Source organism: Shinella sp. JR1-6, assembly GCF_004284735.1.
In the GTDB taxonomy this organism is placed as follows: domain Bacteria; phylum Pseudomonadota; class Alphaproteobacteria; order Rhizobiales; family Rhizobiaceae; genus Shinella.
This window is the reverse complement of sequence record NZ_SHMI01000016.1, coordinates 1-56517: the sequence shown is the minus strand read 5'-3', so window position 1 is coordinate 56517 and position 56517 is coordinate 1. Positions and strand designations below refer to the sequence as shown.

Annotated in this window: 51 protein-coding genes; 31 read left to right on the top strand and 20 right to left on the bottom strand. The window is 63.6% G+C overall.

What is annotated here, in order from left to right:
• Nucleotides 1-42 precede the first annotated feature (42 nt).
• The 3 genes from EXZ48_RS23430 to EXZ48_RS23420 all read left to right on the top strand — a co-directional run bounded on the left by EXZ48_RS23430 (nucleotide 43) and on the right by EXZ48_RS23420 (nucleotide 5056).
• On the top strand, nucleotides 43-750 hold the full coding sequence (locus tag EXZ48_RS23430) for a glutathione S-transferase C-terminal domain-containing protein (RefSeq protein WP_130518696.1): 708 nt from the start codon (nucleotides 43-45) through the stop codon (nucleotides 748-750).
• Nucleotides 751-855: 105 nt separating this feature from the next.
• Nucleotides 856-2073 (top strand): NAD(P)/FAD-dependent oxidoreductase, encoded by a 1218-nt coding sequence (locus EXZ48_RS23425; protein ID WP_130518694.1) that lies wholly within the window; start codon nucleotides 856-858, stop codon nucleotides 2071-2073.
• A 184-nt stretch (nucleotides 2074-2257) separates the two neighbouring features.
• Entirely contained in the window at nucleotides 2258-5056 is a 2799-nt protein-coding gene (locus EXZ48_RS23420) for an EAL domain-containing protein (RefSeq protein ID WP_130518692.1), read from the top strand.
• 6 nt (nucleotides 5057-5062) lie between these two features.
• Here the strand turns inward: EXZ48_RS23420 and EXZ48_RS23415 are convergent, their stop codons facing one another.
• The 3 genes from EXZ48_RS23415 to groES form a co-directional block, all read right to left on the bottom strand.
• The gene (locus EXZ48_RS23415; protein ID WP_050743398.1) at nucleotides 5063-5509 is read right to left on the bottom strand and encodes a hypothetical protein; all 447 of its coding nucleotides are present in this window, start codon (nucleotides 5507-5509) and stop codon (nucleotides 5063-5065) included.
• A gap of 591 nt (nucleotides 5510-6100) precedes the next feature.
• Nucleotides 6101-7741 (bottom strand): chaperonin GroEL, encoded by a 1641-nt coding sequence (gene groL, locus EXZ48_RS23410; RefSeq protein ID WP_023517468.1) that lies wholly within the window; start codon nucleotides 7739-7741, stop codon nucleotides 6101-6103.
• A 53-nt stretch (nucleotides 7742-7794) separates the two neighbouring features.
• Complete coding sequence (groES, locus tag EXZ48_RS23405) at nucleotides 7795-8091, bottom strand: co-chaperone GroES (RefSeq protein WP_119254427.1); 297 nt, start codon at nucleotides 8089-8091, stop codon at nucleotides 7795-7797.
• Between the two features lie 319 nt (nucleotides 8092-8410).
• Here groES and EXZ48_RS23400 point away from each other — a divergent pair, with 319 nt between their 5' ends.
• The 6 genes from EXZ48_RS23400 (at nucleotide 8411) to EXZ48_RS23375 (ending at nucleotide 14828) form a co-directional block, all read left to right on the top strand.
• Complete coding sequence (locus tag EXZ48_RS23400) at nucleotides 8411-9259, top strand: TIGR01459 family HAD-type hydrolase (RefSeq protein ID WP_023517185.1); 849 nt, start codon at nucleotides 8411-8413, stop codon at nucleotides 9257-9259.
• Between the two features lie 14 nt (nucleotides 9260-9273).
• Nucleotides 9274-10254, top strand: a complete 981-nt coding sequence (locus EXZ48_RS23395; protein WP_130518690.1) for a bifunctional riboflavin kinase/FAD synthetase — start codon at nucleotides 9274-9276, stop codon at nucleotides 10252-10254.
• Between the two features lie 54 nt (nucleotides 10255-10308).
• Complete coding sequence (locus EXZ48_RS23390; RefSeq protein WP_165909391.1) at nucleotides 10309-10551, top strand: hypothetical protein; 243 nt, start codon at nucleotides 10309-10311, stop codon at nucleotides 10549-10551.
• A gap of 112 nt (nucleotides 10552-10663) precedes the next feature.
• Nucleotides 10664-13555 carry an isoleucine--tRNA ligase gene (ileS, locus tag EXZ48_RS23385; protein ID WP_130518686.1) on the top strand — a complete coding sequence of 964 codons (2892 nt, stop codon included), beginning with the start codon at nucleotides 10664-10666 and terminating at the stop codon, nucleotides 13553-13555.
• 169 nt (nucleotides 13556-13724) lie between these two features.
• Nucleotides 13725-14339: a hypothetical protein gene (locus EXZ48_RS23380; RefSeq protein ID WP_023513631.1), complete on the top strand. Its 615-nt coding sequence runs from the start codon at nucleotides 13725-13727 to the stop codon at nucleotides 14337-14339.
• A 3-nt stretch (nucleotides 14340-14342) separates the two neighbouring features.
• Entirely contained in the window at nucleotides 14343-14828 is a 486-nt protein-coding gene (locus EXZ48_RS23375; RefSeq protein WP_023513630.1) for a GNAT family N-acetyltransferase, read from the top strand.
• Here EXZ48_RS23375 and EXZ48_RS23370 read toward each other — a convergent pair whose 3' ends face one another.
• Entirely contained in the window at nucleotides 14829-15272 is a 444-nt protein-coding gene (locus tag EXZ48_RS23370) for a nucleoside deaminase (protein WP_245462338.1), read from the bottom strand.
• A 70-nt stretch (nucleotides 15273-15342) separates the two neighbouring features.
• Between EXZ48_RS23370 and EXZ48_RS23365 the strand changes: the two genes are divergently transcribed.
• Genes EXZ48_RS23365 through EXZ48_RS23355 form a run of 3 tightly spaced genes read left to right on the top strand, consistent with a single transcriptional unit; the run spans nucleotide 15343 to nucleotide 18762 of the window.
• Entirely contained in the window at nucleotides 15343-17286 is a 1944-nt protein-coding gene (locus EXZ48_RS23365; RefSeq protein ID WP_130518684.1) for a pseudouridine synthase, read from the top strand.
• 6 nt (nucleotides 17287-17292) lie between these two features.
• On the top strand, nucleotides 17293-17853 hold the full coding sequence (gene rsmD, locus EXZ48_RS23360; protein WP_023513627.1) for a 16S rRNA (guanine(966)-N(2))-methyltransferase RsmD: 561 nt from the start codon (nucleotides 17293-17295) through the stop codon (nucleotides 17851-17853).
• A 42-nt stretch (nucleotides 17854-17895) separates the two neighbouring features.
• Complete coding sequence (locus EXZ48_RS23355; protein WP_130518682.1) at nucleotides 17896-18762, top strand: patatin-like phospholipase family protein; 867 nt, start codon at nucleotides 17896-17898, stop codon at nucleotides 18760-18762.
• A gap of 76 nt (nucleotides 18763-18838) precedes the next feature.
• Here the strand turns inward: EXZ48_RS23355 and EXZ48_RS23350 are convergent, their stop codons facing one another.
• Nucleotides 18839-20632, bottom strand: a complete 1794-nt coding sequence (locus tag EXZ48_RS23350; protein ID WP_130518680.1) for a monovalent cation:proton antiporter-2 (CPA2) family protein — start codon at nucleotides 20630-20632, stop codon at nucleotides 18839-18841.
• 110 nt (nucleotides 20633-20742) lie between these two features.
• Here EXZ48_RS23350 and EXZ48_RS23345 point away from each other — a divergent pair, with 110 nt between their 5' ends.
• The 6 genes from EXZ48_RS23345 (at nucleotide 20743) to lpxK (ending at nucleotide 26648) form a co-directional block, all read left to right on the top strand.
• A complete protein-coding gene (locus EXZ48_RS23345; RefSeq protein ID WP_023513624.1) occupies nucleotides 20743-22089 on the top strand; it encodes a TldD/PmbA family protein in 1347 nt (448 codons plus the stop codon).
• 4 nt (nucleotides 22090-22093) lie between these two features.
• Nucleotides 22094-22900: a 3'(2'),5'-bisphosphate nucleotidase CysQ gene (locus EXZ48_RS23340; RefSeq protein ID WP_130518679.1), complete on the top strand. Its 807-nt coding sequence runs from the start codon at nucleotides 22094-22096 to the stop codon at nucleotides 22898-22900.
• Nucleotides 22901-22961: 61 nt separating this feature from the next.
• On the top strand, nucleotides 22962-23198 hold the full coding sequence (locus EXZ48_RS23335) for a DUF4170 domain-containing protein (protein WP_024271172.1): 237 nt from the start codon (nucleotides 22962-22964) through the stop codon (nucleotides 23196-23198).
• A 108-nt stretch (nucleotides 23199-23306) separates the two neighbouring features.
• Nucleotides 23307-24620: a lipid IV(A) 3-deoxy-D-manno-octulosonic acid transferase gene (waaA, locus tag EXZ48_RS23330; RefSeq protein WP_023516990.1), complete on the top strand. Its 1314-nt coding sequence runs from the start codon at nucleotides 23307-23309 to the stop codon at nucleotides 24618-24620.
• A gap of 13 nt (nucleotides 24621-24633) precedes the next feature.
• On the top strand, nucleotides 24634-25368 hold the full coding sequence (locus tag EXZ48_RS23325; protein ID WP_130518677.1) for an HAD family hydrolase: 735 nt from the start codon (nucleotides 24634-24636) through the stop codon (nucleotides 25366-25368).
• Between the two features lie 239 nt (nucleotides 25369-25607).
• Entirely contained in the window at nucleotides 25608-26648 is a 1041-nt protein-coding gene (gene lpxK / locus EXZ48_RS23320; protein WP_130518675.1) for a tetraacyldisaccharide 4'-kinase, read from the top strand.
• Nucleotides 26649-26713: 65 nt separating this feature from the next.
• Here lpxK and EXZ48_RS23315 read toward each other — a convergent pair whose 3' ends face one another.
• Together EXZ48_RS23315 and mutL are read right to left on the bottom strand one after the other, a co-directional pair.
• On the bottom strand, nucleotides 26714-26950 hold the full coding sequence (locus EXZ48_RS23315; RefSeq protein WP_023515455.1) for a DUF2093 domain-containing protein: 237 nt from the start codon (nucleotides 26948-26950) through the stop codon (nucleotides 26714-26716).
• Nucleotides 26951-27198: 248 nt separating this feature from the next.
• Entirely contained in the window at nucleotides 27199-29007 is a 1809-nt protein-coding gene (gene mutL / locus EXZ48_RS23310) for a DNA mismatch repair endonuclease MutL (RefSeq protein WP_130518673.1), read from the bottom strand.
• A 265-nt stretch (nucleotides 29008-29272) separates the two neighbouring features.
• Here mutL and EXZ48_RS23305 point away from each other — a divergent pair, with 265 nt between their 5' ends.
• Nucleotides 29273-31012, top strand: a complete 1740-nt coding sequence (locus EXZ48_RS23305; protein ID WP_023515453.1) for a response regulator — start codon at nucleotides 29273-29275, stop codon at nucleotides 31010-31012.
• A 21-nt stretch (nucleotides 31013-31033) separates the two neighbouring features.
• Here EXZ48_RS23305 and EXZ48_RS23300 read toward each other — a convergent pair whose 3' ends face one another.
• Nucleotides 31034-32041 (bottom strand): calcium-binding protein, encoded by a 1008-nt coding sequence (locus tag EXZ48_RS23300; RefSeq protein WP_130518671.1) that lies wholly within the window; start codon nucleotides 32039-32041, stop codon nucleotides 31034-31036.
• 290 nt (nucleotides 32042-32331) lie between these two features.
• Here EXZ48_RS23300 and EXZ48_RS23295 point away from each other — a divergent pair, with 290 nt between their 5' ends.
• Together EXZ48_RS23295 and EXZ48_RS23290 are read left to right on the top strand one after the other, a co-directional pair.
• The gene (locus tag EXZ48_RS23295) at nucleotides 32332-33687 is read left to right on the top strand and encodes a bifunctional diguanylate cyclase/phosphodiesterase (protein ID WP_023515451.1); all 1356 of its coding nucleotides are present in this window, start codon (nucleotides 32332-32334) and stop codon (nucleotides 33685-33687) included.
• A 115-nt stretch (nucleotides 33688-33802) separates the two neighbouring features.
• Nucleotides 33803-34138, top strand: a complete 336-nt coding sequence (locus EXZ48_RS23290; protein WP_023514081.1) for a PilZ domain-containing protein — start codon at nucleotides 33803-33805, stop codon at nucleotides 34136-34138.
• A gap of 3 nt (nucleotides 34139-34141) precedes the next feature.
• Here the strand turns inward: EXZ48_RS23290 and EXZ48_RS23285 are convergent, their stop codons facing one another.
• A complete protein-coding gene (locus tag EXZ48_RS23285; RefSeq protein ID WP_023514080.1) occupies nucleotides 34142-35068 on the bottom strand; it encodes a LysR substrate-binding domain-containing protein in 927 nt (308 codons plus the stop codon).
• 88 nt (nucleotides 35069-35156) lie between these two features.
• On the opposite strand from EXZ48_RS23285, the gene EXZ48_RS23280 reads away from it, so the two are divergent.
• Nucleotides 35157-36704 carry a trimethylamine methyltransferase family protein gene (locus EXZ48_RS23280; protein ID WP_245462337.1) on the top strand — a complete coding sequence of 516 codons (1548 nt, stop codon included), beginning with the start codon at nucleotides 35157-35159 and terminating at the stop codon, nucleotides 36702-36704.
• 78 nt (nucleotides 36705-36782) lie between these two features.
• Here EXZ48_RS23280 and EXZ48_RS23275 read toward each other — a convergent pair whose 3' ends face one another.
• The 5 genes from EXZ48_RS23275 to EXZ48_RS23255 form a co-directional block, all read right to left on the bottom strand.
• Nucleotides 36783-37460: a PRC-barrel domain-containing protein gene (locus EXZ48_RS23275; RefSeq protein ID WP_023514078.1), complete on the bottom strand. Its 678-nt coding sequence runs from the start codon at nucleotides 37458-37460 to the stop codon at nucleotides 36783-36785.
• 198 nt (nucleotides 37461-37658) lie between these two features.
• Nucleotides 37659-38543, bottom strand: a complete 885-nt coding sequence (locus EXZ48_RS23270; RefSeq protein WP_130518667.1) for an SMP-30/gluconolactonase/LRE family protein — start codon at nucleotides 38541-38543, stop codon at nucleotides 37659-37661.
• The gene (locus EXZ48_RS23265) at nucleotides 38540-39178 is read right to left on the bottom strand and encodes a 2-dehydro-3-deoxy-6-phosphogalactonate aldolase (RefSeq protein WP_037405823.1); all 639 of its coding nucleotides are present in this window, start codon (nucleotides 39176-39178) and stop codon (nucleotides 38540-38542) included. The genes EXZ48_RS23270 and EXZ48_RS23265 overlap by 4 nt, the downstream gene beginning before the upstream one ends.
• Nucleotides 39179-39237: 59 nt before the next feature.
• The gene (locus tag EXZ48_RS23260) at nucleotides 39238-40173 is read right to left on the bottom strand and encodes a 2-dehydro-3-deoxygalactonokinase (protein ID WP_130518665.1); all 936 of its coding nucleotides are present in this window, start codon (nucleotides 40171-40173) and stop codon (nucleotides 39238-39240) included.
• Nucleotides 40173-40934: an SDR family NAD(P)-dependent oxidoreductase gene (locus EXZ48_RS23255; RefSeq protein WP_130518663.1), complete on the bottom strand. Its 762-nt coding sequence runs from the start codon at nucleotides 40932-40934 to the stop codon at nucleotides 40173-40175. Before EXZ48_RS23255 ends, EXZ48_RS23260 begins: the two co-directional genes overlap by 1 nt.
• Before the next feature lie 102 nt (nucleotides 40935-41036).
• On the opposite strand from EXZ48_RS23255, the gene EXZ48_RS23250 reads away from it, so the two are divergent.
• The 6 genes from EXZ48_RS23250 (at nucleotide 41037) to EXZ48_RS23225 (ending at nucleotide 47983) form a co-directional block, all read left to right on the top strand.
• Nucleotides 41037-41825: an IclR family transcriptional regulator gene (locus tag EXZ48_RS23250; RefSeq protein WP_130518661.1), complete on the top strand. Its 789-nt coding sequence runs from the start codon at nucleotides 41037-41039 to the stop codon at nucleotides 41823-41825.
• A 263-nt stretch (nucleotides 41826-42088) separates the two neighbouring features.
• The gene (locus EXZ48_RS23245; RefSeq protein WP_023512467.1) at nucleotides 42089-42826 is read left to right on the top strand and encodes a LuxR family transcriptional regulator; all 738 of its coding nucleotides are present in this window, start codon (nucleotides 42089-42091) and stop codon (nucleotides 42824-42826) included.
• A gap of 84 nt (nucleotides 42827-42910) precedes the next feature.
• Nucleotides 42911-43654, top strand: a complete 744-nt coding sequence (locus tag EXZ48_RS23240) for a LuxR family transcriptional regulator (RefSeq protein ID WP_023512466.1) — start codon at nucleotides 42911-42913, stop codon at nucleotides 43652-43654.
• Between the two features lie 115 nt (nucleotides 43655-43769).
• Nucleotides 43770-44945 (top strand): Mrp/NBP35 family ATP-binding protein, encoded by a 1176-nt coding sequence (locus tag EXZ48_RS23235; RefSeq protein WP_130518659.1) that lies wholly within the window; start codon nucleotides 43770-43772, stop codon nucleotides 44943-44945.
• A 139-nt stretch (nucleotides 44946-45084) separates the two neighbouring features.
• Nucleotides 45085-46068: a magnesium transporter CorA family protein gene (locus EXZ48_RS23230; protein ID WP_023512464.1), complete on the top strand. Its 984-nt coding sequence runs from the start codon at nucleotides 45085-45087 to the stop codon at nucleotides 46066-46068.
• Between the two features lie 13 nt (nucleotides 46069-46081).
• A complete protein-coding gene (locus EXZ48_RS23225) occupies nucleotides 46082-47983 on the top strand; it encodes a potassium transporter Kup (protein WP_050743417.1) in 1902 nt (633 codons plus the stop codon).
• Between the two features lie 573 nt (nucleotides 47984-48556).
• Here the strand turns inward: EXZ48_RS23225 and EXZ48_RS23220 are convergent.
• From EXZ48_RS23220 to EXZ48_RS23205, 4 genes are read right to left on the bottom strand one after another with little or no spacing between them, the layout of a single operon-like run.
• Nucleotides 48557-48835, bottom strand: coding sequence for a hypothetical protein (locus EXZ48_RS23220; RefSeq protein WP_130518657.1), 279 nt, complete (start codon nucleotides 48833-48835; stop codon nucleotides 48557-48559).
• 1 nt (nucleotide 48836) lies between these two features.
• Nucleotides 48837-49100, bottom strand: coding sequence for a hypothetical protein (locus EXZ48_RS23215; protein WP_130518655.1), 264 nt, complete (start codon nucleotides 49098-49100; stop codon nucleotides 48837-48839).
• Nucleotides 49101-49147: 47 nt separating this feature from the next.
• Nucleotides 49148-50671, bottom strand: coding sequence for a globin-coupled sensor protein (locus EXZ48_RS23210; protein ID WP_130518653.1), 1524 nt, complete (start codon nucleotides 50669-50671; stop codon nucleotides 49148-49150).
• Nucleotides 50668-52497, bottom strand: coding sequence for a bifunctional diguanylate cyclase/phosphodiesterase (locus EXZ48_RS23205; protein WP_130518651.1), 1830 nt, complete (start codon nucleotides 52495-52497; stop codon nucleotides 50668-50670). Before EXZ48_RS23205 ends, EXZ48_RS23210 begins: the two co-directional genes overlap by 4 nt.
• Before the next feature lie 178 nt (nucleotides 52498-52675).
• Here EXZ48_RS23205 and EXZ48_RS23200 point away from each other — a divergent pair, with 178 nt between their 5' ends.
• Both EXZ48_RS23200 and EXZ48_RS23195 read left to right on the top strand, forming a co-directional pair.
• On the top strand, nucleotides 52676-53404 hold the full coding sequence (locus tag EXZ48_RS23200) for a LuxR C-terminal-related transcriptional regulator (protein ID WP_130518649.1): 729 nt from the start codon (nucleotides 52676-52678) through the stop codon (nucleotides 53402-53404).
• Nucleotides 53405-53516: 112 nt separating this feature from the next.
• Complete coding sequence (locus EXZ48_RS23195; RefSeq protein WP_130518647.1) at nucleotides 53517-53963, top strand: hypothetical protein; 447 nt, start codon at nucleotides 53517-53519, stop codon at nucleotides 53961-53963.
• Between the two features lie 233 nt (nucleotides 53964-54196).
• On the opposite strand, the gene EXZ48_RS23190 is transcribed toward EXZ48_RS23195, so the two are convergent.
• Nucleotides 54197-54679: a HEPN domain-containing protein gene (locus EXZ48_RS23190; protein WP_165909394.1), complete on the bottom strand. Its 483-nt coding sequence runs from the start codon at nucleotides 54677-54679 to the stop codon at nucleotides 54197-54199.
• Between the two features lie 149 nt (nucleotides 54680-54828).
• Between EXZ48_RS23190 and EXZ48_RS23185 the strand changes: the two genes are divergently transcribed.
• Nucleotides 54829-55626 (top strand): DUF2958 domain-containing protein, encoded by a 798-nt coding sequence (locus EXZ48_RS23185; RefSeq protein ID WP_165909393.1) that lies wholly within the window; start codon nucleotides 54829-54831, stop codon nucleotides 55624-55626.
• A 22-nt stretch (nucleotides 55627-55648) separates the two neighbouring features.
• On the opposite strand, the gene EXZ48_RS34975 is transcribed toward EXZ48_RS23185, so the two are convergent.
• On the bottom strand, nucleotides 55649-56517 hold an 869-nt coding region (locus tag EXZ48_RS34975; protein WP_165909392.1), incomplete at its 5' end, for a hypothetical protein.

Genomic DNA, 56517 nt, shown 5'->3' with positions numbered 1-56517 from the left:
CGATCTGTCCTATCTATGAGGTCCCATCGCAAGGAGTCCTCCATGGCAGACCTGTCGTCCTTCCCCATCACCAAGACGTGGCCCGCAAAGAACCCCGACATCATCCAGCTCTATTCCCTGCCGACGCCGAACGGCGTGAAGGTATCGATCGCGCTGGAGGAGCTTGGTCTGCCCTATGAGGCGCACCGCATCGAGTTCGGGCCGGAGGGCGTCAAGTCGGCGGACTTCATCTCGCTGAACCCGAACGGCCGCATCCCCGCGATCATCGATCCGAACGGCCCGGGCGGCAAGCCGATCGGCCTCTTCGAATCGGGCGCGATCCTCGTCTACCTTGCCGAGAAGACCGGCAAGCTCATTCCGGCCGATGCCGCCGGACGCTACGAGACGCTTGCCTGGGTCATGTTCCAGATGAGTGGCGTCGGGCCGATGTTCGGCCAGTTCGGCCATTTCTACAAGTTCGCCGCCGACAAGGTGGCCAACAATTCTTATCCTGCCGAGCGTTACCGCGACGAAGCCAAGCGCCTGCTTTCTATCCTCGAAGACCGCCTGAAGGATCGCCAGTGGATCATGGGCGACGAATACACCATCGCCGACATCACGACCTTCCCGTGGATCCGCGGCGCTGATGTCTTCTATGGCGGTCGCGCGGCGCTGGACTATGCAGGCTTCCCGGCCGTGATGGCCTGGCTGGAGCGCTGCCTGGCCCGCCCGGCGGCCATCAAGGGCCTGGAGATTCCGGCAAAAGCCTGACGCAAACGAAAAATCGGGCGGCGCGGCGGTGCGTTGACGCCATCCGCCGCGCCGGGCTACCTCTGCCGGAGGCAAAAACAGAATGAAAACGGGACGGAAGACATCGTGACGGGAAGACTGGTTGTTGCGGGTGGCGGTCAGGCCGCCTTTGCCCTGGTTGCCAAACTGCGTGCGCTGAAGGACGAGCGGCCGATCACCATCATCGCCGCCGAGGCGAGCCATCCCTATCAGCGCCCGCCGCTCTCCAAGAAATACCTGCTCGGCGAGGCGGACCTCGGCCGGCTGATGTTCCGGCCGGAGAGCTGGTACCCGGACAACAATGTCGAGATCCGCCTTTCGACCGAAATCACCGCCATCGACCGCGCCGCAAAGACGGTGACGCTCAGCGACGGCTCGACGCTGCACTACGGCGTGCTGGCGCTCGCCACCGGCGCGACGCCGCGCCGCCTGCCGGCCGAGATCGGCGGCGACCTCGACGGCGTCTTCACCGTGCGCGACTACCGTGATGCCGACCGCCTCGGCCTCGAAATGCAGGACGGTCGCCGGGCGCTCGTCGTCGGCGGCGGCTATATCGGCCTTGAAGCGGCGGCGGTCGCACGGGGCAGGGGGCTGCACGTCACCGTCATCGAGATGGCCGACCGCATCCTTGCCCGTGTCGCCTCGCCGGCAACCGCCACGATCCTCAAGGCGATCCATACGGCGCGCGGCGTCGATGTGCGGGAAAAGACCGGCCTCGTCCGGCTGCTCGGCGAAAACGGCCGGGTCACCGGTGCGGAGCTTTCCGATGGCTTCGTCCTGCCCGTCGACGTGGTGATCGCCGGCATCGGCGTTGCCGCGAATGACCAGCTGGCGCGCGATGCCGGGCTGGAGGTCGCGAACGGCATCGTCGTCGATGCCCAGGCCCGCACCTCGGATCCGGCGATCTTCGCCATGGGCGACTGCGCGGTGCTGCCCTTCAAGGGCAGCCGGGTTCGGCTCGAATCCGTGCAGAACGCGGTTGACCAGGCCGAGGCCGCTGCCGCGGTCATTGCCGGTGGCGAGGCGCCTTACGAGCCGAAACCGTGGTTCTGGTCCGACCAGTATGACGTCAAGCTGCAGATCGCCGGCTTCTGCATGGGGTTCGACGACACCTTTGTGCGCCCTGGTGCGCGCGAGGGCAGCGTCTCCGTCTGGTACTTCCGTGCAGGCAGGTTGATCGCCGTCGATGCGGTCAACGATGCCAAGGCCTATGTGGTCGGCAAGAAGCTGATCGAGATGGAGCGCACGCCCGAGCGTGCAGCCCTGGAGGATCCCGCGACGGATCTCAAGGCCCTGACGCTCTGAAGGCCGGTGTACGCGCAGGTTGAGCGAAATGTTTGTTCCCTGTTGGAACAGTTGTGCCGGTTTGATTTTTATTAAGTATGAACTAACGTAAGGGAGGCCGGATTTTGCCCGGCTCCCACAATTCATTGATTTTTTAGGGTTGTCCGGCTGATTGGAGCGATCTTGCCTCCCCTCGGTGACCTTTATGCTCCGCATCTTGACCTGCATTACCGTCGAGCACGACTTGAGACTTGTCCTGCTCGCTGCTCTGATCTGCTTCCTGTCCTGCTATGTTGCCGTGACGCTGATGCAAAGGGCGGGGGTGGCCAAGGGGACCGCGCGTACCCTGTGGCTGGGCGTTGCCGGTGCGTCGAGCGGCTTCGGCATCTGGGCGACCCATTTCATCGCGATGCTGGCTTATGATCCCGGCGTGCTCATGGGCTTCGATATGGAGCTCACGATCGCTTCGCTGGCTATCGCGATCGTCGTCACGACGATCGGCCTTGCCGTCGCTGCCTACTTTGCCGGTACGGTCGCGGCTGTCGCCGGTGGGCTCCTGCTCGGTGCAGGCATCACCTCCATGCACTATATTGGCATGGCTGCAATGGAGGTGCCGGGGACCATTCATTGGGATACGGCCTATGTCGTGGCGTCCATCATATGTGCGGGTCTCTTCGGCGCGCTTGCACTTGTCTTCTGCATGCGCCCGCAGGCGCGCTTGCGCGACCGCGCGCTTGCCACCGTGCTGATGGCCCTGGGCGTCGTTTCGCTGCATTTCACCGCCATGGCGGCCGTGACCATCGAGCCCGGCCTGATGCCGGCGCCCGACGACACGATGTTGTCGACCAGCCTGATGGTGCCGCTGATCGCCGCCGTGGCCCTGTCGTTGCTCTTCACCGGCCTGACGGCCGCCGTTTTCGCCCGGCAGGCCGAGCTTGCCGCCAACGAGAGCACGCGCCAGTTCGCGATGCTCGTGCAGGGCGTCAAGGACTACGCCATCTACATGCTCGACCCGGAAGGCCGCGTCGCCAACTGGAACGAGGGGGCGGAGCGCAACAAGGGCTACAAGGCGCATGAGGTCGTCGGCCAGCATTTCTCCCGCTTCTACGGCGAGGAAGACCGCGCGGCCGGCGTGCCGGAGCGGGCTTTGACCACCGCACGGGAAGAGGGCAAGTACGAGAGCGAAGGTTGGCGCTATCGCAAGGACGGCTCGCGCTTCTGGGCAAATGTGGTGCTGGACGCGATCTACGACACGGGCGGCGCACTCGTCGGCTATGCCAAGATCACCAAGGACGTGACGAAGGAAAAGGCCGATGCCGACCGTCTCGCCGAGGTGACGAAGAACCTTGACCTCGCACTGGAGAACATGTCGCAGGGCCTTTGCCTATTCGACAAGGACGAGCGCCTGCTGCTTGCCAACAAGCGCTACAGCGAACTCTTCGGCTTCCCGGAAGGCCGTGTCCGCCCCGGCATGACGCTGCGCGAGATCGTCGACCAGGGCGTCGCCGACGTCTTCGTCGATCCGGCAATCTGGAAGCCGCGGGCGCGCGACATGTACGCCCGACGCCGGGCGGCCATTCTGGCCAATGATGGCGGCGTTCTTGTCGAGAAGCTGTCGAATGGCGTTTCCGTGCAGCTGCGCTACCGCACGCTGCCGGATGGTGCCTGGGTTGCCACCTATGAGGACATTTCCGAACGGCTGCGCTCGGAGGAGCAGATCTCCTTCCTCGCCCGCCACGACAGCCTTACGGGCCTGCCGAACCGTGCGAACTTCAACAACCGCCTCGAAGCCGATCTGGATTCGGCACGCCGGTCCGGCAGCAAGGTGGCGGTGATCGGTATCGACCTCGACAAGTTCAAGGAAATCAACGACACGCGTGGCCATGCGGCCGGCGACGAGGTGCTGATGACGCTGTCGAAGCGCATGCAGGCCTGCCTCGAGGCAGATGAAACCGTCGCCCGTTTCGGCGGCGACGAATTTGCCGCCGCCAAGCGTTTCGAGGATATCGCCGAACTCCACGACTTCATCCAGCGGCTGGAAGCCTGCCTGCATGAGGAAATCCGCATCGACGGCTACGACATCAAGCCGGGTGCGAGCCTCGGCGTCGCGATCTATCCGCAGGATGCCGACAATCTCGAAGCTCTCCTCAACAATGCCGACCTTGCCATGTACCGTGCCAAGGACGCGCTGACTGAACGGGTCTGCTTCTACGAGGTCTCGATGGACGAGGCCGCCCGCAGCCGTCGCCTCATCGCCAACGATCTCTGGCAGGCGGTCGAGCGCAATGAGCTGCAACTGCACTACCAGGTGCAGAAGGCGGTCAATTCCGGCGATACGATCGGCTACGAGGTGCTGCTGCGCTGGCACCATCCCGTGCGCGGCACCATACCGCCGAGCGACTTCATCCCGATCGCGGAAGAATGCGGGGCCATCCTGCCGATCGGCGAATGGGTGCTGCGCGAAGCCTGCCGCGAGGCGGCGACCTGGAACAACGGGCACAAGATCGCCGTCAACCTGTCGCCGGTACAGCTCGGCAATGCCGACGTCGCTGACCTCGTGCACCGGGTGCTGCTGGACACCGGCCTCAGCCCGCACCGGCTGGAGCTGGAAATCACGGAATCGACCATTATCGGCGACAAGGAGCGCGCCCTCCAGACCCTCCGCCGCATCAAGGCCTTCGGCGTCACCATCGCCATCGACGATTTTGGCACGGGCTATTCCTCGCTGGAAACCCTGCGCGCCTTCCCCTTCGACAAGATCAAGCTCGACCGCAGCTTCATGAGCGAGGTGGAGGCGAGCCCCGAAGCGAAGGCCATCATCCGCGCCATCCTGGCGCTCGGCCAGACGCTGCGCGTGCCGGTTCTGGCGGAAGGCGTGGAAACGCGCAGCCAGCTCGACATCCTGCTCGACGAGGGCTGCGACGAGGCGCAGGGCTACTTCCTCGGCCGGCCGGTTCCGGTGGAGCGCATCCGCCCGGATCTCGACGCGAGCGAGGCGGCCTGAGCCGCCTTACTGTCGCTTGAAGCGGCGGCCGGCGAGGTCGATCTGGAAGCGGGGGAAGATGAAGACGCCGATGATGGAGCCGGCGTATTTTTCCTCGAGGCCTGTCGATTCCCCGACGCAGAACACCGGCTGGCGCGGCGCGCCGTCGAGATGAATGGTCGTGGAGAAGCAGAAGGACGAGGAGGACGCCGCTGCCTGCTCGAAGAGCTCCAGCACGCGCGTGCGATCCAGCGGCTCGTAGCAGCGGATGAGGTTCAGAAGGCCGCAGGCGCGCTGCGGCAGGCCATGCGCCATCGCCGCCTTGTCACCCAGCGTGAAGAGGCCGTTGGAAAGATCACCGGTCCAGCGCTCCGTCACGCAATATTGCGTGAGCAGTTCATTGTCCGTCTCGTCGAACTCCATCGAGCCCGGCAGAAAGGGCGACGAGAGATCAGTCTTGATTATTTTGAACACCTACGACCTCAGGCAGTTGCTCGAATTTGGCCGACATGTCTCGCCCTTGATGGCGCAAAACACGCTAAAAAGTAGTGCCGGCTGACAACCATCGAAGCCCGCCGAACCACTTTCTCATGTACAGAACTGCGCCCGGCTCCGTTTTTGCTATCGGATCGGACGTACGCGTGAAGACCGCCGCTGACCTTCATGCAGGTCCCCCGGCGGTTTCTTTCCAATGCTTGGGGACATCCGGCTGCACGACAAATCGACTGCAATACCGTCGATTTTCAGCGCCTGAACCCCGGTGAATCTTTAAAGTTCACTTGGTGCGTCTTTATAGTTGGTTTTTTGATACCATCAACGACTTTTTGATAATTATTGTACAAATGGAAAAATTCTTTTCACGGTAACGATGCAGGTCCTCTGCCGCCCCAAAAGCAAAAAGGGCGGCCCGAAGACCGCCCTTTCCGAACTGAACCTGATGGCTCAGATGCAGGACCCGAAGGTCTTACATCATGTCCATGCCGCCAGTTCAGCGCGCTTGACGCGCTGAACCAACTTTAATGCATGGGGAAGCTTGATGGTCACGCTGTAATAGGCTTTCGCCTATCACATCATGTCCATACCGCCCATGCCGCCCATGCCGCCAGGCATGCCGCCCGGTGCATCCTTCTTCGGCAGTTCGGCGATCATGGCTTCCGTCGTGATCAGCAGCGAGGCAACCGAAGCGGCGTTCTGCAGAGCCGTGCGGACAACCTTGACCGGATCGACGATGCCGAGCGAGATCAGGTCGCCGTATTCGCCGGTCTGGGCGTTGTAGCCGTAGTTGTCTTCGTTCTTGTCGAGGATCTTGCCGACGACGATCGAAGCTTCGTCACCAGCGTTCTCGGCGATCTGGCGAACCAGGGCCTGGAGCGCCTTGCGAACGATGTTGATGCCAGCTTCCTGGTCATCGTTTTCGCCCTTGGCGGAGATCTTCGTGGAAGAACGGAGCAGGGCAACGCCGCCGCCCGGTACGATGCCTTCCTGAACGGCAGCGCGCGTCGCGTTGAGGGCGTCGTCGATGCGGTCCTTCTTTTCCTTCACTTCGACTTCCGTCGAGCCGCCGACGCGGATGACGGCAACGCCGCCAGCGAGCTTGGCAAGACGTTCCTGCAGCTTCTCGCGGTCGTAGTCGGAGGTGGTTTCTTCGATCTGGGCCTTGATCTGCGCGACGCGGCCTTCGATTTCAGCCTTCTGGCCGGCACCGTCGACGATCGTCGTGTTTTCCTTGGAGATCGAAACCTTCTTCGAACGGCCGAGCATGTCGAGCGTTACGTTTTCGAGCTTGATGCCGAGGTCTTCGGAGATGACCGTGCCGCCCGTCAGGATGGCGATGTCTTCGAGCATGGCCTTGCGGCGGTCGCCGAAGCCGGGAGCCTTGACGGCAGCGATCTTGAGGCCGCCACGCAGCTTGTTGACGACGAGCGTAGCAAGGGCTTCGCCTTCGACGTCTTCAGCGATGATGACGAGCGGCTTGCCGGTCTGGACGACGGCTTCGAGAACCGGGAGCATCGCCTGGAGGTTCGAGAGCTTCTTCTCGTGCAGGAGAATGAAAGCGTCTTCGAGGTCGGCGACCATCTTTTCCGGGTTGGTCACGAAGTAGGGCGACAGGTAGCCGCGGTCGAACTGCATGCCTTCGACGACTTCGAGTTCGGTTTCGGCGGTCTTGGCTTCTTCAACCGTGATGACGCCTTCGTTGCCGACCTTCTGCATGGCTTCGGCAATGTCGAGACCGACCTGCTTGTCGCCGTTTGCGGAGATCGTGCCGACCTGGGCGACTTCTTCCGAGGTGTTGATCTTCTTGGCCTTGGCCTGGAGATCCTTGACGACTTCGGCGACGGCGAGATCGATGCCGCGCTTCAGGTCCATCGGGTTCATGCCGGCGGCAACGGCCTTGTGGCCTTCGCGAACGATAGCCTGGGCAAGAACGGTTGCGGTCGTCGTGCCGTCGCCGGCGATGTCGTTGGTCTTGGAAGCAACTTCACGGACGAGCTGGGCGCCCATGTTCTCGAACTTGTCTTCCAGTTCGATTTCCTTGGCGACGGAAACGCCGTCCTTGGTGATGCGCGGTGCGCCGAAGGACTTGTCGATAACGACGTTGCGACCCTTCGGGCCGAGCGTTACCTTCACTGCGTCTGCGAGGACGTCGACGCCACGCAGCATCTTTTCGCGCGCGGTGCGGCCGAATTTGACTTCTTTGGCTGCCATTGTGAGAACTCCTGAAGAGGTGTCAGCTGAATTGGAAAGGGATTACCGGCAGATCAGCCGATGATGCCCATGATGTCGGCTTCCTTCATGATCAGAAGGTCTTCGCCGTCGAGCTTGACTTCGGTGCCCGACCACTTGCCGAACAGAACGCGGTCGCCAGCCTTGACGTCGAGTGCGACGACCTTGCCGGATTCATCACGGGCGCCGGAGCCGACGGCGACGACTTCGCCTTCCTGCGGCTTTTCCTTGGCGGTGTCCGGAATGATGATGCCGCCCTTGGTCTTGGCTTCGGATTCGACGCGACGAACGACGACGCGGTCGTGAAGCGGGCGGAAGGTGGTGCTTGCCATTGTCTTATCCCTCGATCAAATGACATTGCGGATCGCGAGATGGATCCGGTGGATTGATGTTAGCACTCGTCTTTCATGAGTGCTAGCGATGCCGAGATAGGCGGCGGGGCGGTTGGAGTCAAGAACGGCGCCTCCAAAATATTTCGCCCGGAATGGTTACGCAGCCGCCAGATGGGAGCGCCATCGCACGCCATCAAGACGCCGCGATGAATTTTCGGCAGTTTGCCGGTGGATGGGGCAAAATTGTGTGGAGAGGCTTGTTTTCTTGCCCCCGCTTTGCGATGTCAGCCGGGCTCGACCTTGATACGGGAATCCCCTGATGGCTCAACGCATCCAATCCTTCAGCGACATCACGCAGCATTACGACGTGGCCCTCTGCGACGTCTGGGGTGTCCTGCACAATGGCGTCGAAGCCTTTTCCTATGCATCGGAAGCCCTTGCTGCGGCCCGCGCCGCTGGCCTTGCCGTCGTGCTGATCACCAATTCGCCGCGCCCGCATCCCGGTGTAAAGGTGCAAATCCGCGGCCTCGGCGTCACCGACGACGCCTATGACCGCATCGTCACCTCGGGCGACGTCACCCGTGCGCTGATCGCGGAAGGGCCGAAGAAGATCTATTTCATCGGTGCCGAAAAGGACCTGCCTCTGCTCGACGGCCTCGATGTCGAACCGGTCGGGCTGGACGAAGCGGGCATCGTGGTTTGCGCAGGCTTGCGCAGCGACGAGACGGAAACTGTCGAGGATTACCGCGCCGAGCTGACGGCGCTTGCGGCGCGGAAGCTGCCCTTCATCTGCGCCAATCCCGATCTCGTCGTCGAGCGCGGCCACCGGCTCATCCCCTGTGCCGGTGCGATCGCCAAGCTCTTCGAGGAGCTGGGCGGCACGAGCCAGATCGCCGGCAAGCCGCATCGGCCGATCTACGAGAAATCGATTGCCGAGGCGCGCGACGTGCATGGCGATTTCGATCTCTCACGGGTGATCGCCATCGGCGACGGCATGCCGACGGACGTGCGCGGCGCGGAAGCCTTCGGGCTCGATGTGCTCTATATTTCGGGCGGCATCCACGCGCAGCATTATGTCGAGGCCGGCCGCACCGACGAGGCGAAGCTTTCGGCCTTCCTGAAGGAGGAGGGCACTCACCCGAAATGGTGGATGCCCCGGCTGCAGTGACGGAGACGGTCGTCATGACGGTTTTTCACAGGAACGAGACGAAGGAGCCGCTGCCGGAGCACCTGCGCGGCGGCGTCATCGCCATCGGCAATTTCGACGGCGTGCACCGCGGCCACCAGGCCGTGCTGCAACGCGCGCTCGACATTGCGAAAGACCGCGGCATCCCCGCGCTGGTGCTGACCTTCGAGCCGCATCCGCGCACGGTCTTCCGTCCAGAGCGCCCGGTCTTCCGGCTGACGCCGGCGCCGTTGAAGGCCCGCATCCTTGAAGGCATGGGCTTTTCCGCCGTCATCGAATATCCGTTCGATCGCAGCTTCTCCGAAATGTCGGCGAACGACTTCATCAACGCCGTGCTGCTGGACTGGCTGCACGCCTCCGAAGTCGTCACCGGCTTCGACTTCCACTTCGGCAAGGGCAGGGAGGGTGGTCCGGCCTTCCTGATGACCGCCGGCGAGGGCAACGGGTTCGGCGTCACACTGGTCGATGCTTTTCGCGACGAAAACGCCTCGGTCATCTCCTCCAGTTTCATCCGCGCCCTGCTTGGCGAAGGCGCCGTCACCGAGGCCGCCGGCCAGCTCGGCTATCGCTATACGGTGGAGGCCGAGGTCATCGACGGCAAGAAGCTCGGCCGCACGCTCGGCTATCCGACCGCCAACATGCAGCTTCCGCCGGAAGTGGAGCTGCGCAACGGCATCTACGCCGTGCGCTTCCGCCGCCCCGACGGCAGCCTCCACGACGGCGTCGCCAGCTACGGCCGCCGCCCGACGGTCACCTCGAACGGCGTTCCGCTGCTCGAAACCTTCCTCTTCGATTTCTCCGGCGATCTCTACGGCGAAGTCTCTGCCGTCTCCTTCTTCGGTCATCTGCGCGACGAACTGAAGTTCGATGGCCTCGATGCGCTGGTCGTGCAGATGAAGCGCGACGAGGAGGAGGCGCGGGCGCTGTTGTCGGGCGTCACGCCGCTCGGGGTCGTCGACCAGCGGCTCTGTTTCTGAGCGCAAACTTTGCCCCTCACCCTAACCCTCTCCCCGCAAGCGGGGAGAGGGGACTTGCCCAACGAACTGGTATTGGTTGGGGAAAACGGTACGGCATATCCCCTTCGCCCCGCTTGCGGGGAGAAGGTGGCCGGCAGGCCGGATGAGGGGCCGTTCCTCCGGCGGGGCGGCGGGGGACCCAAATATAAGCCACCCGTCTTTTCAAACGACCGAAAACGCCGTAAGACCGCGCGCATGATGCTCAACCGGCTGACCATCGATCTGCGAATTAGTGGCCCGGCCTTCCGCGCGCTCTGAGCGAGGCCGGAAGGTCCGGGATTTCGGGCGTTTCCTGAACGCCCCCGCCGTCAGACCCTGACAATATCCCCGCATGCGCAAACGCGCGCGAAAAAAGACGATAGCCATATCCATGACCGATACGCCCGAAAAAGTCGATTATTCGTCCACCCTCTACCTGCCGCAGACGGACTTTCCGATGCGCGCCGGCCTGCCGCAGAAGGAGCCGGAAACGGTGGCCCGCTGGCAGACGATGGGCCTCTACAAGAAGCTGCGCGCTTCGGCCGCCGGCCGCGAAAAATTCGTGCTGCACGACGGCCCGCCCTATGCCAACGGCAACATCCACATCGGCCACGCGCTGAACAAGATCCTCAAGGACGTCATCAACCGCTCGTTCCAGATGCGCGGCTACGATGCCAACTACGTGCCCGGCTGGGATTGCCACGGCCTTCCGATCGAGTGGAAGATCGAGGAGAAGTACCGCGAGAAGGGCAAGAACAAGGACGAGGTTCCGGTCAACGAATTCCGCCAGGAATGCCGCGACTTCGCCAGCGGCTGGATCAAGATCCAGGCCGACGAGTTCAAGCGCCTCGGCATCGAGGGCGACTTCGACAATCCCTATACGACGATGGCCTTCCACGCGGAATCGCGCATCGCTGGCGAACTCCTGAAGATCGCCAAGTCCGGCCAGCTCTACCGCGGCTCCAAGCCTGTCATGTGGTCGGTGGTCGAGCGCACTGCGCTGGCCGAAGCCGAGGTCGAATATGCGGATGTCGAGAGCGATGCGATCTGGGTGAAGTTCCCGGTGACCGAAGGTCCGGCCGATCTGCTTGGCAATTCCATCGTCATCTGGACGACCACGCCCTGGACGATCCCCGGCAACCGCGGCATCGCCTTCTCGTCGCGCTATCCCTATGGCCTCTACGAGGTCGAGAGCGCGCAGAACGATTTTGGCCCGCAGCCCGGCGAGAAGCTGGTTTTCGCTACCCGTCTTGCCGATGAATCGGCCGCCAAGGCAAAGCTCACCTTCAGGTTCCTCCGCGATATCGCGCCGGAAGAACTGGCGGCGGTTGTCTGCGCCCATCCGCTGGCTGCTCTCGGCTACGACTTCAAGGTCCCGCTGCTCGACGGTGACCACGTCACCGACGACGCCGGCACCGGCTTCGTGCACACCGCGCCGAGCCACGGCCGCGAGGACTTTGACGCCTGGACGGCCAATGCCCGCCAGCTGGAAGCGCGCGGTATCTCGTCCAAAATCCCGTTCCCGGTCGACGACGCCGGCTTCTACACCGCCGACGCTCCCGGTTTCGACGGTGCGCGCGTCATGGACGACAACGGCAAGAAGGGCGATGCCAACGAGCGCGTCATCAAGGCGCTGATCGTCGCGAACTGCCTGTTCGCCCGCGGCCGTATCAAGCACTCCTATCCGCATTCCTGGCGCTCCAAGAAGCCGGTCATCTTCCGCAACACGCCGCAGTGGTTCGTCTACATGGACAAGGAGCTCGGCGACGGCACCACGCTGCGCTCGCGCTCGCTTTCGGCGATCGACGACACCCGCTTCGTGCCCGCCAGCGGCCAGAACCGCCTGCGCGCCATGATCGAGGGCCGCCCGGACTGGGTTCTGTCGCGCCAGCGTGCCTGGGGCGTGCCGATCGCCATCTTCGCCGACGAGAACGGCGAGGTGCTGGTCGATGACGCCGTCAATGCCCGCATCCTCGACGCCTTCGAAGGAGAGGGCGCCGACGCCTGGTTCGCCGAAGGCGCCAAGGAGCGGTTCCTCGGCAACGACCACGACCCGGCCAAGTGGACGCAGGTCATGGACATCCTTGATGTCTGGTTCGACTCGGGCTCGACGCATACCTTCACGCTTGAAGACCGCCCGGACCTGAAATGGCCGGCCGACGTCTATCTGGAAGGCTCTGACCAGCATCGCGGCTGGTTCCATTCCTCGCTGCTCGAAAGCTGCGCGACGCGCGGCCGCGCGCCCTACAACGCCGTCGTCACCCATGGCTTCACCATGGACGAGAAGGGCGAGAAGATGTCGAAGTCCAAGGGCAACGTCGTCTCGCCGCAGGACGTGATGAAGGAATCGGGCGCCGATATCCTGCGCCTTTGGGTCATGACCACCGACTACTGGGAAGACCAGCGCCTCGGCAAGACGATCATCCAGACCAACATCGACGCCTACCGCAAGCTGCGCAACACGGTGCGCTGGATGCTCGGTACGCTGGCGCACGATACGGGCGAGGAGATCGCCTATGCCGATATGCCGGAGCTGGAAAAGCTGATGCTGCACCGGCTGTCGGAACTCGATGCGCTGGTGCGTGAAGGCTACGATGCCTTCGACTTCAAGAAGATCGCCCGCGCGCTCATCGATTTCTCGAATGTCGAGCTCTCGGCCTTCTACTTCGACGTGCGCAAGGACGCGCTCTACTGCGACGCGCCGTCCTCGCTGAAGCGTCGGGCCAGCCTCTGCGTCATCCGCAAGCTGTTCGAATGCCTCGTCACCTGGCTCGCCCCCATGCTGCCCTTCACGATGGAAGAGGCCTGGCTGTCGCGCAAGCCCGATGCCGTCTCGGTGCATCTCGAACAGTTCCCGGTCGTTCCGGCCGAATGGCGCGACGACGCGCTCGAAGCGAAGTGGGAGAAGATCCGCGCCGTGCGTTCGGTCGTGACCGGCGCGCTGGAAATCGAACGTCGCGAAAAGCGCATCGGCGCCTCGCTGGAGGCCGCCCCGGTCGTCTCCATCGCCGATCCGGAGCTGCTTGCCGCGCTGGAAGGCCAGGATTTCGCGGAGATCTGCATCACCTCGGCGATCACCGTGGTTGCCGGCGAGGGCCCGGCCGACGCGTTCCGCCTGGCGGATGTCGCCAAGGTCGCGGTCGAGCCGAAGCTCGCGGATGGCCAGAAATGCGCCCGCTCCTGGCGCATCACGACGGATGTCGGGTCCGATGCCGAGTACCCGGACGTCTCGGCCCGCGATGCGGCCGCGCTGCGTGAAATCGGCTTTCGCCGCGCTGCGTAAAGAATGAAGCTCTGTTGACGGCCGGCGCTTTCCGGCCGTCGATATCCCCGGATGAATTGCACTTACGGTTTTCATCCGGTAAAGCTGCCTGAAATTGGCCGGATTTTTCCGCCATGGGACGGCGGCCGTGCCCGGGCCTTGGGGCGCCGGCCCTGCTGGAAGGGTATTCATGGGAATGACGCGAAATATTCGGGTGCGTACCGGCCTGATCGGTCTCTTGGGCGCAAGCTTCGTTCTGACCGGCTGCATGGGACCGACCTACGGCACCGGCAAGACTGCCGGCGAGCAGTTGGTGGACGACGTGGGCAACGCCATCATGATTCGTCCCAACAACGAGGAAGCGAAAAAAATCCGCTACCAGCCGCGTGGTGGCCTCGTCGTGCCGAAGGATGAGGTCGCGCTGACGACGCCGCAGCAGTCCGTTGCCAGCAAGGACAATCCCGAGTGGCTGGAAAGCCCTGAGGATATGCGCGCGCGCCTGCGCGCCGAGGCGGATGAAAACAGCAACAGCACGACCTTCCGCTCGCCGCTTGCCGGACAGAACGCGACGAACCGCAAGCTGTCCGCATCGGAACAGACGGCGGCCTATCGCGACGCGCGTCGCCTGCAGATGGGCGCCTATGGCGACAAGCGTCGTTACCTGAGCGATCCGCCGCTGGATTATCGCCGCCTTCCCGAAGAGGCTCAGGCCGATCTTGGCGAGCCGGAGAAGACGAAGGAGCGTCGCCGCAAGAAGGAAGCCAAGGCCGCCAAGCAGAGCGGTTCTTCCTGGTGGCCGTTCTAAGCCATGACGGGCTATGGCATTCGTCCGGCGTCGGCCAGCGACGCCGCGACCATCCTGCGGTTCATCCGCGAACTCGCCGATTACGAAAAGGCCCTCGACGCTGTCGAGGCGACGGAAGAGACCATCAGGTCCTCGCTGTTCGGCGAAGGGTCCGTCACGCGCGCAGTGATCTGCGAGACGGCAGCGGGCGAGCCCGCCGGTTCCGCCATCTTCTTCAAGACCTATTCCACCTGGCAGGCAAAGAACGGCCTCTATCTCGAGGATCTCTATGTCACGCCCGCCCATCGCGGCACGGGCGTCGGCAAGATGCTGCTGCGTCATCTCGCACGCATCGCGGTGGAAGAGGGCTGCGGGCGCTTCGAATGGAGCGTGCTCGACTGGAATACGCCGGCCATCCGCGTCTATGATGCGCTCGGCGCCGAGCCGCAAACGGAATGGATCCGCTATCGCCTCGATGGCGACAAGCTGAAGACGTTCGCCGCGGGCTGATCAGCGCCGCTCGGCAAAAAAATCCTTGAGGATCTCCGCCGCTTCCACACCGCCGATGCCGGAATAGACATCCGGCGCGTGGTGGCAGGTCGGCTGGGCGAAGAAACGCACGCCGTTGTCCACCGCGCCGCCCTTCGGGTCCTCCGCACCGTAGTAGAGACGGCGGATGCGGGCAAACGAGATGGCGGCGGCGCAGAGCGTGCAGGGCTCCAGCGTCACGTAGAGATCGGCGCCGGTGAGACGTTCCTGCCCGAGTTTTCCGGCGGCCTCGCGGATGACGGCGACCTCGGCATGCGCGGTCACGTCATTCTCCGCCCGGGTGCGGTTGCCGGCGCTGGCAATGACCGTGCCGTCCATGACCAGCACCGCCCCGACAGGCACTTCGCCGCGCGCGCCGGCCGCCCGGGCTTCCTCGAGCGCGATCCCCATGAAGCGATTTGTCATCGACGGCACGAATTCCTCTTAACCCCGGACGCCTGACCTGATAGGACACGGCAAAACGCAGGCAACACAAATGACATCCAAAGACAAGTCAAAACGGCCGGGCACCAAGCCCGCGGGCCGCGATCACAAGCCGCGTGGCGCCGCATCGGCCGCTGCGGACAAGAAACCGTTTTCCGCCGGAAAGCCGTCGGGCGCCAAGAAGCCGTTCGCGGGCAAGTCCGCACCGCGCGATGGCAAGCCCGCCCGGGCCGCCAAACCCGCGCCGGCCGCATCCGCCAGTGCCGAGCTGGCGCCCGAGCGCATCTCCAAGCTGCTGGCGCGCGCAGGCGTCGCCTCGCGCCGCGATGTCGAGCGCATGATCATGGAGGGCCGTGTCCGCGTGAACGGCACGGTGCTGGATACGCCCGTGCTCAACGCCACGCTTGCCGACCATATCGAGGTGGACGGCGTGCCGATCCGCGGCATCGAGCGCACACGCCTCTGGCTCTACCATAAGCCCGCCGGCCTGGTGACGACGAATGCCGATCCCGAGGGCCGTCCCACGGTCTTCGAGAACCTTCCCGAGGACCTGCCGCGTGTCATGTCCGTCGGCCGTCTCGACATCAACACCGAAGGCCTTCTGCTGCTGACCAATGACGGCGGCCTCGCCCGTATGCTGGAGCTGCCGACCACCGGCTGGCTGCGCCGTTACCGCGTGCGCGCCCATGGCAAGATCGAGCAGGCCGATCTCGACAAGCTGAAGGAAGGCATCGCCGTTGACGGCGTGCTCTATGGCGCGATCGATGCGACGCTGGACAAGACACAGGGCACCAATGTCTGGCTGACGCTGGGCCTTCGCGAGGGCAAGAACCGCGAAGTCAAGAACGTGCTCGGTGCGCTCGGCCTCGACGTGAACCGCCTGATCCGCATCTCCTACGGCCCGTTCCAGCTCGGCGAACTGCCGGAAGGCCATGCCCAGGAAATCCGCGGCCGCACGCTGCGCGACCAGCTCGGCCCGCGCCTTATCGAGGAATCCAAGGCGAATTTCGACGCGCCGCTGTTCGATCATGCCTCTGTCGATGCCGAGGAGAAGCCGGCACCGAAGAGCCGGAGCGAGGCTCCGGCCTGGGGCGACAAGCCGGCCGGCCGGCGCGAGAAGCCGGAAGACCGTCGCGAGCAGGCCCGTGCCCGGCTCGATACCCGCCGTGACGACCGTTTCGGCGACAAGCCGCGTGACGGTGGCCGTGGCAGAGACCGCGACCGAGACGAGGACCGTTTCGACAGCAAGCCGAAGCGCGAACCGGCGGTTCGTGCGCGCAAGTCGAATGTCTGGATGGCGCCCGGTGCCCGTCCCGTTGCTGAAAAGAAGGCAGAAGCCGCCGAGAGCGTGAAGCGCGAGCCGCGCGAACGTCCCGAAGGCGCGCCGAAGACCAAGCGCTATGGCCGCACCGCCGAGGGTGCGCTGACACGCTCGGCGAAGAAGTTCGATCCCGATCGCAAGGGGCCGGCCCGTGGCCGTCCCGGCGACGACCGGGCGGAAAAGCCGCGCATCCTGAAGACGCGCGACGAGGACGGCGAATGGATCCGCGCCAGCGAGCCGGAAGCAGGCGATCGTGGTGACGGTGGCCGCGGCGGTTTCGGCCGCCCGCGCTCCGGTGCCGGCGATGCCCGTCCTGCCCGCGATTTCGGTGACCGCCCGCCGCGTGGCGATCGTCGTCCGCGCGCGGAAGGCGAACGCTCCTTCGGGGACCGTCCGGCTCGCGGTGATCGCAAGCCCCGCGCTGAGGGTGAGCGCTCTTTTGGGGATCGCCCGGCCCGTGGTGATCGCAAACCCCGTGCGGAGGGGGAACGTTCGTTCGGCGACCGCAAGCCCCGTGCAGAGGGTGACCGGTCCTTCTCGGATCGCCCGCCGCGCCGCGATGGCGGCAAGCCGTTCGGCGGAAAGCCCGGCGGCAAGTCCTTCGGCGGCAAACCGGGCGGGCGCCCCGCCGGTGGTAAGCCCGGTGGTGGCCGTCCGCGCGGCAAGGGGAAGTAAGCGACCGTGCGCATCGTCGGCGGTGAATTCCGCGGCCGTTCGCTTGCGACGCCGAAATCGGACGACATCCGCCCGACGACGGACCGCACGCGCGAAAGCCTGTTCAATATCCTCTCGCACGCCTATCCCGAGGCGCTCGACGGCACGCGTGTGCTCGACCTCTTCGCAGGCACCGGCGCTGTCGGCCTCGAGGCGCTGTCACGCGGTGCGCGTGCGGCGCTTTTCGTCGAGCAGGGCGTCGAGGGCAGGGGGCTTCTGCATTCCAACATCGAGGCGCTCGGCGTGATCGGCCGTGCGAAGATCTTCCGGCGCGATGCGACGTCGCTCGGCGGCGTCGGCACGATGGAACCGTTCCACCTGCTCTTCGCCGATCCGCCCTATGCAAAAGGCCTTGGCGAGCGGGCGCTGGATGCGGCCGCCCGTGGCGGCTGGCTGGTGGAGGGCGCCCTTGCGATCCTCGAGGAGCGCGCCGATATTCAGCCTGCCGTCGTCGATGGTTACGAACTCCTGGAGGTCCGCACCTTCGGTGAGACGCGCATGCATTTCTACCGCTATCGCCCCGGCTGATCCTTTCGCCGGCGCTGCCGCAACGAACCGGAGACCTGAGCCATGACCGATGCCCTCGTTTCCGCAAGCCAGCCGCAAGCGCACGGCCCGACCGTCGCCGTCGCACTGGGCGGGGGCGGCGCGCGCGGGCTCGCCCATATCCACGTCATCGAGGTGCTGGACGAACTCGGCATCCGGCCGGTGCTGATATCGGGCGCCTCGATCGGCGCCGTCATGGGGGCGGCCATGGCGGCCGGCATGACGGGCCGGGAGATCCGCGAGCACACGCTCGCCGCCATCGGCCATCCGAGCCGCATCATGAACCGCCTCTGGAGCCTCCGGCCCACCCGGTTTTCTGATGTGGTCGCCGGCGGCTTCCGCGTCGGCCAGTTCAATCTGGAGCGCATCCTCAAGGCCTTCCTGCCGGAAACCCTGCCGGAGACCTTCGAGGACCTGTCGATCCCGCTGAAGGTCGTCACGGCGGATTATTACGCCCAGTGCGAATGCGTCTGCGACAGCGGTCCGCTCTTTCCGGCCATCGCCGCCTCCGCCGCGCTGCCCGCTGTCTTCCGCCCGGTGGTGATAAGCGGCCGGGTGATGATCGACGGTGGCCTGTGGAACCCCGTGCCCTTCGATCACCTGCTCGGCAAGGCCGACATCACTATCGGCGTCGACGTCATCGGCCGCCCGCCTGCCGGCACGGCGGACGTGCCCAACAGCATCGACAGCCTCTACGGTGCCACCCAGCTCACCATGCGTTCCATCGTGACGCTGAAACTGGAAAAGGGCGCACCGGACATTTTTCTCCGCCCCGATGTCGGCCGCTTCCGCGTGCTCGATTTCGTCAAGGCCGAGGAAGTGCTGGCCGCCTCCGCCGGCATCCGTGACGAGCTGAAGCGGGCGCTGGACGAGAAGTTGTCGGCGGTTTGAGATCGCCGTCTGCGGTGGGCATGCCTCTCGTTGTCCTGCCGGGCGGAGGGAGGATTTCCGGGTGAATGGCCCGCCCTCACGCGCTTTCCTCTTCGTCCACATCGCTCAGTGCCAGTTTCTTCGGCTTGACCAGCGGCTCCGGCTTCACCGGCTTCGTGTGCAGCATGTGCCGGCCGGCGGTGAGGCCTTCGGCGGCTTGCAGTTCCAGCCGGGCGATGTCGCGGCGGCGGATGTCGTCGCCGATCGCCTGGGCGTCATCCGGCTCCACGCCAAGCTCCTCCAGCGTTTCCCGCCCGAAGACGAGGGCGGATTCGAAGGTTTCTCGCACGTCGTGCTGCACGCCGCGCCCGCGCAGCGACAGCGTGTGCACGCGGTCGTAGGAGCGCACGAAGAGCGTGGCGTTGGGGTATTCCGATTGCACGAGATCGACGATGCGGTCCGTCGTCGCCTTGCCCTGGGTGCAGATGGCGACGATCTTGGCGCGCTCGATGCCGGCGGCGCGCAGCACGTCCTTGCGCGTGCCGTCGCCGAAATAGATGCGGAAGCCGAAGCTTGCCGCCTGGCGCACGCGGTCGGTCGAATGGTCGATGACGGTGACCTCGCGTCCGCCGGCAAGAAGGATCTGCGCGGCGATCTGGCCGAAACGCGAAAAGCCGATCATCAAGACGTCTGCGCCCGCCCCCTCGAAATCCTCCTCCATCTCTTCCTCGATGTCCTCGACGAGCAGGAAGCGCGAAAGCGCCGCGGCGATCGGCGTCAGCGCCATCGAGATGGTGACGATGGCGATGAGCAGCGAGGCGAGGCCGCCGGAAAAGATGCCGGCGGCGGCAGCCGCGGTGAACAGCACGAAGCCGAATTCGCCGCCCTGCGGCAGCACGAGCGCGATGCGCACCGCGTCATTGTGCGGGGATCCGGTGAGGCGGCAGAGGCCGTAGATGACGAGGCTCTTCACCAGCATCACGATGGGCGTGGCGACAAGGACCGTCAGCCAGCTGGAAAAGATCACGTCCAGTTGCAGCGACAGGCCGACCGCCATGAAGAACAGGCCGAGCAGGATGCCGCGGAACGGCTCCACATCCGCCTGCAGTTCATGGCGATAGGAGGAATCGGCAAGCAGAACGCCAGCGAGGAAGGCGCCCATGGCCATGGAGAGCCCGGCCATCTGAAGGAGCATGGCGGCGGCCAGCACGACGAAGAGCGCGGCGGCGATCATCGCCTCGCGCGCGCCGGTACGGGCGATCACCTGGAACAGCGGGTTGAGCAGATAGCGGCCGGCCGCAAACAGCGCCGCGATGGCGCCGATGGCGATGAGGAAGTCCTGGAAGGCCGTCGTCGTGTCTTCCGGCGCCTGTTCGGCCAGCAGCGGGATCAGTGCCAGCAATGGTACGATGGCGAGATCCTGCAGGAGCAGCATGGAAAAGGCCCGCTGGCCGTAGCGCGTGTTGGTGTTGCCCCGCTCGTCGAGGATCTGCATGGCAAAGGCCGTGGAGGAGAGCGCGAGGCCGAAGCCGATGATCAGCGCCCCGTCCCATCGCTCGAGGCCGAAGGCGAGGGTCAGGCCGGCGAGCGCCAGGCCCGTGAGGACGACCTGCGCCATGCCGAGTCCGAAGATGTCGTGCCGCATTGCCCAGAGCCGCGAGGGTTTCAGTTCCAGCCCGATCAGAAAGAGCAGGAAGACGACGCCGAGTTCGGCGACCCCCAGCAATTCTCCGCCGTCGCGGATCTGGTGCAGGATCGGGCCGATCACCACGCCGGCGGCGAGATAGCCGAGAATGGTGCCGAGACCGAGCCGCTTGAAGATCGGCGCGGCCAGCAGCGCCCCTCCGAGCATCAGCAGAACCTCGTTGTACGGGCTGTGGGTATAGGGCATGCGGAGGGCTTTCTTCTGAAGGAGCGCCGGCAACGCGGCAAAAAAGGAGCGGCCTCCCTTGATGCCCGTGCGACTGCACAATAAATGGGGCAGCAAAGAAAGGCCAAGTCATGTCAGAGACGATCGATTCCGCAAGCCTTCTCGCGCGTGCCGGTGAACTCATCGACCGCGCCATTCAAGCGGGGGCGGATGCGGCCGATGCCGTCGTCGTCCGGGGCCGCTCCTCCTCTGTCAGTGTACGGCTCGGCAAGGTCGAGGGCACCGAAGCCTCCGAGAGCGATGATTTCTCGCTCCGCGTCTTCGTCGGCCGGCGCGTCGCCAGCGTCTCGGCCAATCCCGGCTTCGACCTGAAGGTGCTCGCCGAGCGGGCCGTCGCCATGGCCAAGGCCTCGCCGGAAGACCCCTATGCGACGCTCGCCGACAAGGCCGATCTTGCGAAGGACTGGCCGGACCTCGAGCTCTTCGATCCGACCGAGGTTTCTGCCGGGCAGCTGACCGAGGCCGCGCTTGCCGCGGAGGCCGCCGCGCTCGCGGTCCCCGGCATCACCAATTCCGGCGGCGGCGGGGCCTCCGCGGGCATGGGCGGCCTGGTGCTCGCCACCTCGCACGGCTTTTCCGGCGCCTACAGCGCCAGCCGCTTCGGCCGCTCCGTCAGCGTCATCGCGGGCGAGGGCACGAAGATGGAGCGCGACTACGACTTCGATTCGAGCCTCTATTTCGCCGACTTGCGCGACGCCGGGGAGATCGGCCGCGAGGCGGCCGCCCGCGCCGTGCGCCGGCTCAATCCGCGCCAGGTGCCGACGGCCAAGAACGTCACCGTCGTTTACGATCCGCGCGTGTCGCGCGGCATAACCGGCCACATTGCCGGCGCGATCAACGGCGCGTCGGTCGCCCGCAAGACGAGTTTCCTGCGCGACCGCATGGGCCAGCAGGTGCTGAAGGCGGGCCTTTCCGTCACCGACGATCCGCTGATCGTGCGCGGTTCGTCCTCGCGCCCCTTCGACGGCGAGGGCGTGCGTGGCGAGCGGCTCGCGATGATCGAGGACGGCGTGCTCCGGCACTGGTTCCTGTCCACCTCCACCGCCAACGAGCTCGGGCTTAAGACCAACGGTCGCGGCGTGCGCGGCGGCACGGCGGTTAACCCCGCCTCGACGAACCTTGCGCTCGAACCCGGCGACATCTCGCCGGAGGATCTGATCCGCTCCGTCGGCACCGGCTTTTACGTCACCGAGCTGATCGGCCAGGGCGTCAACATGGTGACGGGCGAATACTCGCGCGGGGCCTCCGGCTACTGGATCGAGAATGGCGAACTCACCTTCGCGGTATCGGAGGTGACGATCGCCTCCAACCTCGTCGACATGTTCCTGCGCATCACGCCGGCAAGCGACATCGACCGCTCCTTCGGCGTCGCCGCGCCGACGCTTGCCATCGAAGGCATGACGCTTGCCGGGACGTGAGACCATGCCGAGCCCCGCCACCGCCTGGACCGCCGACCTTGATCTCCTGGTCGGTGCCGCGCGGCTTGCAGGGGCCAGGGCGCTCGATTTTTTCCGCAAGGGACCGGAGGTCTGGTGGAAGAACGGTGGCCGTTCGCCGGTCAGCGCGGCCGACTTTGCGGCCAACGATATCCTCAAGACGGAATTGCTCTCCGCCCGGCCGAACTACGGCTGGCTCTCGGAGGAGACCGATGACGATGCCGGCAGGCTCAGCCGCGAGACCGTCTTCGTCATCGACCCGATCGACGGCACGCGCGCCTTCATTGCCGGCAAGGACGTCTGGTGTGTCAGCGCCGCCGTCGTGCATCGGGGCCGCCCCGTCGCCGGCGTGCTCTTTGCGCCGGCGCTCGACGAGCTTTTTACCGCGGCCGCCGGCGGTGCTGCGCTGAAGAACGGCGCGCCAATCCGCGCAACCGATCCGGATGCGGCCCGCCCGACACGCATCGCCGCGCCGGAGGACATGGCGCACGGCATCGACCGCCACATGATCGGCGGCGTGCAGCGCATCTCGCATGTGCCCTCGCTCGCCTACCGCCTCGCCATGGTGGCGGACGGGCGCATCGATGCGACATTGGTGAAGCGCAATGCGCACGACTGGGATCTGGCGGCCGCCGACCTCATCCTTGAACAGGCCGGCGGAGCGCTTGTCACGCTCGACGGCGCGGCGCTGTCCTACAACCGGCCGGCCGTCAGCCACGAGACGCTGGCTGCGGCCGGATTGTCCCGGCTTTCCGGGCTTGTCGAGGCCTCCCGGCATCTTGCCGGCCATTGACCTTTGATGCGGAATACCGCAAACCCATTGCCGAAATCGGCATCATAAAAAGAGAGAAAACATGACCGACAGCAAAGAACCGAAACAGCTCCTGCATCTGGTCTTCGGCGGCGAACTGACGACGCTGGCAGATATGCAGTTCCGTGATCTCAACGCTCTCGATATCGTCGGAATCTTCCCTGATTATGCCTCTGCACTTGCCGCCTGGAAGTCGAAGGCACAGCAGACCGTGGACAATGCGCATATGCGCTATTTCATCGTGCACATGCACCGGCTTCTGGATCCGCAGCAGAACTGAGGCGCGTTTCCCGACACCGTTCCGCGCGGCAGAAGGCCGCGCCGAACCAGAGACCGGACCTTCCATGATCCCGAACAAGACGAAAGCCGCAACCAAGGGCGCTCGCGCATGAGCCGGCGCCTCGCCCGTTTCGCGCTTTCGCTTTATCGCTGGGGCGGCGTCGCGCTCTATCCGATCGTTGGCCCCTATCTCACCTTCCGCGCCGCCAAGGGCAAGGAAGACCGTTCCCGCCGCCGCGAGCGCTACGGCTATGCCGGCGTGCCACGCCCGGCGGGGCCGCTCGTCTGGTTCCATGCGGCCAGCGTCGGTGAGACCAATGCGGTCATCCCGCTCATCAAGGAAGTGCGCCGTCGCGGCATCGCGGTGCTCCTGACGACGGGCACGATCACCTCGGCGAAGGTCGTGCGCGACCGCCTGGGCACGGACGTTATCCACCAATATGTGCCGCTCGACCTGAAGCCGGCGATCAGCCGCTTCCTGGAATACTGGCATCCCGATCTCGCTATCATGGCGGAGTCGGAGATCTGGCCGATGACCATCCTGGAACTCGGCAAGCGTCACATCCCGCAGGTCCTGGTCAACGGCCGCATCTCGGATCGCTCCTTCCCGCGCTGGAAGCGGCGCCATGCCGTCGCCGACGCCATCTTCGAGAATTTCGCGCTCGTCATCGCCCAGTCGGATCTCGACGCCGACCGTTTCAGCACGCTCGGCGCCCTGCCGGTGCTCGTTTCCGGCAATCTCAAGGTGGATACGGATGCGCCGCCGGTCGATTCCGCCGTGCTGCGCGGCTATCTCGACCAGATTCAGGGCCGTCGCACCTGGGCGGCGATCTCCACCTTCGAGGGAGAGGAGGCGGCCGCCGGCGACGTGCACCGCGTGCTGAAGGAACGCACGGGCCTGCTCACCATCATCGTGCCGCGCCATCCCGAGCGCAGCGACGCCATCGCCGACATGCTGGAGGCGCGGGGCCTGAAGGTTGCCCGGCGCACGCGCGGCGACGTTCTGACGCCGGAGACCGACATCTTCCTCGGGGACACGATCGGCGAGATGGGGCTCTATCTGCGTATGACGGAGATCGCCTTCGTCGGCCGCTCGCTGTTTGCCGAAGGCGGGCAGAACCCGCTGGAGCCGGCCATGCTCGGCTGCGCGATCCTGTCGGGCGGCAATGTGCAGAATTTCCGCGAGGCCTACCAGCAGCTCGCCCGCAACGGCAGCGCCAAGATGGTGCGCGACACGGAGATGCTGGCCAAGGGCGTGCACTACCTGCTCGTCAACGACGAGATGCGCAAGCAGATGATCGAGGCCGGGCAAGAAACCGTGCAGGAGATGCGCGGTGCGCTGCGCGCCACCATCAAGGGGCTGGAGCCCTACATCAACCCGCTCACTGTGAAGGCACGGTTGCATCCGCGCCAGACGTCCTGACGAAAGGCGTGTCATGTCCAAGACCGAGACCATTTCCGGCATCCTCTTCGACAAGGACGGGACGCTGCTCGACTATGCCAAGAGCTGGGTGCCGGTGAACTACGAACTCGCCCGCATCGCTGCCGCCGGCGACGAGGCGCTAGCCCGCAAGCTGCTCGTGGCGGGCGGCATGGATCCCGACACCGGCTACGTCACGCCCGACAGCCTGCTTGCCGCCGGCAACACGGTGGAGATCGCCGAGGGCATGGTCGCGGCCGGTGCGCCCTTCACGGTGGAGGCGCTGGCCACCCATTTCGACGGCCTCTTCGCCAATTCGGCGCAGCTAGCCGTCGCCGTCACGGACCTTGCCCAGTTCTTCGCCACCATGCATGCCCGCGGCTACTGGCTCGGGGTTGCCTCCAGCGACAACGAGGCCTCGATCCGCGCGACGGCAAAACGCTTCGGCTTCGAGGACTACCTGCACTATGTCGCGGGCTACGACAGTGGCTTCGGCACCAAGCCGCAGCCGGGCATGGTGCTCGGCTTCTGTGCGGCGACGGGTCTTGCGCCGCACCAGGTCGCCGTCGTCGGCGACAACAATCACGACATGCATATGGGCCGCAATGCCGGTGCGGGCCTCAACGTCGCGGTGCTGACGGGCACCGGCTCGCGGGAATCGCTGGCGGATGCCTCCGACTATTGCCTCGCCGACATCACCGAACTCGTCCCGCTCCTCCCGGAGGCGGCCGTCGCGCGACCGGTGGCGTGAGCGGTGAGGGCAGCCCCTCATCCCGCTGCCGCGACCTTCTCCCCGCAGGCGGGGAGAAGGGACTTGTGGCAAGGCCGTGCAAAGCCGTCCTTCTCCCCGCTTGCGGGGAGAAGGTGCCGGCAGGCGGATGAGGGGCAGGCCACGCTCCCGCAACGCCGATGCAAATCGCCCCGGTTGATTTTCCGCAACTTCTCGCGTTTGCTGCAAGAGACCGGGCCGGGACGCCCGCGGGGGACGGAATGGTAAGTGAAGCGCCGCCTTTCTGGTGGACGAAGCCGGACTGGCGGGCTTATGCGCTCTGGCCGGTCTCCCGCCTCTACGGCCTGATCGCCGGCCGCCGCATGCGCAAGGGCCGGCGCGCCGAAGTGGCCGTGCCCGTCATCTGCGTCGGCAATTTTACCGTGGGTGGGGCCGGCAAGACGCCGACGGCGATCGCGCTCGCCCGCGCCGCCAAGGCGCGCGGCCTCAAGCCCGGCTTTCTGTCACGCGGTTATGGCGGCTCGCTCGACGTCACCACCGTCGTCGATCCTCACCACCACCGTGCCCGTGCGGTCGGCGACGAGCCGCTGCTGCTCGCCCGCGAGGCGCTGACCGTGATTGCCCGCCGGCGCGTCAAGGGTGCGCGCAAGCTGGTGGAGGAGGGCGCAGACCTCATCATCATGGACGATGGCTTCCAGAGCGCGCAGCTGACCTTCGACTATGCGCTGCTCGTCATCGACAGCCGCCGCGGCATCGGCAACGGCCATCTGGTGCCGGGCGGGCCGGTGCGCGCGCCGCTCGACGAGCAGATGCGCCAGGCGAATGCGCTTCTGGCGATCGGCAACGGCAACGCCGCCGATGCGCTGATCCGTCAGGCGGCACGCGCCGGCAAGGCGATCCATTCGGCCACCCTCGTCACCGTCGGTGCCGAGGACCTCGCCGAAAAGGTCGTCATGGCCTGGTCGGGCATCGCCGACAACGAGAAATTCTTTCGCACCGTCACCGAGACGGGCGCGCATCTCTACGTGACGCGCAGTTTCCCCGATCACCATCATCTTTCCGAGGACGAGGTATCGGAGATTCTCGACCATGCCGAGGGTGTCGGATACCAGCTCGTCACCACCGCCAAGGACAGCGTTCGCCTCGCCGGCGAGCATGGCCGCGCGGAGGAGCTGCAGGAGAAGAGCCGTGTGATCGAGGTGGAGATCCGTTTCGACGACCCCAAGGGGCCGGACGCGATCATCGACGCGGCGATTGTCGGCGCAAGGCGGCGCAAGCTGCACCGGCTGGCCGCGAAGTAGCGGAAGAGGGCAGGGACAGCCAGAGACCGACAGGGGATCTGCCCCCTTCAGACAGTCTCTACGGTCTATTGCTTCTTCTGCGTGGGTAGGGCGCCGGCGCGCTTTTCGGCCTCGAGCGAGGCCTCGGCGGTGGCATAGGGTTCCTGCCGCGCAACGCTCCAGTAGCGCAGCTCGTCGACGGGCACCATCTCACCGGTCATCGCGCAGATGACGTGCGAGCCGGGCATCAGGATCTGGAAATCGCCGTCGAGATAGCGGATCTTCGCTTCGCGGCTGCCGCGTCCTTCAAAACGGTTCATCATCGATTTCAATATCCGTCTCATCAAGGGGCACGCGCCGGCTGCGCGGTCGATACCGTGCCATATCCCGGCCGCGGCGAAATTTCCAGCCTTTTCGCTGTCGCACCCGTGAAGGGGCAGGCGTTGGAAGAACGGGCCACGCCTTCCGCCCAGAGCATTTCCGGTGAACTCCGGTTCACCGGAAATGCTCTGGATTCTTGTTTTACTGCATTACCCGACGCCGAAGCGATTTCGCTTCGGCTGGAAATGCTCTAGCTCCGCCCGAACAGACGCTCGATATCGGAAAGCTTGAGCTCGATATAGGTCGGCCGGCCGTGGTTGCACTGGCCGGAGCCGGGCGTCGCCTCCATCTGGCGCAGGAGCGCGTTCATCTCCTCCGGCCGCATGCGCCGGCCCGAGCGCACGGAGCCGTGGCAGGCCATGGTGGCGGCAAGGTATTCCAGCTTGTTTTTCAGCCCGCTCGCCGTGTCCCATTCGGCAAGTTCGTCGGCAAGCTGGCGCACGAGCCCGACGGCGTCCATCTCGCCGAGCATGGCCGGCGTCTCGCGGATGGCGACGGCGCCCGGTCCGAAGCGCTCGATGCCGAGGCCGAGGCGGGAGAATTCCTCCGCATGGGACACCAGCCGGTCGCAATCGTCCTCGGAAAGATCGACGATTTCAGGGATGAGCAGGGCCTGCGCCGGTACCGCCCGGGCATGGAGGGCGTTGCGCATCGCCTCGAAGACCAGCCGCTCATGCGCGGCATGCTGGTCGACGATGACGAGCCCATCCTCGGTCTGGGCGACGATGTAGTTCTCGTGCAATTGCGCGCGTGCTGCGCCGAGCGGGTGGCGCTGCGGCGGTTCCTCTTCCCGCGGCGTTGCCGGGGAAGGGGCGAAGACCGGTTCGCTGCGTGCCGACGGCGCGGCGAAATCGGCAAAACCGGTCTGCCTCTCGCTGAAATGCGGCGCGGGAGCGCTTGTCGCCTCGAAGGGGCGGTAGGGCGAGGCGGCCGGGCTCCAGGGCGTCTGCGGGCGCTGCGCCTCCGGCCGGAAGGCGCGCATGAGGCCGCTTGCGCCCGTGGTGGAGGCCCGGTCGCCCTCGCGGGCGAGCGCCTCGCGGATCGCGCCGATGATGAGGCCGCGCACCAGGCCCGGGTCACGGAAGCGCACGTCGGATTTCGCCGGATGCACATTGACGTCGACGAGTGCCGGGTCGATGTCGATCGCCAGAACCGCCACCGGATAGCGCCCGTGCGGAATGGTCTCGGCATAGGCCGCGCGCAGCGCCGACCAGATCAGCTTGTCCTGCACCGGCCGGCCGTTGACGAAGGCGAACTGGTTGAGGCTGTTGCCGCGGTTGAAGGTCGGCACGCCGGCAAAGCCGGTCAATCGGACACCCTCGCGCGCCGCGTCGATCTCGATGGCGTTGTCGCGGAAATCGCGGCCGAGCACCTGCGCGATGCGGGCGAGCCTGTCGGTGCCCGTCGCTGGAAATTCCAGCGTCGTGCGGTCGGAGCCCGACAACACGAAGCGCACATGCGGAAAGGCGATCGCCATGCGCCGCACGACGTCAGAAATGGCGGAGGCTTCCGCCTTCTCGCTCTTCAGGAATTTCAGCCGGGCGGGCGTGGCGAAAAAGAGGTCGCGCACCTCGACAACCGTGCCGCGATTGGCCGCGGCTGGCCGCACGGGCGCCACCTTGCCGCCGGTCACGCTGATCTCGGCGCCTTCGCCGGCCTCGGCCGTGCGGCTGAGCAGCGAGAGCTTGGCCACCGAGCCGATGGAGGGCAGCGCCTCGCCGCGGAAGCCGAGCGTGCGGATGTCGGTAAGGTCCTTGTCGAGTTTCGAGGTACAATGCCGGCGGATGGCCAGTTCCAGATCCGCAGGCGCCATGCCGCCGCCATTGTCGGTGACACGCAGCAGCGTCTTTCCGCCGCCGGCCGTTGCGATCTCGATGCGCGTCGCCCCCGCATCCAGCGCGTTCTCGATCAGCTCCTTGGCGGCGCTTGCCGGCCGTTCGATCACCTCGCCTGCGGCAATCTGGTTGATGAGAGTTTCGGAAAGCTGCCTGATCGTCATGCTGCCATTTTCGCGGATTCGGCGAGGCCTTGGAAGGGGCAAGTTGGCTTATCCCGCCCTGCGGCGCCCGGCGACCTGAAATCGTTTAATCAGGCTTTAATAAAAAGCTGCCAACGTGCGCGCAGGTTTGTATGAACACAAGCCGGCCGGTTTCCCGGTGGACAATTTCAGCGTCGCTGGCCGCTGTCATTCCCCTCTGTCCGAAGGTGCAGGATGCACCGATCAGCATGCGTCCGGGAATGCCAGACAGGCGAGGTCTGCCACTATGAATGATGTAGCGTCGCCAGACGCGAACATCCGGCTGGGTATGTTTGAAGCCGCGTGCGATATCCTCGCCGCCGCCGTGATCGTCTACGACAAGAACGATTGCCTCGTCTTCGCCAGCCGCCAGGTCCTGCGCTACTTCCCCATTCCCGCCGATACGCTGAAGCCGGGCACGCGGCTGCGCGACGTGCTGAGCGCCATTTTCGACAGCGGCGTGCGCTACGGCATTCCGCCCGAGCAGCGCCACAAGGCCGTCAACCGCGAGGAGTGGATTTCCAACCGCATCTCGGCCCACTGGCGCGAGCAGTACGACGCCGTGGAACGGCTCGGCCGCGACCGCTGGATCCATTTCCGCAAGCGCCGCCTGCCGAGCGGCTACAATGTCACCACGCTGGTCGACGTCTCCGAGCAGAAGAAGCAGGAGGAGCAGTGGCGCTCGGATCTCGAGCGCATCGCGCTCACCGAGGAGATCCTCGAGACCCTGCCGTCGCCGGTCGTCATCAAGGATCGCAATTTCGCCTATATCGCGGCCAACAAAGCCTTCTGCGCGATCTACAATGCCAATGCCGACGGCATTCTCGGCCGCTCCGTCTGGGATCTGGCGGATGCGGAGAATGCCGAGCGCATCGAGCGCTCCGACCGCATGGTGCTGGAAACGGGTGAGCCCTACAGCGTGCCGGAGCACGTCATCCGCGCCGACGGTACCGATCTCTACGCCATCACCCGGAAGTACCGCATCGGCGCCCCGGGGCACCATGCCATCGTCACGGTGATGGAAGACGTGACGGCGCTCGCTGCCGGCAACAGGGCCGTGTCGGATGACGGCGACGTGCTGCTCAGCGTGCCCGGCGGCTTCGTCGAGGCGCAGAACTGCTTCGATCCGGTGCGCGACGCCGAGCGGCGCTTGCTCCTCGAACAGTTGAACGGCGACGAACTGCGGGCGCTTTCCGGCAAGCGTGCCCTGGTCGCCACGCCCAATCCCCGCATCGAGGAGATCCTGGTCGGCGAGTTCCGGGCGCGCGGGGCGGATTGCTGCGCGGTGCACAGCGTCTACGAACACGATGCCTTCCTCGCCCTTGCGGCCCGCGAGGGCCTGTCGGTCGATCTCGTGGTGATCGACAACAACCTGCCGGACCACGAGCGCATCCTTTCCAACGACCGGGGCATTGCAACGCGGGTCATCGTACCGGACGGCATCGGCCCGGATTTCATGCGCACGCTTGTCGAAGAGCACGAGCTTCTCTCGGAGAACGCATCGCCGCTCGGCGACATCCTCACACCGGTGTCGCTATCGGACGACTGGTACATAGCAACGGACATTTCCGTCATGCTGCCGGGTGCCGTCGGCGACATCGAGGTGCTCGTCGCCGAGGACAACCAGATCAACCAGTTCGTCTTCTCGCAGATCCTCGAGGGCATGGGCATTTCGCACCGCATCGCCGAGAATGGCGAGGAGGCGGTGATGCTCTGGCGCAAGCACCAGCCTCGCCTCGTGCTGATGGACATTTCCATGCCCGTGATGAACGGCATAGATGCCGCGATGGAGATCCGCGAGGCGGAGAAGCTGACGGGCACCCACACGCCCATCGTCGCCGTGACCGCCCAGGCGCTCAATGTCGACATGCAGAACTGCATGGATGCCGGCATGGACGACTATATCACCAAGCCGGTCAGCCCCGACATGATCGAGGCGATCTACCGCCGCTATGTCTCCTCTGGCAGGGAGAAGGCGGTCGCGTGAGGCGACCGCCCGCGAGGGCGTTCAGAGAATGAAATCGGCCTTGGTGAAATCGATGAGGCCGGAGAAGCCGATCGTGAAATCAGCCTTGCCGTCGCCGTTCGTATCCCCGTAGACGTAGGTTTCGCTCTCATACTGCTTGAAGCGCAGTTCGCCGGCCTTCTTGTGAAAACCGCCGTCGCCGACGAACTTGAACGTCTGGTTGCCGCCGGATTTCGTGCTGGCGTCGATCGCCGAGAGGTCGATCTTGTCGCCCGACCCCTCCGAGAAGTCGGAGATCATGTCGCGGCCGGCTTCCTTGACGGTGGAATCCGTGACGGACTTGAACACGAAGACATCCCGGCCGGAGCCGCCACGCATCATGTCGGCGCCCTTGCCCCCTTCGATCGTATCCCGTCCGCTGTCGCCGTTCATCCAGTCGTTGCCGGTGCCGCCCTTGAGAAGGTCGTTGCCGGAGCCGCCGTAAAGCTCGTCATTGCCGCTTTCTCCGTTGAGGACATCCTTGCCATCCTCGCCGTACAGCGTGTCCAGACCCGCGCCGCCGGCGAGCGAATCGTTGCCCCTGCCGCCCGAGAGCATGTCCGCGTCGTTGCCGCCGCCGAGGAAGTCGTCGCCGCCATAGCCCCAGATGTTGTCGTCGCCGTCATATCCGCGGATGACGTCGTCGCCGTCGTCACCGCTGATATAGTCGTCTTCGAGGAAAAGCAGGTCGAGGGCCGTCGCGGTCGTGGTGTGCTGCTTGAAGTCGTTGAGGCTCAGGTCGGCGAGGCTGATCTCCAGCGTCAATGCGTTGCCGGCATTGCGGAACTGGATGAGGCTGAAGTCGGCATCCAATCCGTCGACCGTGCCCGAGGGGTTGGAGAAGATGGCCTTCACCGTCTGGCCGTTGACGGTGACGGACACGCTTGCGGTGCCGTCCGTGTTGAAGCTGACCGTGCTTGGAGAAATGCGTTTGGCAAGCAGGGCGACCGTTTCCGCGAGCGTGCTCGTGGAGAAATTGCCGATGGTGGAATAGGTGCTGATGGTCGACATTGCCTGTTCTCCTCGCAAAACAGCCGCATCCGGACGATGCCGACGGCCCGGGTCGCAAATTTTTCGCGACTTCAAGTCCGTGCCGTCTGAAACCAGAAATTGCGTTACCTCTGCTTGCCTGTCAATATGGGTGTCCTGCGCCCGCAAAAATACAACGCAGGCGCGTCAACTCCCCAGATTTGGGGAGGCCGGTGGGCAGGAGTGACGATTGTTTGCTATGTTTTTGTTAACGGTCATGCCTCATCGTGGAACCATCCTCGGAGGTCGCGTGCAAGTACGGGAAATCATTGATGAAGTCTGCTGATCCTGCAGCGCTGGATGTTTCCCAGACTGACCTCCACGCCATGGCCTATACGGACCCGTTGACCGGGCTCGGCAACCTTTACCGGCTGCGCGACAAGGTGCGCCAGATCGCCAAGGAGCGTGAAGAGGACCCGGCACCGTTTGCCATCGGCATCGCCAATCTCGATGGTTTCAAGCCGATCAACGACCTTTTCGGCCCGCGTGCGGGGGACGAGATCCTCTGCCAGGTCGCCCATCGCCTGAAAGCCTGCATTCCCGACGGCGCCACCGTCACGCGCCATGGCGGCGACGAGTTCGCCTTCGTGCTGCCGCTGGTCTTCGAGCGCAAGGGCGCGGAGAAGATCGGCCAGATGCTGCGTGAGGTGCTTTCGGCCCCCTTCGACCTCGGCGACCGCAACGTGCGCCTTTCGGCCTCCTTCGGCTTTGCCATCTTTCCCTTTGCCGGCGAGGATTTCACGGAACTGCTGAAGAGCGCGGACACGGCCCTCTACCGTTCCAAGCGCCGCGGCCGTGGCCAGATCACCGTCTATTCGCAGGAAATCGCCCAGGAGATGAAGCGCGCCACGCAGCTCGAGCAGGCGCTGCGCAATGCCATCATCGCCAATGAGGTGGACGTGCATTTCCAGCCGATCGTCAGCCTGCGTGACGACACGGTCGTCGGCTTCGAGGCCCTGGCGCGCTGGTGCGATGCCGACCTCGGCTACGTTTCTCCCGCCACCTTCGTGCCGCTCGCCGAAGAGCGCGGCTTCATCGATGCGCTGTCCGACACGCTCCTGCGCAAGGCCGCCGAGACGGCGCTGTCCTGGCCGAAGGAGCTGTTCCTCTCGTTCAACCTCTCCTCCGCCCAGCTGATGGACCCGAAGACGGCCTTCAACACGCTGGCGATCCTCAACCGTGCCGGGCTCGATCCGCGCCGGCTGGAGCTGGAGATCACCGAGACCGCGGTGATGACGGATGCCGACACCGCACAGAAGATCGTCGGGGAACTGCGTGCGGCGGGCGTGCGCATCTCGCTCGACGATTTCGGCACGGGCCAGTCGAGCCTCGGGCGCCTGCGTGACTTCGCCTTCGACAAGGTGAAGATCGACCGCGCCTTCGTCTCGCGCATTTCCAACGACAAGGCCTCCGAACACATCATCAAGGCGATCGTCGCCATGTGCGAGGGGCTCGATCTTGCCGTCGTCGCCGAGGGCATCGAGGATTTTTCCGAGGCGCTGAAGCTGAAGGCACTCGGTTGCGGCATGGGGCAGGGCTATTTCTACGGCAAGCCGCAGGATGCCGTCGCAACCATGCGTTTCCTCTCCGATCGCTATGTCAGCGTCGAGGGCCGTGCCGCCTCCTGAGGCGTCGTCCCGAAACAGGTCGCTTCGATAAAATTGCAGGCATTTGTTTAGCCGGATGGCAAACAACCTGCGGTATGGTTGGTTCCAGAGTGAATGTTCGTGAGTGGAGCCACGGATGACGACCATCAAGGATATGCCCGTCAGGGCGAACAGCCGTTCCAAGGTCCGTATTTTCGCGACGGTGCGGGTGATGCATCAATCGACGCGGGCGCGGGTCATCGACCTTTCCCCGACGGGCATGGCCTTCGATGTGGAAAAGCCCATCCAGGCCATGGCCGGCCAGCTGGTAACGGTCGAGAGCGAGGAGCTGGGTCGCCTCAGCGGCACGGTACGCTGGTACACCAACGGCCGCCTCGGCATCGAGTACAAGCTGTCGACCAATGCGCTTGCGCAGATCACCTCCTATTTCCGCTTCTTCCATGAAGAGGTACAGCCGGTCCTGCGCCGCTGATCTTCAGGCTTCGCCGCTGCGGCCCAGCCGGCCTTCCTCGAGAAGCCAGTCCCGCACCCGCCGGGCTGGCCCGTTGAGTTCGCGCGAGCGCGGCCAGACGACGTGGAAGGCATCGTTTGTCCTCAGCACATGGCCGCCGACGGTGACGAGCGCGCCCGAGCGCACCTGCCCGTCGATGAGGTGTCGCCAGCCGAGGGCGACGCCTTCTCCCGCCAGCACGGCCTGGATCACCAGCACATAGTCGTTGATGGCAAGCCGCCGCGCCTGCGCGGGATAGCGCACACCCGCGCTGGCGAACCATTCCGGCCAGTCGCAGGCTGCCCGCACCGGCTCCTCCAGGTGGATGAGCGGCAGCTTCAAGAGTTCTTCCGGCGTCGTCGCATGCCCGCGGCTCTCCACGAAGGCCGGGCTTGCGACGGCCGTGATCACCTCGGGCGCCAGCAGCGCGGCATGATAGCGTGGCCACTTCGCCGGATCGCCGCCACGAATGCCGAGCGGGATCGGCTCCTCGTCGAGGTCGAGATCGCGCACGCTGGTCTGGATGCGCAGGTCGATGTCGGGAAGATCGGCGCGCAGCTTGGCGAGCCGCGGCAGCATCCACATCGAGGCGAAGGCGGTGGAGGCGGCAAGCGTTACATTCGCCTCCCGCCCCTTGGCGCGGATGTCCTCCGCCGATTTCTGGATGCGCGACAGGCCGAGCGTCACGTCCGCATGGAAGCGCTCGCCGGCATCGGTCAGCTCCACGGCGCGGTGGACGCGGTGGAAGAGCGCGACACCCAGCTGCTCCTCGAGATTGCGCACCGCATAGGAGACGGCCGCCTGCGTCATGCCGAGTTCGGCGGCGGCGCGGGTGAAGTTCTGGTGCCGCCCGGCAGCCTCGAAGATGATGAGACTGGAGGCGGAGGGAAGCAGGCGGCGCAAGGTTTCCATAAATGAAGCTTATAGTCTTCGTAAGTTTTTTCCAGCGTCACAAGGCGTCGTTTCACGCCTAGCCTCGTCCAGGATTATGGAGGCGACAATGGCAGACGCAGCGACGATCGAAGCACCGGCACGCAGGGGGAGGGCGCGACCTGCCCGGCGGGATGGCGCCGCCAAGGCGCTCGGCGTGCCCTATATCGTGCGGGGCATCCCGACCTATGATGTGCTGTCCGAGGAGAACCTGCAGAAGATCGAGCGGGCAGCGGACTGCATCCTCGCCGAAGTCGGCATCGAGTTCCGCGACGATCCTGCCGCCATCGACCACTGGAAGCGGGCCGGTGCGAAGGTCGAGGGTCTGCTCGTGCGCTTCGAGCCCGGCATGCTGCGTGAGATCGTTTCCTCGGCGCCCGCCGAATTCACCCAGCATGCCCGCAACCCGGCCAACAATGTCCAGATCGGCGGCAACAAGGTGGTCTTCTCGCCGGCCTATGGCTCGCCCTTTGTCATGGACCTCGACAAGGGGCGGCGCTACGGCACGCTGGAGGATTTCCGCAACTTCATCAAGCTCGCCCAGTCGAGCCCCTGGCTGCACCATTCCGGCGGCACGATCTGCGAGCCGGTCGACATCCCCGTCAACAAGCGCCATCTCGACATGGTCTACAGCCATATCAAGTATTCCGACCGCGCCTTCATGGGCTCGATCACCGCTGAGGAGCGCGCGGAGGATTCCATCGATATGGCGCGCATCCTGTTCGGTGTCGATTTCGTCGACCGGAACTGTGTCATCCTCGGCAATGTCAACGTCAATTCGCCGCTCGTCTGGGACGGCACGATGACGAAGTCCCTGCGCGCCTACGCCCGCGCCAACCAGGCCGCCGTCATCGTGCCCTTCATTCTCGGCGGTGCCATGGGGCCGGTCACCAATGCCGGCGCTATCGCCCAGTCCTTTGCCGAAACACTGGCCGGCTGCGCGCTCACCCAGCTGGAGCGCAAGGGTGCGCCGGTCATCTTCGGCAACTTCCTCTCCTCCATGTCGCTGCGGTCAGGCTCGCCCACCTTCGGCACGCCGGAGCCGGCCATCGGCTCGATGGTCGTCGGCCAGCTCGCCCGGCGCCTGAAACTGCCATTGCGCTGTGCGGGCAATTTTTCCAACTCCAAGCTGCCGGACGGTCAGGCCATGCAGGAAGGGCTGATGTCCATGCTGTCGGCGGTGCATTGCGGCGCGAACTTCATCCTGCATTCCGCCGGCTTCCTCGACGGTCTGCTTTCCATGTCCTACGAGAAGTTCGTGATGGATGCGGATCTGTGCGGCGCGCTGCATTCCTATCTCGCCGGCGTCACCGTCGACGACAACACGCTCGCCATGGACGCCTTCCTTCAGGTCGGTCCCGGCAGCCACTTCCTCGGCTGCGACCACACGATGCGCAACTACCAGACCGCCTTCTGGGATTCGGCGCTGTCCGACAACGAGCCCTTCGAGAAATGGAGCGAGGAGGGCGGCTCGACCGACATGGCGACCCGTGCCAACCGCCAATGGAAGAAGATGCTCGCCGAATACGAAGCGCCGCCGCTGGACGCCGCGATCGACGAGGCGCTCCGCGACTACATGGACCGCAAGAAGGCCGCCATGGCCGACGCCTGGTATTGAGGCCTCTGGGCCGCGCACGAAAAACCCGGTGGCGCAGGGATGTGCCACCGGGCTGGAGATCAGACGGAGCCTGCCGGATTATTCGACCGGCTGGGTGGTGGCCGGAGCCGTGCCCGTATCGGTTGTCGACGAGGTCGTCGAGGTGTCGACCGGGGTAGTGGCCTGGCGTTCGGCAACCTGCTGCGCCGTGGTCTTGAATTCCGGCGCGGCCTGCAGGCTTTCGGCGGTTTCGGTCGTCGTCAGCTTGACGTCGTCCGTGTCGGGGACCTGCGTGATCGAGATCTTCTCGAACGGAACCGCGACCCATTTTTCACCGATGCCTAGGAAGCCGCCGACACCGACGACGGCTGCGGTAATGCCGCCGTCCTTCTCCATGATCAGGTCGGAGATCTTGCCGATGCTTTCGTCGGCGCTGTTGTAGACGGCCTGGCCGAGATAGGTGTTGGCGCTGATCTGTTCCGGCGACTGGGCCGTCAGATAGTCACCGCCGGCAGCCGGAGCCTGGGCCGTGTCCTCGGTCGGGGTCGTTGCCGGCGTCTGGGCCGTATCCTCGGTTGCAGGCGTGGTCGGGTTTGCAGCGGTGTCGCCGGGCGTGGTGCCCGTTGCGTCATCGCCGGTCATGCCCGGCTGCTGCTCCATCGTCTGGGTCTGGCCGGCGGCGGGCTGGTTGGTGTCCTGGGCATAGGCTGCCGGGGCAATGGCCGCGCCGAGGAAAAGGGCACCAGCGGCAACGGAAGTGAGAAATTTCTTGGTCATTTTGAACCTGCCTTTCGTCTCGTTGGCATCAAGGCGGGGCGGTCTTGAAAAGGGGCCGTCCACACCGGTTGATGGACAAGGAACGACGACCCCGGGCTTTGGTTCCGATAAAAATTGCCTTCTTTTTGATGGCTGCCATGCATTTTTGATGCAGGAAGCGGCCGCGGGATCGCAGGCCGCTCCCGGCTTGATGAGCCCTTAGAGCGTGAATGCCGGCTCGAAACGCCCCTTCACCGCAAAGCCCAGTTCGAAGGTCTGGCCGGCATGCGGATCGGCAAGGCGACCGGCCGCCTCCAGGCCCTGCCAGGCCGATGTCACCATGAGCCGATCGGCTTTGTCGCCGATGAAGGCCGGGCAGCTGGCCTGCGATGCCGGCACCAGATGGCGGGCGATCTTCGTGCCGTCGGGCGTGTAGACGTCGACGGCGTTCGCACCCCAGCGGGCGTTCCAGATGAGCCCGTCCGCATCGCAGACCGCTCCGTCGATGTCGCCCGGCGTGCCGGTCTCGTCGCTGAGCACTTCGGGCGTGCCGGTGGGCAGGCCGGTTTTCGGGTCGAGCGCGACACGCATGAGGTGGTTGACATGCGAATCGGTGAAGTAGCCGGTGCTGCCGTCCGGCGAGAAGCAGATGCCGTTCGGGATCGTGACGTTGGAGAACAGCTTCGTCACCGTCGTGCCGGCGATGTGGTAGATCGCGCCCGAATGTTTTTCCGCCGTGCGGCCCATCGTGCTCGCCCAGAGCGCGCCGGACGGGTGGACGCGCCCGTCATTGGAGCGGTTCTGCGGCTTGTCTTCCAGCGTGAGATAGGGGCTGAGCGCTCCATCGGCGACCTTGCGCAGGAAAAGCCCCCGGTCGGAGACGATGAGCTGGCGCTCCGGATCGACGACGGCCAGCACGCTGCCGAGGAAGGGCAGCGCATGGGTCGCCTTGGTCATGGTCGCAAGATGCAGTTCATGCAGCATCTGGCCCGTAATGTCGAACCAGTAGGCCTTGCCCGTCGCCGGATCGTAGGTCGGGCCTTCGCCGAGCTGCGAGGCCGTCTCGCAGAGGGTGCGGCCGGTAAAGGAATGGATCTCGGTCATTTCTTGCCTCCATAGACGGCGTCATAGGCCTCGACCGTCGCGCGGGCGCGGCTGCGCACCTCGTCGGCGCCCATGCCGACCTTGTAAAGGCTGGAGCCGAGGCCGAAGCTGCGGATGCCGATGGCGGCATAGTCGGCAAAGTTCCTTTCCGAGACGCCGCCGACGGCCGCGATCTCCAGTTCGGCCGGCAGCACGGCGCGGATCGCCTGGATGCCGGCCGGACCGAGCACGCTGGCAGGAAAGAACTTGAGGCCCGTTGCCCCGGCGCGTGCGGCGGCGAGCGCTTCCGTCGGGGTGAAGACGCCGGGCATCGTCACCATGCCCTTGGCAGCGGCGGTGGAGATGACGTCGGGCTCGACATTCGGGCTCACCATCAGCTGCCCGCCCACGTCGGCGAGCCGGTTGACATCGGCGACGGTGAGCACGGTGCCGGCGCCGATCAGGCAGCCCTCCGGCGCCATCTTCACGGCCGTCTCGATCGAGGTGAAGGGATCGGGCGAATTCAACGGGATTTCGATCGCGGTGAAGCCCGTCTCGATCAGGGCGCCGACGACGGCTTCGGTCTCGCTCGGCTTCAGGCCGCGCAGGATGGCGATCAGCGGGTACTTCATCGGGGGGAAGGGGATGCGGTTCATCGGTTCAGCTTTCTCGGAGAGCGCGTCCGGGATGGGCGGATGCGCGTTGCAGTTCATGTTCAGAGGGACCAGAGCGCCCTTGCGCCCGCGGCAAGGCCGGTGCGCACGGCGGCGTCGGCGTCGATGACGGACGGGGAGATGCCGGCGGCGGCAAGGGCGTCCTTGTAGAGTGCGCCGAGCCCGCCGGACACGACCAGCGCAACGGGTGTGCCCTCGGCGACGAGCGAGAGAGCGCCGGCGATCTCCAGGCCGATCAGCGTGCCGGAAAGGCGCGCCTTGGCATCCACGGGCGAAAGCCCCGCGATCAGCGAGCCGGCGCGCACGGAGAAGATCTGGCTCGTCGCCAGCGCCGGATTGGCGACCATGCGCGTGACGGCGGCGCGGAAGGCCGCGTTGTCGCCGGCAACCGGTCCCGCCTCGGCGATGGCGTGGCTGAGGATGGTGTTCTTGGCAATCGCCTCGAAGAGTTCGCCGGTCATGAAGGTGGAGAAGCCCGCCACCTTGCCGCCGGAAAGGCGCACCCATTTGCTGTGCGTGCCGGGCATGCAGACGAGGTGGTCGCCGTCGCCGAGTGCGTCGGCCGCGCCGAGCAGCTGGGTCTCCTCGCCGCGCATGACATCGGGTGCGGCCGCATCGCGCTGGGCAAGGCCGGGCAGGATGCGGATGTCGGCGGTAACGCCGGGAATGCGCACGGCCGCGGCGGGAATGTCGGCAAGCGCGGCGGGCGTATCGAGATAGCCGGCCTCGACCCAGCCCTGCTTGGCACCGGCCATGCCGCAGATGAGGACCGGCAGGTCCGCGGGGGCCGAGACGGCGGCAAGATGGCCTTGCAGCACCGCGGCAAAGCCGGTGCGGGCGGCGGTTGTCATGCCTTCGCCGCTGCGGCGCTCGGCGATCACGCCGCCGTCCCTGCCGACGAGCCAGAGGCGGAAGCTGGAAGTTCCCCAGTCGACCGCGGCATAGGCGGCGTCGGGGGCGGTATCGGGTGTGGTCATCAGAGCATGCCTCCGTCGACGATGAGCGTTTGTGCGGTTATGGCGGCCGAGGCGTCCGACGCCAGGAAGAGGCAGGGGCCGACCATGTCGTCGGCGATCAGCGAGCGCTTCAGGCACTGGCGGGCGATGCCGCCGGCCACCGCGTTCTCGTCGATCCACAGGCGCTTCTGCCGCTCGGTCAGCACCATGCCGGGCAGTATGGCGTTGACGCGGATATTGTCCGGCCCGAGCCGGCCGGCAAGCGACTTGGTGAGGCCGACAATGCCGGCCTTGGCGGTGGCATAGCCGGGAAATTCGCCCATGTTGAGCAGGTAGGCGATCGAGGAGAAGTTGACGATCGCTCCGCCACCGGCCGCGCGCATATGCGGCGCCACGGCCTGGGCGGCGAAGAAATGGTGGCGCAGGTTCACCGCCTGGTTCTCGTCCCAATAGTCGGGTTCGACGGTTTCGAGGTCGTGCCGGTCGTCACGCGCTGCATTGTTGACGAGCACGCGAAGGCCGCCGAACACGGTGGCGGCCCGTTCGACCGCTCCACGCAGTGCATCGATGTCGCGCAGATCTGCCCTAATATAGAGGGGGAGATGCTCGACCGTTCCGTCGAGTTCCGAGACGAGGTTGCGGCTTTCCACCTCGGCGATGTCGAGAAAGGCGACACGGGCGCCAGCGGCGGCAAAGCCCTTCACCAGCGCCGCGCCGATACCCGAGCCGCCGCCGGTGACGAGAACGCCCTGTCCTGCAAGATCCGGATAGCGGCCTGTCATCGGCACTCTCCCATAAATTCCATTATTTGGAACTGAGTTTGATTATTCGGAATTATTCCGCTACGATGCCGGCCTGTCAAGGGATGGCCGGGGGCTGCGACAATGACGAACGAACGGGACGAGGAGGGAAGCACCGGCACGCTCGGCAAGGCGATGGCGGTGCTGGAGACGGTGGCGCTCGCTGAGCGCCCCATGCGTTTCACCGATGTGCTCGCGGTCATCGGTCAGCCGCGCGGTACGCTGCATCGCCAGCTCACCCATCTCGTGCAGGAGGGGCTGCTGGAGCTGCGCCCCGACCATGCCTATGTGCCGGGCCTGCGGCTCCTCAAGCTCGCATCCGCCAGCTGGGCACGCAACGAGTTCCGCGCCGTCGCCGCGCCCTTCCTTGAGGTGCTGCACCGGGAGACCGGCGAGACCGTGCATCTCGGCGTCCTGCGCGGCCGGGAAATCATCTATCTCGACAAGGTCGAGAGCCGGCAGGCCGTGCGCATGAACTCGCAGATCGGCAACGCCTCGCCGGTCTATTGTACCGGTGTCGGCAAGGCGGCGCTCGCCGCACTCGATGCCCAAGCGCTCGACGCCCTCCTGTCGCAGCTGGAATTCCGTCGCTTCACGCCGCAGACGATTACCAGCCGGACGGCGCTTGTCGACGAACTGGCAACGATTCGTTCAAGCGGAATCGCTTTCGACCGGGAAGAGCACGAGCCCGGCATTCGCTGCGTCGCTGCCCCGGTTTTCGATGCCGGCCGTGCGCTCGTCGCCGGTGTTTCCGTAACGGGGCCGGCCTACCGCGTCGGCGAGGCGCAGCTTGACGACTGGGCGCCGCGCGTGCGTCATGCGGCCGGCGCCATCATGGCGGAATTGACCGCTCGTCTCGGTCCGCAACGGTAAGTCGAGAAAGAAAGTCCGCGGATGATGGCATGGTTGTCTTCTGGCACCATTTTACGGTAAATTAGAAAATCGCGCTGGACGCGGAGTAGGGGCATCATTAGCTTCCGTCACGACCAGCTCACGAGTTGCGTCGCTCACCGCGAACTTGAGGCGCGGTTCATCGAACATACTTGCATTGGGATACGGGGGTTCCTGAGGCAAGCAGTGCATTGTGACGGCAGTTTCTTGCCGCACGGGCGCGTGCGTGCTTAAGGAAGATGGATATGGCCGATCGATTTCATACGGCATCTGCACAGTTCCGGCACCGCTGGGACCCGGGGCCTGCGGCGTTGGGCTCGCAGGCGGACGTGGCCGAAACACTGGATGGCCTTGCCAAGCACTACGGCCTTCGCGGTTATCTCCTGATCAACGTGCCGTCGGAAACCTCGACCGACTTCTCTTCGAATGTGCTGCTGACGTCCTGGCCGGACGAAATGCTCAAGACCTACGACCATGCCGGTCTGATCTTCGGCAGCCCCGTCATCGAGCGCCTGCGCCAGAGCACCAATCCCTTCACCTACGACGCCGACCGCACGAACCATCGCCGGCCCGACGGCAAGGCGGCGATCGCGGCCGGCCTTTTCGAACGGCACGGCCTGTCGCGCGGGGCTTACTTCCCGGCCCACAATTCGGCCGGTCTGCGCGGAGCGCTTGCCTTCGGCGGCACGCGCGAAGCGCTCAATCCGCGGGAAATGGCGGAGCTCAACGCCGTCGCGAACCTCATTTTCACCGAGGTTGTCGAACTGCGGGCCGGCCGCCGGCAGAACGTCTCGCTCTCACGCCGCGAGATCGAGTGCCTGTCCTGGGCCTCCGCCGGCAAGACGAGCGTGGAAATGTCTGAAATCCTCGGCCTTTCGGAATATACGGTCAATCATTATCTCAACCGGGCGACGCGCAAGCTTGATGCCGTCAACCGTGTCCAGGCGGTCGCCAAGGCGATTCGCGCTGGGCTTTTGAACTGATGTATAAAAAAACCTTGCGACTTTCTGGAATGCGCGCGGTTCCGCTCCAAATGCCCAAGGCTAAGAATAAAATTGCGGGGAACCATGACGGCTGACGAAACGAGCAGCACCGACAACCAGCTACGGGACGAAGGCAGCGAGATCGCCGCTCTCGAAACGCAGTTCGACATCGTGCGCTATATGCGGCGCAAGTGCGAAGAATACGGGCTCAAATTTTTCATCGTCTTCAACCTGCCGGGTTTCGAGGCGGAAAAGCTGTCGGCTTACTCCATCGTCAGCAATTGGCCGCAGGAAATCCTGGCGAAATACGATGCCCTGCGCATGGTTCGCCACAGCGCCGGCATCCGCAAGCTGCGGCTCACCACGGTGCCGTTTTCCTATGACATGCGGGAATGGATCGGCGACGCTTCCGAGTCGCTGGACTTTACCGAACTGCTCGACGTCATGACCGGCCACGGCATGCTGGTCGGCCATTTTTTCCCGGTGCACGATGCGCTCGGCAATCGCGGCGCCATCGTCTGGGGCGGCGAGAACCCGGCGCTCGGCCGCGACGAGCGGCTGATGCTGCAGATGATCTCCATCCACCTCTTCAACCGTCTGGCAGAGATCGGCGCAGCCTGGAAATCCGGTCAGGTCGTCCTCACCGAACGCGAGATCCAGTGCCTCAGCTGGACGGCGGCGGGCAAGACCAGCCTGGAGATTGCCGAAATCCTCGGCCTTTCCGAGCACACGGTGAACCATTACCTCAACCAGGTCACCCGCAAGCTGGAAGCGGTCAACCGCACCCAGGCTGTGGTCAAGGCCATCCGCCGCGGGCTGATCGCCTGAAGGGGCGCCGAGGCTTTCGGTCGCGGGCGAAAACGTTTGGCGCGCGCCTTCCCGTGCACTATCTACGGGAAAGAGGGCCGCGGCCTGATGCCGCGACGGGTCGATCGAGGGTTTCATGACTGACGTAAGCAAGGAACAGGTGCTGGAACGGCTGCGCACGGTGCGCGGCCCCGACATGGACGGCAACATCGTCGACCTCGGCCTCGTCTCCGATGTTTTCATTTCCGATGGCAAGGCCTATTTCTCCATCACCGTGCCGGCCGAACGCGCCCGCGAGCTCGACCCGATGCGTGCCGCCGCCGAGCGCGTCGTGAAAGAAATCCCCGGCATCAAGGCCGCCATGGTGGCGCTGACGGCGGACAAGCGCGCCGCTTCCGGCCCCGCCGCCGCGCGCGCGCCCACGCCGCCGGGCCGCGGCGATGCCCACAGCCATGCCGGCCATGCCCATGCCGCATCCGGCCAGCCGCAGCAGCGCGCGAAATCGGGCATTCCCGGCGTCGGCACCATCATCGCGGTCGCCTCGGGCAAGGGCGGTGTCGGCAAGTCCACCACCTCCGTCAACCTCGCTCTGGCGCTGAAGGCGAACGGCCTTCGCGTCGGCATCCTCGATGCCGATATCTACGGCCCCTCCATGCCGCGGCTCTTGAAGATCTCCGGCCGACCGCAACAGCTCGAAGGCCGCACCATCAAGCCGATGGAGAATTACGGCATCAAGGTCATGTCCATGGGCTTCCTCGTCGACGAGGAGGTGGCGATGATCTGGCGCGGCCCGATGATCCAGTCGGCGCTGATGCAGATGCTGCGCGAGGTCGCCTGGGGCGATCTCGACGTGCTCGTCGTCGACATGCCGCCGGGCACGGGGGATGCGCAGCTCACCATGGCCCAGCAGGTGCCGCTTGCCGGTGCCGTCATCGTCTCCACCCCGCAGGACCTCGCCCTCATCGATGCGCGCAAGGGTCTCAACATGTTCAACAAGGTCGAGGTGCCGGTGCTCGGTCTCGTCGAGAACATGAGCTATTTCATCGCGCCGGATACGGGCAACCGCTACGACATCTTCGGCCACGGCGGTGCACGCAAGGAGGCCGAGCGCATCGGCGTGCCCTTCCTCGGCGAGGTGCCGCTGACCATGGACATCCGCGAGACGTCGGATGCCGGAACGCCCGTCGTCGTCTCCAATCCGGAGGGCGCGGCCGCCAAGACCTATCGCGCCATCGCCACCCGGGTCTGGCAGGAGTTGCAGGCAATCGAAGGCAAGGGCGCCCGCGGCGCGCCGTCCATCGTCTTCGAATAACCGAACCTTTCGCGTCCCGGGAGGTTGCCGGGGACGGCCTTGCTTTTTATGTTGCGCCGCGCAATATGCGCGGCCGACCGCTGAAAGGTGGCGTCCAATCAGGAGTGTGAGCGATGGTCCTTCCCGGAGCCACTCGCCGGTGATCACGGTTTTCCGTCCCAACGGCGAGGCGCGCACTCTGCCGGTAGCAACCGATTCTGAGGTCGCCGAAGCGCTTGCCGGCGCCGTCTGGGTCGACCTGCTCGAACCCAGCCGCGACGAGGAGGCGCTGATCGAGCGGATCCTGTCGATCGAGGTGCCGACCCGCGACGAGCTGAAGGACATCGAGCCGTCGAGCCGTCTCTACACGGACGGCAGCGCGGCCTACATGACCGCCTCGCTGATGGTGAAGGCGGAAAGCAATCTGCCGCACCTCACCGACGTCGCCTTCATCCTCATGCCCGACCGGCTGCTGACGGTGCGCTATGCCGAGCCGCGCTCGTTCTCCCTGTTCAAGAGCGCCATGCACCGCATTCCGGGCGGCTGCAGCTCGCCGACGGTGATGATCACGCGGCTGCTCGAGACCGTCGCGGACCGCACCGCCGAAATTCTGGAAACCGCGGTTGCGCGTGCCGACAAGCTCTCGCTCGAAGTGTTCGGCGACAAGCGGCATCTCAGCCGCCGCCCGCCGCGTTATCTGGAAGACCGTGTCGTGCAGGTCTCCGCGCTCCATCGCCTCGTCGCCAAGACGCGCGACAGCCTGATGTCGCTCTCGCGCGTCTTGACCTTCCTGCACGGCCTGCCGGGGCTGCAGTCCGATCGCGACAGCCTGGAACTCTGCCGCACCGTGACGCGGGACGTGCAGTCGCTGTCCGAGCACGCCAATTTCGTCGCCGGCAACATCACCTTCCTGCTCGATGCTTCGCTCGGCCTCATCAGCCTCGAGCAGAACGCCATCATCAAGATCTTCTCGATCGCTTCCGTGGTGCTGCTGCCGCCGACGCTGATCGCTTCCATCTACGGCATGAATTTCGAGTTCATGCCGGAACTGCGCATCGCTGCCGCCTATCCGCTGACGCTGGCGGCCATGGTCCTGTCGGCAATCGTTCCCTTCTTCTTCTTCCGCTGGAAAGGCTGGCTCTAGGCCTGATCGTCCCATGCAAGCACATGCCGCTAGCGCTCCGCATTCCCGCAGCAGGGCGCGCACGCTGTTTCTCCTCGCCCTTGGTTCCGTCGGTGTCGTCTATGGCGACATCGGCACCAGCCCGCTCTACGCCTTTCGCGAGGCGCTGCGTCCGGTCGCCGATGACGGTCTCGTGCGCGAGGAGGTCGTCGGCCTCATCTCGCTGATGATCTGGACGCTGACGATCATCGTCACATTGAAATACGTGCTCTTCCTGCTGCGCGCCGACAACCATGGCGAGGGCGGCACGCTCTCCCTGCTGGCGCTGCTCACCAAGACGGCGGGTGGCCACGCCACCGTGCTCTTCTTCATGGGCGCCGCCGGTGCTGCGCTCTTCATCGGCGATGCGATGATCACGCCGGCGCTGTCCGTCCTGTCGGCCGTCGAGGGCCTGAAGCTGGTGACGCCGACGCTCGGCGACTATGTGGTTCCGATCTCCGTCGTCATCCTTGTCCTGCTCTTTGCCGTACAGTCCTGGGGCACGGCGGCGGTGTCGAAGTTCTTCGGTCCCATCACCGCCCTCTGGTTCATCGTCATGGGCGTCGGCGGCATCAACCATATCAGCGACGACCTCGGCATCCTTGCCGCCTTCAACCCGTATTACGCCGTGCTGTTCATGTATAACGAAGGCTATGTCGGCCTCGTCGTGCTGGGCGCGGTCTTCCTGACGGTGACGGGCGCGGAAGCGCTTTATGCCGATCTCGGCCATTTCGGCCGCCGGCCGATCCAGTGGGCCTGGTTCTGTCTGGTCTTCCCCGCGCTGACGCTGAATTATCTCGGCCAGGGCGCTCTGGTGCTCGCCCATCCCGAGACGATCGCCAATCCGTTCTTCCTGATGTTCCCGAAATGGGCGCTGCTGCCGGTCGTCGTCCTTGCGACCTTCGCGACGATCATCGCCAGCCAGGCCGTCATAACGGGCGCCTTCTCGCTGACGCGCCAGGCGATCCATCTCGGCTTCCTGCCGCGCATGGAGATCTTCCACACATCGGAAACCCAGACCGGCCAGATCTACCTGCCGGGCGTCAATACGGTGCTGCTCTTCGGCGTCATGATGCTGGTCTTCATCTTCGGCTCCTCCGAAGCGCTGGCGACCGCCTATGGCATTTCCGTCACCGGCGCGATGGTGGTGACGACCGTGCTCGCCTTCGAGTTCCTGCGCAAGCGCTGGCGCTGGTCGCTGCTGGCCACCGCCACCGTGCTGTTGCCGCTCTTCCTGCTCGAACTCACCTTCCTCGGCGCCAACCTGCTCAAGGTGCATGACGGCGGTTATGTGCCGGTCATGATCGCCGGCGTCGTCGTCGTCCTGATGTGGACCTGGACACGCGGCACGAAGATCCTGCGCGAAAAGACCCGGCGCATCGAGGTGCCGCTGCCGGCCTTCGTCAAGTCGGTGGAAAAGCAGAGCGCGCATGCCCCGGTGCAGGTCACCGGCACGGCAATCTTCCTCACCAGCGATCCGGATTTCGCCCCTGCCGCGCTCCTGCACAACATCAAACACAACCATGTCCTGCACGAGCGCAACTTCATCCTGACGATCAAGACCGCCAACACGCCGCGCGTCATTCCGGCAGAGCGATTCTCGGTCGAGAAGGTCTCCGAGCGCTTTTCGCGCATCGAGATGCATTTCGGCTTCATGGAAACACAGAACGTTTCCCACGCCCTCGGCCTGATGCGCAAGGCGGGGCACAAGTTCGACATCATGTCGACCTCGTTCTATCTCGGCCGCCGCAAGCTGGTGCCCGATGCCGAATCGGGCATGCCCATGTGGCAGGACAGGCTCTTCATCGCGCTCGCCAACATCGCCACCGACCCTTCCGACTACTTCCGCCTGCCGACCAACCGCGTGGTCGAGCTCGGCTCGCATGTGGTGATCTGACGAAAACGTGAAGGGGAGGCGGACGCCTCCCCGAAAGCCGTTTATCAGCATTAACCAACCATCAAGAAGGTTGTCTGCTTTGTACGCTCTTGCGGAATTTAAGTAACTTAAATTATTACAATGAGTTACGTAAATCCGTTGGAGTGTAAAAGCTTGCTGTAATGAACTTTTCGCCTAGTCGAATCCGATGCGACTATGTCGCAAGCGCCCGGAACCGCCCGCTGATCCGTCCGTCTTGGATCCTGTATGCAGAAACTCCGTTGCGAGGATGATGTCGGCCGATTGGTCGCTGCTATCGAAGAAGAATTCTGTGATGATATCCCGGATTGTCGTATGAGCTTCCGAGCGACCGCTATAGCGGGCCATCTCAGCGTGATGGTTCAATGTGAAGGCGTAGCTGCTCGCACCGATCATCGAGGAGGAAAGCCCCCTTCAAATTACACCCAGAGCCGCCTGATCATGACGGCCCGGTCCTACACACAAAATTACACCATCTTGACGGACGCAACCCGCTCGGTCGGGCACTCCGCGCACGGTTCAGTTCGAAGAGGCAGACATCTGGCCAAGGATCTATCACTGTTCACTTGTCGGCCGCTCAAGCATTAAAATTCTGGCTTGATCCAGAAGACGTGCGCTTAAATCCAGGCATTGATCGGCGGTTAGTTCGAGGTGAATGCTGCCGCCAGATTTGCCTTTTTCCCACTGGAGGACGGCGACACTCTTAACTCCCATATAATTTCTTACGGTAAAGCCCGTTAAATTTGCCGTCTCTTCATGTAAGCTTCTCATCTCTGGACCTTTTTCTGAGTTTCGAGGTCTGCTTGCCAACAGGCTGCGCTCCACTTCCATCAAGCTAAAGTTGTTTCACCACGTCCTCTGCTCTAAGCTCAAAGTTGCCGTTGAGCGTGTTGATCACGATAGAATTGACGACTATGCCCGCATCATTCGGCACCAACGCCTGCAGGGCAGCCCGAAGAGACGGGAAAGATGCGCTGCCATCATTCCACGTCTCAACTCCGTTATGCTCAGTTCTGTCACGGTAATAGACCATCGCGGGCGCATCCATATGACCGAAAATGAGCTTTCTTTCTGGTGAATTCGTCGATTTTTGGTTCATTCAAACGCTCTCATTCAGCGTGTTTTCGCTCACGTTAATTGAACCACCTAAGCGGCTTGTTTAACTGCTCGCTTATTGACGTTCCCAACTTCATTAATCTTTCCATCGCCTCCGGATAGTTTGAACTGACCGACGAGTTTCGAAAGCCCGGCGCTGATCATTGCGAGTGCAGCGGTGGCTGCATTCGTTTCTTCCATCATGGCCGCGTTCTGCTGGGTGATCTGATCGAGATTTGCAATGGCGCTGTTAATTTCCCTTATCCCTGTCGCTTGCTCCTGAGCCGAATGGACAATTCCATCGATATGCTCATTGATCGACGTGATCCTGTCACCAATCGATTGCAGGGCACTTCCAGTCGCATTCACCAGCGAAACGCCGCGCATCACATCACTCGAGGATTTCGCGATGAGGGTATCGATTTCCTTTGCCGCTCGCGCGGAACGTTGGGCAAGTTCCCGAACTTCCTGAGCAACGACCGCAAAGCCCTTTCCTGCTTCTCCGGCGCGTGCGGCTTCAACGCCGGCATTGAGAGCCAAGAGGTTTGTCTGGAAGGAAATTTCCTCAATGACGCCGATTATCGACGTGATCTGTCGGGATGAATCTTCAATCGCGGTCATGGATGAGATGGCGATTTCGACAATCTCAGTCGATTTACGTGCCTCTAGCGCGGAAGCTTTCGCCAGTTCCTGCGCGTCCTTTGTTCTACCTGATGCTTCGCCGGCAACAGTAGTTATCTGCTCAAGCGCGGCGGCGGTCTCTTCCAAAGCGGCGGCCTGCTGCTCTGTCCGTGTTGCCATGCCGCTGGCTGCGGCAGACATATCGACAACGCCACACGACATCTCGTTCATCGCTGACCTTACGTCGCAAAGCGTGTCCTCAAGGCGTGCCACCGCGTCATTATAGTTCTGCTTGAGATCGGAGAATTGCGGGGAAAGTTCCTCCGAAATGCTCGACGTCAGATCTCCCGCCGCCAAAGCGGAAAGAGCAGAAGCGATTGCACCCTGCGCCGCATCCTGGCTTTCCTGAAGTGCTATCCGCGCCTCTTCGGACTTGGCTCTTTCCGCGTCCAATGCCTCCAGATAGGTAGAAATCGAATAATCAATATCAACCATCGCGGCTTTCATGATCGCAGCCATTCGCTGCGATAGCTTTGCTGCTTTTTTCCGGAATAGAACGCCCTTCAATTCATCTCGGAGGACCGCATCAAACAGTTCTTCGATAATCAGTGCATATCCGCCAAGGTACCACCGTGGCTCCAGGCCAAGCCGGGCATGCGTACGACCGATCGTTGTGACAGCATCGACGTACTGTGCGTCAAAGCGCGCCGAGGCAATGGTTTCCCAATGCGCGACCTGCCGTTCCTTGGCATGCGCCACATGGGCGTCGTTCGCGAACATTCTTCTCGTTTCAGGAACGGTTTTCACCTTGGTATATAACTTATCGAGCGCTGCACCGATCGACCGGCTGATCAAGGGGCGCAATTCCGCGAGGGCAACTCGCTGTTCTGCGTCGAGATTGACGAAGTCCAGGCGCTCGTTGATCTGAAGATTTTTGCGGGTATCATCGTTCATGGTGAGCGTTTCCTCTGGGTGCAAAGTGGGAGTGCTGGCAAGCGGCTGATAACGTCTGGCAAACTGTTCACGTCGCAGGCCTTGCTGAAGAACCAGCCTTGCAGGAAGTCGCATTTCATGCCTAGCAGCATTGCGACCTGTTCGGCGTCTTCGACCCCTTCAGCAGTAACTACCTTGCCCAGGCCGTGCGCGATGTTGACAACCCCGCTGACGATCGCCTGGTCCTTCGACGACTTTGTGATGTTGGAGATGAAGCGCCGGTCGATCTTTAGCCGGTCGATGGGAAGTTCCTGAAGATGTGTCAGAGAGGCGTAACCTGTTCCAAAGTCATCAAGAGCAACCTCCACGCCGGCTTCGTGCAGACGTCGAAGCCCATGTTCAACGCGCTTCTGATCCCGTCCAAGAAACATTCCTTCCGTTACCTCGACGCAGAACAGTTCCGGTCCTATTCCCGTAGCGGCGCAACGCTCGAAGAAAAGGTCAAGAAATGCATCGGATCGGAAGTCGGAATTCGTGAGGTTGAGTGCGACGCGTCCCACCGCTACGCCACCGGCGCGCAAAACGGCCATATCATTGAAGACCTTCTCCAGCATGAACATGCCCAGAGCTGCACGCATCGCTGGGTCCTCAAATGCTAGCGAGAAATCCAACGGCGTAATCATTCCTCGGGTGGGATGCTGCCATCGCATCAGAGCTTCGAGCGACACCAGCGAATTGGGGCGTGCACCGACGATCGGCTGATAGAAGAAGCGAAACTCCCCGCGCTTCAGGCCGTGCTCGATGTCGAGCAGTGTCGCGGATCGCTGCTCGACCCGTTCTCGTAGCGTATGTTGGAACAGTTCAAACCTGTCGCGTCCAAGAGACTTTGCGTGATACAAAGCCATATCCGCCGCCTTGAAAAGACTTGTGGCATCACGTCCGTGTTCAGGGAAAACGGAAATCCCCATGCTGGCGGAACAGCGCCGTGGGGAGCGTTCGATCTCAATTGGTTCGCGAACAGCGTCCAGAACGGCCCCAAAAAAGCCGAAGGCCTCGCCAACGTTCACGCCGTCCAGAATGAGACCGAATTCGTCTCCACCGAGGCGCGCCACAAAATGCCGATCCTGAGCGAGCGGCTTGAGACGTTCCGCAATTATCTGAAGCAACAGGTCGCCTGCATCGTGCCCGAAAGAATCGTTGAGTTCTTTGAACGCATCCAGATCGAAAAGCGCCAAATACAGTCGACGGTCGGCGACGGTTCCCTCTGCGACCAGTTCCGCTATGTATTCCTGAAACCGCCGTCGGTTCGGAAGCCCCGTCAGCGCATCGAGATTAGCAATCGCCCTGTGGTGCTCTTTGCTTGCCCGCAGTTCTTCTTCTATCAGCTTTCGTGGCGTAATATCGAAGCGAATGGCGGTATAGCTGTCAACTTTGCCAGCAACCGATATGTGTGGGACGATGGTGGTAGCCACCCAATACAGCGTACCATCCTTGCGCCGGTTACAGATTTCGCCATGCCAGATCTTGCCCTGTGCGATGTGGCGATACATCTCACGGAAGAATTCAGTATCATGCATCCCGGAGCGCAAGATCCGGTGGTTGGCTCCGACAAGTTCGCTTTGGGTGTAGCCGGTGATTTGGCAGAACTTCCCGTTGACGAATGTGATGGTGCCTCGCACATCCGTAACGGCAACGATGGCCGCGCTGTCGAGGGCATATCGAATAAATTCCTCGGTTTCCCGGTACGGTAGTGATGCGGCCGGATTTCCGTCACGAAAACGCGGCTCTGCTATGAGAGACGGGCTCCCTTTGCAGAGAATAGATGCTCTTTCCGATTCCTGACCCATGCCCACTTCCAGAAGACAACTTCGACGACCCAAAAGGCGACAGTATGGGAATAATGAAGGGTCTGGTTGCACAACACGCCTGTCCTGTTAGGCAGTTATCAACCATATTTTAGTTGAATATGATTCGGGCGAGTTGTGCCGGTACGCTCAGGTCGGAATATCAGGACGTGAGGCCATCTTGGATATAGAAACCCTGAAGAAACTTGCGGACGCAACACAATCGATTTGTGGGGCGCAAGACAAAATTGGGCTATTGAATTCGCTCCAAAAGAGTTTCGCATCCTTCGGCTTCGGCAGCTTCAATCTGGGGTGCCATAAACCCGATAAACATGAAATTGCGCTCAATCCAACTCTCACGACTTGGCCAAATAGCTTTATGTTGGAATATGAGCGCCGGAATTGGGCGGATTTCGATCCCAACCTCGCGCGCGCAGTCGTAACCGAGAAGCCGATCTGGTGGAGCAGCCAAGACATATACAGTTGCCGGTATCAGCAAAGCTATCTCGACTTTCTGCATAGCAGCCCGTTGAAGGGTGGCCTTCTGGTGCCGCTCTCTAGACGATCTGGCACTATCAGCTGTGTCTCGGTGGAGGCTCACGGTGAAAAAAAAGTTGATGATCGGACGACCCACGCAGTTGTGGTGATCGCAAACTCCGGCCTCTTAAAGGCGGAGGCACTTGGTCTTTGTTCAGCGATTTCAACTGATGAAAGCCACGCACTGCGCGAGCTTTCGCCGAAACAAGCAGAAATTCTTAGATGGGCGGCAGAGGGAAAGTCGAACGCCGACATCGCTACCATTGTGGACATTTCGGAGCGGGTTGTGAAATATCACATGAGTGAAATTCTGCGAAAGCTGGGGGTCGCCACGCGCGCGCAGGCAATATCGAAGCTGACGCAACGGCAATAGCCGCTCATCTCAACGCTGGCCGATTGCAAGATGGTCGGTAGTCTTCGCTCGACCTTTTGGCATATGGCTGTATCCGGGAAACACGTTCAACGGTTTCGGGAAGGATCACAGCATGTCTCACCTCAAGGCCCTCAAGCTCGCCTCCGCAGTTCCTGTTCGCGCGGCTGTCGATCCGGTGCAGCGTTCGCGGGAAAAGATGATTGCCGCGCTGGCCGAGCAGAAGCAGATGGCCGAGGCAAAGATCGCCGGTCAGACATTCGCGCCGACGCATATCGTGCGCAAAAAGAACGCCGAAGGTGTCCGCGTTGAGGTCGAAACGCTGAAGCGTGTACGGCAGGGCTGGTTCACCGACGGCAACGGCAAAGTGTTCTTCGCCATCCGCTATGCGGGCAAGGCTATCGAATTCGCCAAGGACAAGAACGCCATCGAGGCGGGCGAGCTGTCGGCACTGCCGAAGGTCATCGACACGCTTGCCGAGGCCGTTTGCGCTGGCGAGCTTGATGCGCAACTGACCGCTGCTGCCGTCGAACGTAGCAAGATGCTGCGCAAGGCGAAGTAAACCGCGCACTTTTCGCGGGGCAAGCATCCGAAGGCCATGGGATCATAAATGATCCCATGGCCTTCGTGCGTTCCGGTAGGGCCGGAACGCTGTCAAAGAGCGTCACGGACGCGCGTTCGGGTCGGTGCGCAGTGCAGCAGCATTTTTGGTAGCGGCGCTATTCCTTGATGCTTCTGTGTGTCTGCGCGGTAGCAGCACAAATGGATCCGACTGTCCATGCGGTGTGGATGCGTTCACTTCGGGTAGTCTGCCGGCAAGGGGCCGCCCCAAAGCTCTCCGTTGGGGTTTCCAAGTTCGTCAAAGTTGAGCGCTGCACGAACACTTTCTCGCACTTTCTCAGCAAGTTTGATCGCATTTTCCGCGCGAACATGGACGGCATTAGTGTCGAGCGAGTAGCGCACGCGGACATAATCATTGTCTTTCGCCAATGCGTTGAATGCTCTTAGCATTCCCTTTTTCGGCTGCAATCCTATCTTGATCGCTTCAGCAAGCATGGCAGGTAGATCATGCTGGAATGCTCGCAGTTCAGGGATCAGCTTTCCATGAGACCTCATATAGGTCTTCAGGAATAGTTCGCAGGAATGATAAGCCAGCAGGCGCGTTGGGCCACACGTGAGCGCCGATCTTGACGTAAACGAGGTTCGCGCCGCTTCAAGATATTCGTCGGCCAACAGAAATATCCCAAATGGCGTGGCACCAGTACTTTCCGGGATCATCGATGTCCTCTCATTCGCTTTCCGCCTTCGGGGAGTGGGCATTCAGACTTAGCCACACTCATCTTTATAGCGTCACCCTGCTTCTTCACTCGCCCTTTTTTTCATCTGGAAGTTCCCTCCCGCCGAAACAGCAGCGGGAGACGCACAGCATGCAAGAGCACGGACAGCCAATCCAAAACAGCGACAGCCAATCTCACGAACGCATCGAGCAAGCGCGTATTGATCTCGCCTTGCTCTTCATGACCGATATGCATGTTGGCTCCGAACGCTTGTACAAAATCAAGCGCAAGGGAACGGCACTGAACCTACAATTCGATGTCGATGGCGACATGCGTTGGCGCAGCTACAAATCGGCACTGTCCTGGCGGATCACAATGCTGCTCACGTTGACCGAGAACAGAACCGTTACCGTCCACGAAATGGACCAGCCGGGACGCTATCGGCAGATGTTTCCGAATACTCTGCTTCGCCGTCTGCAATGGCACGCGCGACCGAAAGCGGATTTCCCGCCAGTCGCCCGGTTCCACGATCCCCATGGCAAAGCGGTCCTCTTGGTGACGCGAAGCCGGTTCTGCGGGCATGCAGTCGATGCACTTCACAATCTTACGGATGGCGGACCTGTGTTCCAGCCGCTCTGGATTTCCGACATCACGGCATTGCGCCCAATGCTCGGCGTCGGGCTGGTCCGAGACCACGCCTTTTCCGCCACGATGCCGGTCAGCGCCTATCTGGAAGCTGCCGGGATGAGCGGTAGGATTGTGGAGGAGCCGAAACTGGCTTCTCTGCCACTCACCGGCAAGGTCACGCGTCTTCCCGTGCCGCCGTCATCGCAAAGTGTTGCAGCCATCTTCCGGCAGGAATGCCATCACAATCCAACTCTCGCGAAACTGCAAGGGCGGTCGATCTACGAGGACTACGCGTTTTCGCGTGGCACAGATGGCGGATGAAAAGTTCGCTCGGCAGAACTTTTCACCTATGCATCGTACCGGGCCGGTGAGCGCCATTGGATCGGTTCATGTTGTCAATGTTACGTAGGCGCTCGGCAAGGCTGATCACGTTTCCCGCGTATCTGGAGGTCTTTGCGACTATATCGGCCTTTGACGGAAAGACGCCCGACCTTTCTTGGGATGGAAGCGATCGCTTTGAGGTCAGATCATCTGTCCAGTTAGTATCTTGTAAAGGGTTCTTATACCCTACAGCCACTGCACGATCAAACCAGTCAATAACCCCTTCATCTTCAACACAACTCCCATGAAATGAATATTCCTTCAAAGAACACTCATTGCTCTTATTCAACGTGAAATGATTCACACGGTTCTCATTCGCATTCAGAAGCGAAATCGTACCGTCGATATCATCGTGAGCAGTATCAACAGATGTGTTCACATTTCGGCGGGAGATCAACGTGTTTGCCACCGCAATGCCGCTCTTTGACTTCCCGGCGGTCCCTCCCTTGGGGCCGAGTGTGAAACGCAATGACTGGAACCCGGAATGTTTTTGGCAAAGCCATTCCGCATAAGCTCTAATGTCCGCATCTGGCCACCACTTCCGGGCTGATAGATCGTATTCGTAGTCAGTGGCATCGCCGACCGGACCATTATCCTTGTAGTCGTCCTCGATGCGAAACTTCAGCGCGTATTGGATCAACTTTTTCAGGTTCAATCCGACACGGCGTTTATCCGCAAGCGGCTTGATTAAGACCTGATAGGATGCGCCGTATCCGCTCTCGCGCAGGGCGTCGCTCACCTCGTCTATGGTAAGTGAGAGCGGCGGTGCAAAAGTCGGCCACGGTAGCGGCGGCATAATGCTGCTGCGGGCGGAGTAAAATCCGGCCACCT

What these genes read in the sequence shown, in the direction of transcription:
- EXZ48_RS23265 (WP_037405823.1), bottom strand. Translation starts at nt 39,178, where the DNA reads ATGAACCGCATCCCCTTCCCCCCGATGAAGTACCCGCTGATCGCCATC.
- EXZ48_RS23430 (WP_130518696.1), top strand. Translation starts at nt 43, where the DNA reads ATGGCAGACCTGTCGTCCTTCCCCATCACCAAGACGTGGCCCGCAAAG.
- EXZ48_RS23195 (WP_130518647.1), top strand. Translation starts at nt 53,517, where the DNA reads ATGTCTCACCTCAAGGCCCTCAAGCTCGCCTCCGCAGTTCCTGTTCGC.
- EXZ48_RS23235 (WP_130518659.1), top strand. Translation starts at nt 43,770, where the DNA reads ATGACTGACGTAAGCAAGGAACAGGTGCTGGAACGGCTGCGCACGGTG.
- EXZ48_RS23205 (WP_130518651.1), bottom strand. Translation starts at nt 52,497, where the DNA reads ATGGGTCAGGAATCGGAAAGAGCATCTATTCTCTGCAAAGGGAGCCCG.
- waaA (WP_023516990.1), top strand. Translation starts at nt 23,307, where the DNA reads ATGAGCCGGCGCCTCGCCCGTTTCGCGCTTTCGCTTTATCGCTGGGGC.
- EXZ48_RS23345 (WP_023513624.1), top strand. Translation starts at nt 20,743, where the DNA reads ATGTCAGAGACGATCGATTCCGCAAGCCTTCTCGCGCGTGCCGGTGAA.
- EXZ48_RS23375 (WP_023513630.1), top strand. Translation starts at nt 14,343, where the DNA reads ATGACGGGCTATGGCATTCGTCCGGCGTCGGCCAGCGACGCCGCGACC.
- EXZ48_RS23350 (WP_130518680.1), bottom strand. Translation starts at nt 20,632, where the DNA reads ATGCCCTATACCCACAGCCCGTACAACGAGGTTCTGCTGATGCTCGGA.
- EXZ48_RS23335 (WP_024271172.1), top strand. Translation starts at nt 22,962, where the DNA reads ATGACCGACAGCAAAGAACCGAAACAGCTCCTGCATCTGGTCTTCGGC.
- ileS (WP_130518686.1), top strand. Translation starts at nt 10,664, where the DNA reads ATGACCGATACGCCCGAAAAAGTCGATTATTCGTCCACCCTCTACCTG.
- EXZ48_RS23400 (WP_023517185.1), top strand. Translation starts at nt 8,411, where the DNA reads ATGGCTCAACGCATCCAATCCTTCAGCGACATCACGCAGCATTACGAC.
- EXZ48_RS23270 (WP_130518667.1), bottom strand. Translation starts at nt 38,543, where the DNA reads ATGACCGAGATCCATTCCTTTACCGGCCGCACCCTCTGCGAGACGGCC.
- EXZ48_RS23215 (WP_130518655.1), bottom strand. Translation starts at nt 49,100, where the DNA reads ATGAACCAAAAATCGACGAATTCACCAGAAAGAAAGCTCATTTTCGGT.
- EXZ48_RS23395 (WP_130518690.1), top strand. Translation starts at nt 9,274, where the DNA reads ATGACGGTTTTTCACAGGAACGAGACGAAGGAGCCGCTGCCGGAGCAC.
- EXZ48_RS23240 (WP_023512466.1), top strand. Translation starts at nt 42,911, where the DNA reads ATGACGGCTGACGAAACGAGCAGCACCGACAACCAGCTACGGGACGAA.
- EXZ48_RS23380 (WP_023513631.1), top strand. Translation starts at nt 13,725, where the DNA reads ATGGGAATGACGCGAAATATTCGGGTGCGTACCGGCCTGATCGGTCTC.
- EXZ48_RS23365 (WP_130518684.1), top strand. Translation starts at nt 15,343, where the DNA reads ATGACATCCAAAGACAAGTCAAAACGGCCGGGCACCAAGCCCGCGGGC.
- groL (WP_023517468.1), bottom strand. Translation starts at nt 7,741, where the DNA reads ATGGCAGCCAAAGAAGTCAAATTCGGCCGCACCGCGCGCGAAAAGATG.
- EXZ48_RS23260 (WP_130518665.1), bottom strand. Translation starts at nt 40,173, where the DNA reads ATGACCACACCCGATACCGCCCCCGACGCCGCCTATGCCGCGGTCGAC.
- EXZ48_RS23285 (WP_023514080.1), bottom strand. Translation starts at nt 35,068, where the DNA reads ATGGAAACCTTGCGCCGCCTGCTTCCCTCCGCCTCCAGTCTCATCATC.
- EXZ48_RS23295 (WP_023515451.1), top strand. Translation starts at nt 32,332, where the DNA reads ATGAAGTCTGCTGATCCTGCAGCGCTGGATGTTTCCCAGACTGACCTC.
- EXZ48_RS23210 (WP_130518653.1), bottom strand. Translation starts at nt 50,671, where the DNA reads ATGAACGATGATACCCGCAAAAATCTTCAGATCAACGAGCGCCTGGAC.
- EXZ48_RS23190 (WP_165909394.1), bottom strand. Translation starts at nt 54,679, where the DNA reads ATGATCCCGGAAAGTACTGGTGCCACGCCATTTGGGATATTTCTGTTG.
- EXZ48_RS23305 (WP_023515453.1), top strand. Translation starts at nt 29,273, where the DNA reads ATGAATGATGTAGCGTCGCCAGACGCGAACATCCGGCTGGGTATGTTT.
- EXZ48_RS23185 (WP_165909393.1), top strand. Translation starts at nt 54,829, where the DNA reads ATGCAAGAGCACGGACAGCCAATCCAAAACAGCGACAGCCAATCTCAC.
- EXZ48_RS23290 (WP_023514081.1), top strand. Translation starts at nt 33,803, where the DNA reads ATGACGACCATCAAGGATATGCCCGTCAGGGCGAACAGCCGTTCCAAG.
- EXZ48_RS23340 (WP_130518679.1), top strand. Translation starts at nt 22,094, where the DNA reads ATGCCGAGCCCCGCCACCGCCTGGACCGCCGACCTTGATCTCCTGGTC.
- groES (WP_119254427.1), bottom strand. Translation starts at nt 8,091, where the DNA reads ATGGCAAGCACCACCTTCCGCCCGCTTCACGACCGCGTCGTCGTTCGT.
- EXZ48_RS23280 (WP_245462337.1), top strand. Translation starts at nt 35,157, where the DNA reads ATGGCAGACGCAGCGACGATCGAAGCACCGGCACGCAGGGGGAGGGCG.
- EXZ48_RS23255 (WP_130518663.1), bottom strand. Translation starts at nt 40,934, where the DNA reads ATGACAGGCCGCTATCCGGATCTTGCAGGACAGGGCGTTCTCGTCACC.
- lpxK (WP_130518675.1), top strand. Translation starts at nt 25,608, where the DNA reads ATGGTAAGTGAAGCGCCGCCTTTCTGGTGGACGAAGCCGGACTGGCGG.
- EXZ48_RS23245 (WP_023512467.1), top strand. Translation starts at nt 42,089, where the DNA reads ATGGCCGATCGATTTCATACGGCATCTGCACAGTTCCGGCACCGCTGG.
- EXZ48_RS23325 (WP_130518677.1), top strand. Translation starts at nt 24,634, where the DNA reads ATGTCCAAGACCGAGACCATTTCCGGCATCCTCTTCGACAAGGACGGG.
- EXZ48_RS23370 (WP_245462338.1), bottom strand. Translation starts at nt 15,272, where the DNA reads ATGACAAATCGCTTCATGGGGATCGCGCTCGAGGAAGCCCGGGCGGCC.
- EXZ48_RS23250 (WP_130518661.1), top strand. Translation starts at nt 41,037, where the DNA reads ATGACGAACGAACGGGACGAGGAGGGAAGCACCGGCACGCTCGGCAAG.
- EXZ48_RS23275 (WP_023514078.1), bottom strand. Translation starts at nt 37,460, where the DNA reads ATGACCAAGAAATTTCTCACTTCCGTTGCCGCTGGTGCCCTTTTCCTC.
- EXZ48_RS23355 (WP_130518682.1), top strand. Translation starts at nt 17,896, where the DNA reads ATGACCGATGCCCTCGTTTCCGCAAGCCAGCCGCAAGCGCACGGCCCG.
- EXZ48_RS23300 (WP_130518671.1), bottom strand. Translation starts at nt 32,041, where the DNA reads ATGTCGACCATCAGCACCTATTCCACCATCGGCAATTTCTCCACGAGC.
- mutL (WP_130518673.1), bottom strand. Translation starts at nt 29,007, where the DNA reads ATGACGATCAGGCAGCTTTCCGAAACTCTCATCAACCAGATTGCCGCA.
- EXZ48_RS23420 (WP_130518692.1), top strand. Translation starts at nt 2,258, where the DNA reads ATGCTCCGCATCTTGACCTGCATTACCGTCGAGCACGACTTGAGACTT.
- EXZ48_RS23225 (WP_050743417.1), top strand. Translation starts at nt 46,082, where the DNA reads ATGCAAGCACATGCCGCTAGCGCTCCGCATTCCCGCAGCAGGGCGCGC.
- EXZ48_RS23315 (WP_023515455.1), bottom strand. Translation starts at nt 26,950, where the DNA reads ATGATGAACCGTTTTGAAGGACGCGGCAGCCGCGAAGCGAAGATCCGC.